Origin of the sequence: Marinifilum sp. D737 (assembly GCF_026672275.1) — a bacterium.
Classification (GTDB): domain Bacteria; phylum Bacteroidota; class Bacteroidia; order Bacteroidales; family Marinifilaceae; genus Marinifilum.
This window is the reverse complement of sequence record NZ_JANQCD010000011.1, coordinates 57,672-115,342: the sequence shown is the minus strand read 5'-3', so window position 1 is coordinate 115,342 and position 57,671 is coordinate 57,672. Positions and strand designations below refer to the sequence as shown.

Sequence of the window (57,671 nt, the reverse complement as noted above, 5' to 3'; positions counted from 1 at the left end):
TGAAGAGTTCATCCAAACATTTGCTTGGATTGGTAAATGAAATACTTGACCTTTCTAAAATAGAGGCTGGCAAACTACATGTGGAAAGTATCAATTTTAATCCTCAGGCTTTGGTGTATGAGGTATATGACCTTTTGAAAGTTAATGCCACTAACAAGAATCTTGATTTCGAAATTGAATATACCGGAGAAAATAACATTCGCTTGTTGAGTGATCCATTCCGTATCAAGCAAATTCTTTTGAATTTAGGTTCGAACGCGATAAAATTTACAGAGGAAGGACAAGTGATGATAAGAGCATCCGTAATATCTGAAGGTGATTCTTTTTTGTTTGAGGTTGATGTTGAAGATACTGGAATTGGAATTGCTGAAGACAAGCAGGAAAGTATATTCGAAGATTTTAGTCAGGCTGATTCTTTTTCGGCAAGAAAATATGGTGGAACAGGTTTGGGGTTAGCAATTAGTAGACGATTGGCTGTTTTATTGGGGGGAGATTTATTTGTTGACAGTGAATTGGAGAAAGGATCAACTTTTACATTAAGATTGCCATTAAAAGAGGCTATAAAATCAGAAGAGGAAACAATTACCAAACAGAAAATATCGATTTCTGAAGAGCTTAAGGATAAACATTTCTTGATTGCCGATGATGATGATTACAGTTTGCTATTGCTGCAAACCATTTTTAACACATGGAATTTAAAAGCAGAATTTGTTGACAATGGTGAGAAAGCCTGGAATTTGATTCAGAAGAACCATTACGATATGATTCTGACAGATATTCATATGCCTAAAATGGGAGGGATAGAACTTTGTAGAAAAGTGAGAGAACTAAATAGTAGCTATAAGGATATTCCAATTGTGGCGCTTACAGCAAATGTGTTGGAATCTGATTTAAAACAATACATTTCATCTGGAATGACCGAATGCTTGGTAAAACCTTTTGATGAGGAACTTTTGCGTTCGATGATAAGCGAACTTTTATTGGGAGAGTACGAAGCAAAGACAAAGATTAATGACATTGATATCTCTGCGATTGAAGATGAACCTCTGTTCGACCTTTCTCAAATTAAGCAGTTTACATCAGATGATCCTGAATTAATTAATCAAATTTTAAATCAGTTTATAGATTCAGCAAAGGAAAATTTAAAAGCCCTTCGTGAAGCAGCTGATGAAAAAAATTACTTGGAAATAGGATCCATTGCGCATAAAATGTTGAGCTCCTTTAATCAGTTAAAAGTGGTGAGCGTTGCGCCATTGCTTAAGGAATTGGAAGATTTATTGCATAAAAAATCCGAAGTTGTTGAATCTCCGGATTATATCAATGAGTTGGTTGAGGAGGTAGAGCAAAACTCTCAAATTGTAATTTCATCAATCACAGATGAAATGGTAGTATGATTTATACCTCAATCCCGTACTGTTTAATCTTATTATAAAGTGTTTTTCTATCGATATTTAATAAACGAGCAGCTTTTGATTTGTTGAAATTAACTTTGCGCAAAGTCGAAATAATCAATTCTTTTTCGTTTGCAGCCTGAATCAATTTCAAATTCGATCCTTCAATAACGATATCATTTTTTTGTTGATCGTTTAAAATTTCGGTAGGCAAGCTGATGATTTCAACCTGATCTCCCTGACTCAATAAAACTGATCGACGTACTACATTGCGAAGTTCACGCAGATTCCCTGGCCATGAATACGTTCTGAATTTTTCTAAAACTTCATCAGAGAACTTGTCAACCTCCTTGTTGAGCTCATTATTCGATAAATCCAAAAAGTAGTTGGCAAACAATACAATGTCTTCATCACGATTTCTCAGTGCAGGAACCGTAATTTTAAACTCGTTTAACCTGTGATACAAATCTTCTCTAAAATCGCCTTTGTTTACCGATAAAGCCAAATCTTCATTGGTGGCAACAACAATTCTTACATCTACTTCAATGTCTTTATTGCTACCTATTCTGCGAACTTTTCTTTCCTGCAGTGCACGAAGTAATTTTACCTGAATTTCATATGACAGATTTCCGATTTCATCCAGAAAAAGGGTACCACCTTTGGCTGCTTCAAACTGTCCTTCCTTATCGGTAATTGCTCCTGTAAACGATCCTTTTACATGACCAAACAACTCACTTCCAGCCAAATCGGTTGATAGTGCGCCACAATCTACAGCTACAAAAGTTTTTCCTTTTCTGTTACTTTCAGCATGAATTCTTCTGGCTGCAATCTCTTTCCCAGTTCCACTTTCACCTTCTATAATTACCGACATATCGGTAGGAGCTACCAAGCGAATGTACTGATCGATTTGAAGAGAACTTGAACTTTCGCCACGAACGAAATCAACAGTTGGTTTTTTCTTTTTTTCCTTCTTCTTAGGTTCCTCCTGTTTTTCCTGAACTTTTTCCAATGCTGAGTTGATCAGTAATAATATCTCATCAGGATTTAAAGGTTTGGTAACATACTCGAATGCTCCCATTTTTATGGCACTCACAGCCGTGCGGATATCCGCGTAAGAAGTCATGATAATTACAGGAACCGATGGATGCATGGCTTTTATTTTCTGCAAAAGTTCCAATCCATCAAAATCAGGCAATCGAAAATCACTTAAAACCAGATCAAAAGTTTCATTTTCTAGTTTTTTAATGGCTTCGCCTGCTGAGAAAACTGTGTCGGCATCAAATCCTTTACGTTTAAGCAATCCCTGAAGCATCAGGCATATGGTAGCATCATCGTCTATAATTAGTATTCTCTTCATGCGGAATTGTAGTGTTTTGTTTATCAGATTTTAATCAGTGTAGCTTTTATGGTAGCATAAAATATTAAGGACTACAACCAAAATTACACAAAAAGCTCGGATGTATGAAATCCCGAGCTTTCTTTTATGATTTATTAAGATATTAACTTTCCTTTTAAAATTCTGCCTTGTCTGCCAGAACAAAATCCAGTTGTTTTGCTACCAGATTGGCCTTGGCAACGCGTATGTTAATCTTATCTCCCAATTGATAAATCTTTCGATGATGACGACCAACAATACAGTAGTTGTCTTCGTCGAATTCATAGAAATCATCCTCCAACTCTCGGATAGAAACCATGCCTTCACATTTGTTTTCATCAATTTCTACATAGAACCCCCATTCGGTAACACCAGAAATGGTTCCTTCGAATTCTTGTCCCAGGTGATCTTGCATGAATTCAACCTGCTTGTACTTGATGGAAGAACGTTCGGCATTTGCAGCCTTTTGTTCCATTTCGCTACAGTGCTGACAGAATTCTTCGTACTTGTCGGCGTTTACTGATTTGCTACCATTCGCATATTTTTCCAATAGGCGATGTGCCATCATATCAGGATAACGACGAATTGGTGAAGTAAAATGAGAATAATGATCGAAATGCAAACCGTAGTGACCAATATTCACAGTAGAATATTCAGCTTTTGCCATTGATCGGATTGCCAAAGTTTCTACCAAATTCTGAATGTTTTCACCCTTTACACTATGCAGCAAATTGTTCATCGATGTTGAAATCGCTTTTGCATTGGCAGTTTTGATTCCATAGCCAAACTTGCGAATGAATTGGTTGAACGAATTCAACTTATCAGGATTTGGCTGGTCGTGAGTTCGGTATACAAAAGTTTTTGCTTTTATACCTTTAGCTACTCTTCCTACCGATTCGGCAACCTTTTTATTCGCCAATAACATGAACTCCTCAATCAGTTTGTTAGAATCTTTCGATTCTTTAAAGAATACACGTGTAGGTTTTCCTTTCTCATCAATATCGAATTTCACTTCGTATCGATCAAAGTCGATAGCTCCTTTTTTGAAACGTTTCTCGCGAAGAACTTTTGCCAATCGATCCAAACAAAGAACCTCTTCTTTAAAATCACCTTCTCCTGTTTCGATTACTTGCTGTGCTTCTTCGTAAGTAAACCTTCTGTCCGAATTGATCACGGTTCTACCAATCCAGGTATCCAATACCTCTGCTTTGTCGTTCATTTCAAAAACAGCAGAGAAGGTTAGTTTTTCTTCATTTGGTCGTAGAGAACAAACACCATTGGAAAGTCGTTCAGGCAACATTGGTACTACTCGGTCAACCAAATACACCGAAGTTGCTCTATCGAATGCTTCCTTCTCAATAATGCTTCCTTTCTTCACATAGTGGGTAACATCAGCAATGTGAACCCCTACTTCCCAGTTGCCATTCTCCAATTTTCTTAATGATAATGCATCATCAAAGTCTTTGGCATCATGTGGATCAATGGTGAAAGTAGTAATCTCTCTAAAATCTCTTCGCAAGGCAATTTCTTCCTCTGTAATCTTATCGGAAATCAGTTCGGCTGCTTCGTTTACTTTCTCAGGAAACTGGTAAGGCAAATCGTACTCAGCCAAAATTGCATGCATTTCCGTATCATTTTCACCTGGTTTACCAAGAACATTTACCACCTGTCCAACCGGGTTTTTCGATTTTTTCGGCCATTCGGTAATTTGTACAATCGCCTTTTCACCATCTTTTGCTCCATTTAGCTTGGTAAGTGGTAAAAAGATATCGTAAGGCATTTGCCTGCTATCGGAAATCAGGAATGCATAATTCTTCGAAATTTCGATGATTCCCACAAAAGTGGTTTTCTTTCTTTTTACGATTTCCACCACTTCGCCTTCAGGTTGCTTGCTTTTTCTTCTGGCGTATAGGTATACTTTAACCACATCGCCATGAAGTGCACGATTCAAATTGGCCTGCGATACAAAAACGTCTTCTTCCAAATCATCAGAAACAATAAAGGCAGCGCCTCTTGCGGTCATATCCACAGTTCCGGTGATGTGACCAATTTTTGATTTTAGTTTAAACTTTCCAGTTGAAACTTCGTGAAGGAAATCAAGATCGATAAGGTCATACAGAATGCCTACTACCAATTGTTTCACTCCCATTTCTTTTATTTCCAGTTGTCTGGAAACTTGCTTGTAGTTAAATGTTTTCTCAGGATTGTTGCTGAAAATCCCTACAATTAGATTTTCTAAGCTTTTGCGATTATATCTTTGACCTGATTGTTTTCTTTTTTTTCTAGTCATATTTTTTAAATCTTAGCCATAAGATTTTGTGAGCTTTTACCCAATTATTAATGTAGTGATAATAATCTTAAAAATGGGTATTGAACTCATTACTTCTCTTTTACTTTTTATTATCTGCATAAAATACAAATGCAGAATTGTACTAAAAATCATATTTGTAGTACGTTTTGTTGAGTTCTGATAAAATTCCGTTCGAGAGGTAAATCCGGAATTATCAATCTTGTCGAAATTACTACCAAACAAGATGTTCAAGTGCGGTATTGCTGTGACAAAGATAGAAGTACAAATCTATTTCAGCAAAAACTTAGGTAAAATAATTATTAAACTATGCTTAGCTATCTATCAGGATTCTAAAGATATTGGCAAGAATAAGCCACAAGAGCCATAATTTTTTATAATTTTACAGCCCCAAACAAAAATTCGAATTACATTACGGATATGGAAAACAAGTTGTTCATTTATAATACACTAAAGCGAAATAAAGAATTGTTCGAACCTCTTAACGCACCATTTGTTGGTTTGTATGTTTGTGGTCCTACAGTTTATGGAGATGCTCATTTAGGTCATGCGCGTCCGGCCATTACTTTCGATTTACTTTTTAGATATCTTACTCATTTAGAGTATAAAGTTCGCTACGTTCGTAACATTACAGATGTTGGTCACTTGGTGAATGATGCCGATGAGGGAGAAGATAAAATTGCTAAGAAAGCTCGTTTAGAGCAGCTTGAACCAATGGAAGTTGTTCAATATTTTACCGATCGTTACCACAAGGATATGGACGATTTGAATGTACGTAAGCCGAGTATCGAGCCACGTGCATCGGGTCATATCATTGAGCAAATGGAAGTGATTGATAAATTACTTGACAATGGTTTTGCTTACGAAAGCAATGGTTCTATCTATTTTGATGTAGAAGCTTACAGTAAAAAACATGAGTACGGAAAATTGTCAGGCCGTAAGATAGAGGAATTGATCTCAAATACTCGTGAGTTGGATGGTCAGAGTGAAAAGAAAAACTCATTCGACTTTGCACTATGGAAGAAAGCTGCACCTGAGCACATCATGCGTTGGCCATCGAAATGGAGTGATGGTTTCCCAGGATGGCACTTGGAGTGTACTGCTATGGGAGAGAAATATTTAGGTGAACAGTTCGATATTCACGGGGGTGGATTGGATTTGCAGTTCCCTCACCACGAATGTGAAATTGCGCAATCAACCGGAGCAAACGGAAAGGAAGCTGTAAAATATTGGATGCACAACAACATGATTACCATTAATGGTCAGAAAATGGGTAAATCCTTGGGCAACTTTATTACACTTTCGAACATGTTCTCGGGAGAAAACGATGTGTTAGATCAGGCTTACAGTCCTATGACCGTTCGTTTCTTTATGTTGCAGGCACATTATCGCAGTCCGCTTGATTTCTCGAATGATGCATTGAGAGCAGCAGAGAAAGGATTCAACAGAATGATGGCAGCAATTGCTACATTAGATAAAATTCAGGCATCAGCTTCTTCAAGTATTAAGGTTGCTGATTTGAAAGCCAAATGTTACGAGGCATTGAACGATGACTTGAATACCCCAATTTTAATCGCTCACCTGTTTGATGGTGTGAAAATGATTAACTCTTTGGCAGCAGGAACGGAAAGTATTACTGCTGAAGACTTGGAAAGTCTGAAAACATTATACAATACTTTGGTATTTGATGTTTTAGGTTTGCAGGTAGAAGGATCGGATGATGGAGGCAACAATGAATTGCTTGATAAAGTAATTGCCTTTTTGCTTGAAACCAGAAACGAGGCCAAAAAGAACAAAGATTGGGCTACGGCCGATAAGATACGAGATGAATTGACCAATTTAGGCATCGTGGTGAAAGACACCAAAGATGGTTTTGAATGGGAAATCACAAAATAAAAATTGAAACTGTCCTGAGTAATCGGGACAGTTTTTTTATTTTTATCAAACCAAACATTAAACCAAATACAACAATGAAATTTCAAATTCTCTTCTCTTCTCTATTTTTTATTTTATCGGGATGTGGTAACAATGGTGCTACAAAAACTGAAACTGAGAAAAAGGAAGTTGCTCCTGCTGTTAAAACCGTCGAGTTTGTAAATAGCATGCGATTAAAAGCACCTAAAAGAGGAGATGTATTTGCTTACGGCGAAGAGATTGAAATTTTGGTTCAGCCCAAGAAAAAAGCTGGAGATATTGATTCCTTGCAATTGTGGGGCGATGGCAAATTGGTAAAAACCATTACTTCGAAACCTTGGAATTTAAAGTGGACGCCAACAAAAGATAAAATGGGCAAGCACAACTTGAAGTTGATGGCTTATCATGAAAATGGAACGGTTGGTTTGCTAAGCACCTACATCAACTTAAAGTCGAATCAAGCTCCTGCTGATTACGCTTACGAAATTGTAAACTCATTTCCTCACGACAGACGTGCTTACACCCAAGGACTGTTTTTTCATGATGGATTTTTATACGAAGGAACAGGTCAGCATGGTGAATCATCTTTAAGAAAGGTGCGCCTTGAAAATGGTGAAGCCATATCCATTAAAAATTTGGAACAGGAATATTTCGGTGAAGGAATTACCTACAGCAAAAACAGAATTATTCAGTTGACCTGGCATGCACGAAAAGCATTTGTGGTTGATCCTGAAACTTTCGAACAGATTGATTTCTTCGAAGTACAGACTACCAATGGCGAAGGATGGGGAATTACTGCCATGAATAATGAATTGGTAGTTTCTGATGGCTCGAACGCACTTACCGTTCTTGATGATACCAACTATGGTAAGAAACGCACGATTGAGGTGTACGACAACAAGGGTGAAGTTACCAACTTAAACGAGCTGGAGTACATTAATGGTAAAATTTATGCCAATGTTTGGTTGACCGAGCGAATTGTAATCATCAATCCTGAAACGGGTAGAGTAGAAGGTAGCATTCACTTGGGAACAATTCTAAAGAAAAAGGATAGAATTAACCTTGATAAGAACGACGATGTGCTAAATGGTATTGCCTGGGATGAGGCTACGCAAAGAATGTTTGTAACCGGTAAACGCTGGCCGAAGCTATTCGAGATTAAGATTGAGAAGAAGTAGGAAAACTCTTCTGTTTTTATTCTTATTGCTTCCACTCCATTTTTGGAAGGATCGATTTTATCGAACTTCGTTTTGTTCGGCAGTGAGGATTTAGCGTGTGTACGTAACAAAAGGGGGGACAATACCGAGAGGTGTTTTTATACACAAAGAATTACACTATTCCTCAATATCAAGCTTGCCCTTGCGTTTTTTAAAGAAGGAATTTTTAGAGTTTCTCAATCCCTCGTAGGAATCCAGAATTCCTTTTACACTTCCCACCAAAACTTTGGCTTCAACCTGTATGGGAATGCGGTTGTCGTCGTTGCTCAGCCAAACGGTCATGTCTTCTCCGCCTTTAAACATGGTTCCCTTCACCAATAAGGGAGAAAATTTTAGGCATTCGAACCTTTCGCCCGATTTGGTTTTAATAACTTCCACCCCTTTGTAGCGAATGTATAGCGAATGAATTTCGTTGTCAACCAGCATCGACAGGGGAATTTTATCGCCCTTTTTGTATTTGCTAAAATCCAGATTACGCACATAGTAGGCCACCGATAGAATATCGTATGTACATGGTTTGTTGGCCAGAGTATCTAATTTTTCAGGCTTTTCACGCTTCTGAATTTTTGAAAGTATAGTGCTGTCGGAATAGTTGAACCAATACTCGTGATGGGCATGATACTTTGCCTCATGGGTTCGTCTATCGAAATACAATGGAGTTAGGTTCTCTAATTCGGTATAGGCAGTAAGAGTATCTCGCAAGTGGAAAAACCAATCGAAAGCCTTTAGGTTTTTACCTGTACCGTAAAATTTGTAGGCATCCTTTTCCTTGTATTTGCTCTGCTCAACGCTAAGGTTTACCTCGCCGGCAGCAACCCATATAAATCCCCAGTTGTAATAACCACGATAGGTTAATTTCTCGCCAGCCTCGAATGCAAAATTCTTTTCGAGACATTGTGCCGAAGCATTGTTGCCTAATGCACAATACAAGAATAGAAATACAAGTAGTGTTTTTGTACACTTCATTACTGATGAGGATATTGGCATTAACTGATTATTTACTATTGGATTATTGACTCTGACAGTTTTTAAAGAGGCTGTCAGGTCATTGGGATTTGAGTATTGAATTTTTTATCTGCTTACTTTTCCAATCTTATTTTCGATGGCTTCAACCTTAGTTTTTAGGCGATTGTCTTTGCCTTTTTGGCTATCGATATTCATGGTGCAGTATATGCGATTCGAGTTTTCGGCCAGGATATCGTGCGATTTGTTCACCACCTCTAAAGCCTGGGCCATGGTATCGGTTTCCAGCAGAGTTCCCATGGCAGTAAGTTGGTAATTGTACCCGCTTTCGCGGATCAGGTCGATTACCTTACTAACTTCCAAACTAACGCTATCGCCCTTATCGGTTGGGAATATTGCAAATTCAACTAAAACTGACATTTTATATCGTTTATATATGAAATTATTGATTGATATAATGCCGATCTATTAATGAGAAGTATTTAGGAGTGAAAAGAACTAAATACTTTCTTCATTAAGGAATCGGTATCATTTTTTACGTTTGTTCTTCTTTGCTTTTTTGTCGATCGCCTCTTTCATCTCTTTGGCCTCATGATCAAGATCGTGGTCGTGCTCGTGATCATGCGATTGGAATATCACCTCTTTGCTTGAAGGAATCATGATTCTGTCTTCAACCTCCCAATTCGATCGTACTTTTAATTCTTTATAGAAATAGTATACCTGTTCAGGTTGTACTTTTCCTTTGTAGTTACCAGTATCCCAAACTCCGTTTTCGTTTCGATCTTCAATTATTTTAACCACATAAGTTTTAGGTTCCAGGTAATCGAAAATAATCGTTTGATCGGATTTAATTTTCTTGGTTTGAATTATTTTTTCCTCTTTTCCACTTTCAAGCAATTGTACCAAAGTAGGCATTTTTACACCAGATACATTCATGAACAACTTGCCGTAATGTTCCAACTCGCGAGTGGTAATTTTTCCTTCGAACGAGTCGCTGTAAACACCGTAAATGTTTTGGAATGCCGTTGAGTCGATGTCGATTTTATATTTGGTTTCAGGCTGCCAGTCAACAATGAAATTGTATTGCAACAGATTTTTTGGATCTTTCTCGATTTTAAAATCAGCAGGAATTTCCAAGGTATCTTTCAACTGGTAAAAATGAATGCTGTCGTAGTTGATTTTAGCCAATGGCTCATCGAAATGCATCGCGATGTTTTTGTGTAAATCTTGTGATGAACGGGCTTTGAAACTAAACTGGTATGTTGGCTTTTTAATTTTTAATTGCTTCTTTTTCTTCTTCGATTGTTTTGCTTTCTTCTTGTCTTTAAAGTTTAGCTTTACGGTATCCTGAAATAAGCTAAGCTGATTGGTAGTATCCGTTTTAAGGTACTGCAATGCTGCCAATAAAGTATCGCGCCTGTAAATGGTTGAATCGGTAATCCAAAAAGCAAGAGTATCTTTTGTTGGATTGATTTCAGCCAAGAACCAATTTGGATTCTCTTCAAATCCTACAAAATCAATTTTTAAACTATCAGTTCTTTTGGTATTGAATTCAAACTCTATCTTCTCTCTTCTCGGTCTTTTATATCCGGTAAGATATTGCAAAGGATTTTCTTCCTCGAACATTCTAATGTGAATGTTGTTTGGCTCCAATGCGGTTGCTTTGCTCACCACTACAGAATCGCCACCAATTGAATCCAATTGCTCAAAGCGATGAGCGGAAGGAACAATTAATTCGTCGAAAAAGCCAATCATCTCGTCCGGGCCATTGTACAAATAGTCTTTGTTGCCATCAACAATAGCAAACAGTTTATAGGTTCCTTCACGTAGGTTATTCAATTGAAAATATCCAGCCGAATCTGTTAAAGCAATGTAATCAGGAATGGTGGTTAATGGTACCGAATCGTGAGTATTCAGGTATGCCATTACCATCGATTTTTCAACTGGCAATTCGTCAAAGGCATTGTCAATTTTCCCTTTAATACTTAAAGAGTCGATTGTTTCGCCTGTTGAAAATACAAACTGGTATTCGCCCAGAGGATTTCCTTCGTTGTTATCAACGATACCATCTCCAAAATCAAGGGTATAAGTGGTATTTTCTTTTAATTCTTCTTCTAATTTTACATATATCGATCTTCCTTTTAACTTTACGATCGGAGTTTTCTTAAAAGGAGGCGAAACCACAAACTTTTCATTGATATTTTCAAGTTTGACAAATTCGTCGAAGAAAATCTCTACTTTTCCGCCTTTAAAATTAAGGGCGTAATTTTCAGGTTTAGTTTCCGTAACTTTTGGAGGTGTCTTATCTTCAGGTCCACCGGTTGGGTAACCCTGATTAGCGCAAGAATATATAAATAACGAAACTGATAATCCCAGAAGGATATTTAAAGCTATCTTTTTCAAATTGATTGGTTTTGATAATTGATATTCGCAACAAAATTACAAAGTTTAAGTACAAAAATAAGTTAATAAAAGTAAAATGGTTGATTCATCTGCATTTTCGATAGAAAACAGGCAAAAATTTTTAGAGGAAGCTACTGGCGACAAGTTTGATTTTGTATTCACAAGCTGTGGTTTCAAAGAGGCTTTGTTCTGCTTAATTGCTTCGGGCTTGGGATTCCGTTGTGCCTTATTTTGTGAGCACGACTTTGAAAATGTACTTCATACCGTGGTAGATACCAAAGATGCAGGGAAGAAATCCATTATTAGTTTGCGCGAGCGTTTTCCTCATTTGATTCTTCCGGATGAATACCTTCATGTGGAGAAAGAGAAGAAGCGTTTTGCCGGATTATTTTCCAATACCATAAAAGAAAAGGATTTACATCGATATGAATCGAGCCTGCAGTTAAGCGCAGGTGCTTTTGTTTGCCTGGAAAGTGAATTCAAAATAAATGCCAATCGATTATTGATTTCCATTATTAAATCGGCAGTTGATAATGGGGTGTGCATTTTAAATCATGTGAATTGCGAACCGGGAAGTGAAGGGGAGTTGATTGTGTCGGATCGTTTGAAGTTGATTGAGGATTCTTATTCGATTCATTACGACAAGTTGATTCAGTTTTCCTACTTGGATAATGAACAAAGAACTGAACTGCACATTTATTTAAATAAGAAAGGCCTGTTTTTAAAAAGAAGCTTAAAGTTTCATGTAGAAGATAAATTGGTTCGATTGATTCGGTATCAGGATCATTTCTTGTTGATTTGCGAAAGCGATAATATGAACCTTGATTTTGTAAAAAAGGTATTGGATGAACTGAGTTCGATGTTTGTACACGAAATTTCCTTTAGCGAAGATGATATTATTTCTTCTCAAATTGTTTCGGTGGATAGTAAAACCAATTTAAAAGATCAGCTTTCTGCGTTAGAGAAATATTGCAAGCAGTATTTGAATGTTTCAGGATCGGAATTTGTAGAGCGATTGCGAAAGTTTTCCATTGTGGATTCCCATTTCGAAGGGCGAAAGGAAATACAGGAGTTAATAGAATTTGCCGACTTTAAGTATGACGAGGCGAAACAAACAGGAATTGATCCCATTTCTTTTAAAAATGTTTTCTACCGATTTGGTTCAGAATCGGAACAGTTAACAGAACTGGCTTACGAATGGCGAGCAAAATATGGTCCTGGCGAAAAATTGTGGCAAAATGTACAATTGTGGTACTTGTACAAGCATGAAATGATTTGTAGAATGGATGATTATTATGCTCGAATAAATTCTATAGATAAGACAAATTCATCGAATTTATCTATCGATGAAGAGGTTATGGATAAGTGCCTTTTCGTATAATCACTCAAAAAATGTTGTGGAACATACTGTTTATAAAATATACCAACAATTAGGTATTGTTTGCTGAATATTGGAGGTCTATTTTTGTTGCGTTATTGATTTAATGCACTTGAATAGAACGTGAATTTGTTTGAAAAATACAAAAAGGCATTTGTTTGCATACTACTACCAGCCATGTTAATGCTGGCTGGTAATTCTGTATTCAACTGGCACGTTCATAAAAATGATCAGGGGCAATTAATTGTTCATGCTCACCCTTTTCACAATTCTGGAAATACCCAGGGAGCGAGTGGTCATTCACATTCCGCTCAGGATTGTTTTTCGATTAACCAACTAACAAGTTTCTTGTTTGTACTGGCTGCGGTTATTATTATAGCCCTGCAACTTGGTAAATCGGTTGATATATCGAAAGTTTATCATTACCATGTAAAGAAAAATTTACTTGCCACCCTTTTACCCAATAGGGCCCCTCCTGTTTTGGCATAGTAATTCATTACTGTATTCAAATAATAGAGTACAGAACCCTATTATTTATTGGTGTAAGATTGATGATGCAGTGCTTTCATGGCTCTGTGGATCTTTTTGCACAGGTCAATTCTGACAAACATTTACATAAACTATAAATACTAAGAAATGAGAATTTTAACTCATCTACTTGTCGGCATGTGCATGCTGATTGGTTTCTCGTTTTCTGCAAATGCAGAAAAACTTACCGCTAGCATTAAAGGAAAAGTTATTGATGTAAATAGCAAAGAACCTATCCCTTACGCTACGGTTGCATTAGAAGGTTCTTCTGTTGGTGCAGTAACCAATTTCGAAGGAGAATTTGTAATTGAAGATGTTCCTATGGGGCATTATCATGTAGTGGCAAGTTGTGTTGGATATCAAATTAAAACAAAAGAGTGTGACTTGAAAGCAGGAAAGGGAATATCTCTTGAATTTTCGATAGCAGAAGATTTTATCGGTTTAGAGCAGGTTGTTGTAACTGCCGATAGAAATAATATTAAGCGTAAGGATGCACCAGTTGTGGTAAATTCTATTTCAACTAAATTATTGGAGCAAACATCTGCTGCAACTTTAGCTGACGGTTTGGTGTTCTCACCAGGTTTGCGTGTTGAAAATGATTGTAACAACTGTGGTTTTTCGCAGGTTAGAATGAATGGTTTGGAAGGACCATATACTCAGATTCTAATTAATAGCCGTCCAATTTTTAGTGGCTTGGCTGCAGTATACGGATTAGAACATATTCCATCTAATATGATACAGCGTGTGGAAGTTGTACGTGGTGGTGGATCTGCTCTTTTTGGTGGTAATGCCATTGCAGGTACCATTAATATCATCACAAAAGATCCTGTTAGCAATTCGTTTAAAGCAGGATTTAAGTATGGTGCTGTAGGAGTAGCTACAGATGGAGCAGGAAGTGTAGGAAATGATTTTACTGCTGACTTTAATGCTTCGGTTGTTTCAGAGGATAATAAGAGTGGTATCTTTATTTTTGGAATGAACCGCCAGCGTGACGATTGGGATGCCAATGATGATGGATATTCAGACTTGGTAAAGATCGAAAATTTAAGTGCTGGTTTAAGAGCGTATCACAGGTTTAGTGATTTAAGCAAACTTACCCTTGAATACCATATTGTTGATGAGTTTCGTAGAGGGGGGGATCAACTGAATATTCCTGCACACCAGGCTTTGGTTGCAGAGCAGGTTAAACACAGAATTAACTCAGGAGGAGTTGTTTGGGATCAGTTCTTTAATCAAGATCGCCATACCAAACTATCTGTTTATGCATCGGCACAACATATCGATAGAGATAGTTATTATGGGGCTGCTAGCTTGGAGGATGATAATGGAAATCCATTGGATGTACCAATTCCGGACTTTAGCTCATATGGTAAAACTGATGATTTGGCTGTTTCTTTAGGAGCACAACTTCATACAAAAGTGGATAATTTATTACTGTCTCCTGCTGATTTAACTTTTGGTGTTGAGAATGTATACAACAAATTGAAAGATGACAAGTTGGGATATTACGATATCGAAACTTTGAAATTTGTTCCAACTACCAATATTGCTGATCAAAAATCGAATACCATTGGAGCATTTGCTCAAAGTAAATGGGATTTAGGATTTATGAATTTCCTTTTGGGAGTTAGAATGGATTCGTACAACATTACCAACGACGAGAATGGAAGCGATGATTCGAATGTTGTAATTAGCCCTCGTGCCAATGTATTGTTCAAATTATCGGAGCCAACTCAGCTTCGCTTTAGCTATGCAAGAGGATTTAGAGCTCCACAAATTTTTAACGAAGATTTGCATATCGAAGCTTCAGGAGCCAGAAGAATCATTCATGAAAATGATCCTAACTTGAAAGAGGAAACTTCGAATAGTTTTACTGCATCATTGGACTTTACCAAGACCATTGGAAAAACTCAAACTTACTTTTTGGTTGAAGGTTTTTACACAGATTTAAAAGACCCATTCGTGAATGAGTTTAGCGATCCTGATGCAGATGGAAATGTGGTATCTCTAAGAAAAAATGCTGAAGGAGCTGTTGTAAAAGGAGCTAATATTGAATTCAAATTGGCTCCATCATACAAGCTTGACTTCCAGATGGGGATGACACTTCAATCGAGTAAGTACGATGAGGTAATCGACCATGGTGATGATGATGATGCATCAAATAGTTCAAGTAAAAATATTTTAAGAACTCCAGAGCGTTACGGATATTTTGCCATGAACTGGAAACCAATTCATGAGTTTACAGCAACATTTAGCGGCTCATATACTGGCTCTATGGATGTTCTTCACCTGGCAGGAGGTTTAGATCCAAACGAAAAGGAAATTACAACAGAGAGCATTGTAAAATCTGATGATTTTATGGATATGGGAATCAATTTTGCTTACCACTTTGATTTGGGTAGAGAGGTAAAGCTACAATTTGATTTTGGTGTAAAGAATATTTTTAATTCATTCCAGAATGATTTTGACAGAGGACCAAGCCGCGATGCAGGATATGTTTACGGGCCATTAAATCCAAGAACCATATACTTGGGTGTGAAAATTGGCAACTTTTAGTAGAAAAATTCTACATACTATTATAGTAAAAACTGTAGGTTAGTTTTAACGGGACTGTTTCATTTTATGACAGTTCCGTTTTTTTATGCTTCAATTTTTTGCTTGGTACAATAATTGATTGAAACTTTATTGTGTAATCATTATAAATCAGAAATTATGATCTGATAACATGATGGATACAGGGATTTTTTAAAAAAGATAAGTAAATTTGCACGAAACATTAAAAAGACTGAATTACCACGGGAGATATGGAAAACGAGAAGAAAGATAAGATTTACAAAGGCGTTCTAATAGGATTGGGAATAGTATTGGTTGTTATTGCAGTAATGTACTACTCGGAACACCGCGAAAACAAAAGATATATCGGGGAAATTACCGCTGAAAAGTTAAGCCTGCAAAGCGAATTAGAATTGCTTTCTGCTGACTATGATTCATTGCAAACAAGCAACGATACTTTAAACGTTCAGCTAAAAATGGAGCAAGAAAAAATCTCAGAACTTCTGGAAAGAATGAGAGTATTCCGAAATAACTCGTATGCTGAAATTAACAAATACAAGCGTGAGTTAGGAACATTAAAAGAAGTACTTAGAGATTATATCGTTCAGATTGATTCCCTTAACACTCGGAATCAGTTGCTGACAGCTGAAAATGTTCGCGTTAAAAAACAAATTAACTGGGTGAAAGAAAGAAATCAAAAGCTTGAGGAATCAACCGAGAATATGAAGGAAGTAATTAGTAAGGCTGCAGCTCTTGATGTTGCCGGACTTACTTGTTATCCAATCAATAAAAAGGGAAAAACGGTTAAAAAAATCTCAAAGACAGTTAAGTTGAAAACCAGTTTTACTTTACGCAAGAATATTACTGCATCAACAGGTGCTAAAGAAATTTTTGTTCGTTTAACTCGTCCAGATGAGGTGGTGCTTGGGAATCCACAGAATCTGTTATTCGACTTTGAAAATACCAAGTTGGTTTATTCTGCAATGCGTGAAATCGATTATGAAGGAGACGAGTTGGAAGTCGCAATTTTTTGGGATAACGATGGAAGTTTAATCTCTGGTGAATACAAAGTGGATGTATTTGCAGAAGGTAATCACATTGGAAATGCGAAGTTTTTACTGAAATAGATTATTCTACAATACAAGATAAAAAACAAGCTTGCCAATTTTGGCAAGCTTGTTTTTTGCGATAAACTTTTGTCAAGAAGCACATGGCTACTTAAATATCGTTCTTGATCCGAATGCCCTAAATCCAATTAGAATCGAAACGCATCCACTTTCAATTTCCTCTTTGGTTCCATTTTCAGGAACTATTACACGAATGATAAAATCATCGGTACTTTCGACCATAAAATCCCATAGATTGGTATGATCTTCATCGGCATTATCGTAGAGTAGATTGTATTCAGTATCGAACAATTGGAACTGTAATTTGCCCAATTGAGCTTCTCCTTTTACAAGAATTCTATATTCCTGATCTTTATAGAAAGTCAATTGCAATTCAGCTGTTTCTCCTTGTGAGAGAACCGCATTATTTAATTGCCCATTAAAAGTGTATGGATTCAATTGAGGAATACATTCCTTTTTTGTGTATTCATTGCATTGGGCCAAAGTGAATTTAGGTAAAGCCAAAATGCAAATTGTGAATATGGCGAGTTTTAATAATATCTTCATAAGTAGTGAGTTTAAACAGAAATTATAATTCGGTAAGCTTGGCTCTTATTCGATTGTTAATTTCGTGAATGCCTTTAATCGTTTCGTTCGAAGCGGTTAATGTAACTTTATTTTGAATTATAGTTTTTCCATTTTTCGATTTTAAGCTTGATGGTGTTTTTTTAACCTGTTCAATTTCTCTGAACTTGGCATCTAGCTTTTTTAAATCAGGTAATATCTCATTAACTTTTTCATCATTTCGATATTGATTCAGCAAACCAATTAAATTTTTAACTGAATGTTTTTGTTGAGCAATTAAACTTACCAATTCTTTTTGAGGTTTATCTAAATCAATAATGTTTGTGGCCAGGTATAGGGTTTCTATCCAACCGCCAAATACTATTAGCGCTGCAGTTCCTCCACGCTGATTCTCTTTCAAATAACTATCAGACTTGGTAAAAGTTTCGGATATAATATTTAATAAGGAATCCTGATTCGCAATATTTTCCTCTACCCGTTTGGCTGTAATTTTTTCCTGCTCTTCAGGAATGCCTAATTCACGTGTGAATTTCTTGATTACTGCAAGATATCGGGCAGCATCCTGAAATTGATTGTAAATACGGATATAGCTTAAATCAGCACCATAAATTCCAATATTGATTGCAATATCGGCTTGTGATAAATAGTTATCAGCATTGTTCACAGAGTTCATTAAATCTGGTTGATAAGGAAGATCCATTTTCTTCATTAATTCGGTTACCTGTATAGGACTTGGAACATTGTAGAAGAGTTTTTTTACCTGACCAAATTTCTGTGGTTGTGCGAGATTATTTTCCAGTTTACTTTCTTTTGAACTGGTACTGTTGTTGCACGAAAAGCACAGCAATGTATTTGTGAAAATCAGTAAAAAACAGATTACTCTGATCGTAATTTTTAACATAGTTTATGTGTTTACTCTAAAATTTGTAATGGCAATAAACTTAAAGTTATACTTTTACTGCCAATAAGCAAGCAAAAAAATAATATATCGCACTTCCGTAAAAAACACTTAAATTGTAGAAACAATTGGGAAATACTGTCGTAAATAAAAAGTTGCAAAAAAGAATTTGATATGAGAATCGGTATACTTATCGGAAGAATTGGAGGTGTTGATGGAGTTGCTTTGGAAACTGAAAAATGGATTAAAGTATTTCGAAAAATGGGACACGAAGTGTTCACATTATCCGGACAGTTCGAGGAAAGAAAATTAGATCCTCAGTTTGAAACATTGGTACCTGAAATGTCCTTTTTCTCTCCGGAAGGATTTTGGGGACAAAAGAAAGCATTTCACTTTCCGGATAATAACTTGCCAGAGCTTTTGGAGCACATCCATTTCTATGCCGATTTAATTGGAAATAAGATTGTTGATTGGGCAAGAGAAAAGAAAATTGATGTTTTTGTTTCTGAGAATGCTTCAGCTTTGCCTGCACATCTGGAAATGGGATTGGGTATTAAGAAAGCAATAGTTGAGCTAGGATTACCTACCATTACTCACGACCATGATTTCTATTGGGAAAGAGGAGATAGGTACCTTTCTCCATATCCGGAAATTAATCAAATTGTAGCTGATAATTTTCCGTTGCGATTACCTAACGTTTTTCATGCAGTAATTAATACTTACGGTAAAGATACATTGCAAACAAGATTCGATAGGGAATCTGTTGTTGTGCCCAATGTTATGAATTTTGACCTGCCTTTTGGTGAGATTAATGAGACCAATATCAATTTAAAGCGAAACCTGGGTTTTAAGGAGAATGATTACATTCTGGCTCAGGTTACCCGGATTGTGCGTCGTAAAGGAATTGAAACCGCAATCCAGCTAATTCATATGCTTGAAGATTCAAATGCAAAACTGGTAATTACCGGAAGTCATTCTGATGATGAGGGAAACGTGTACTACAATGAATTGATTGATCAGATTCATGAGTTGAAGTTGGAAGGACAAGTGATGTTTGCTTCGCATATTATCAAGAACAATAGAAGACAAACTCCTGGAAGCAAATCCTATGCTCTTTCCGATGCCTATGCTCATGCCAAAGCAAGTACTTATTTTAGTACTTATGAAGGTTTTGGGAATGCATTTATTGAGTCGGTATTAGGAAAATGCCCAATTTTTGTGAACAATTACAAGCCGGTTTATTGGCCTGATATAGGAAGCAAGGGATTTAAAACAGTTATGATTGAGGATAATATTATTACTGATAAAGCATTAACTGATATGAAAGAAGTGATTCATAATGAAACATTAAATCGGGAAATCAGTGAATACAATTATCAATTGGGAAAGAAATATTTCTCTTTTGATACTTTGGAAGAAAAGTTGGTTGAGCTTTTGGATAAAGCTGCCAGATTCTCTTCTTAAATCAAAATTTTAAGCTCGGCTTGACTTGTTAGCTGATTGTTGGTAAAATCAATTCCTGAAATTAGATTTAATCCTGGTTTTTTACCGATTTCTAAAGATCCAAAATCATTCTCAATTTTTAAATTTTGTGCAGGATTTAAACTTGCCCATTTTATGATTTCCCAAACAGATAGTTTAGGGAATTTTTGCTGAATTAGTTTCATTTCTTCAAAAATGGAAAGCTTTTGGTGTGTACCAAGTGATCCTGTACCAATACAAAATTGATGGTTATTACTGATTTTCATTGCGCACAAGTCCATTACCAAATGGTTTATTAAAGTAATGGAATTGGTGTGTGCTGCTTCGTTTCCCGCAAGTTGATAGATTAAATTCTCATGCGGAGTAACAAAATGAACTTTTGACTTCTCTTTCTTCGATTGTGAATCTTGATGAGGAAACAGATCAGCTGCTGCTTTTGTTCCAAAAGCTTCCAAATGGTTAATGCCTCTTTGTAAAGATGGTAAATCGGTTGGTAATGAATTTACTTTCGACTTAAGCTTGGCATTAAAATCACCAGTAGCACATTCATTAAAATCTTTAGCTGTAAAATTGTTGTATGAAAGCAAAGTAAAAGCGTCAACAAAGCCTGGTACTATGGTTCCTCCATAAAATTCAAGATTTTCAATTTCCTTAAACTTGTTCTTGGTGTCAATAATATCCACAATTCTGTTGGTATCATCAAGAACAATTATGCCATTCTTTAATGGTGCCGAGCTAACTGGAAAAATATAATTGGCTGTTATTTTTCTCATCTTAAATCAGGAATAAATTCTTCTCGATCTATATGTCTTTTTATTTCCCTTTCAATCTCGGTTGTATCAGGTTTCATTTCCGGATTAAAAATTTTAATATTCTTAATCTCATATTCCTGAGTAAATATTTTAAGATCATTATCCCACTTAAACAGATTACCAACCAAATGAGTATATGTAGTATCAGGATATTCTAATTGAATCGAATAAGTTTTAAAAAGGGAATCTTTTTCAATTTTAATAGGATCGAAATGTACTTTTTGCAGACCTTTAGTGGTGTCTTTTTTCCAGAAATAGGCTTCCATTGTTGGATTTTCCGTTTGATCCTTTTGAAATATTCTGATATCAGCAGATACTGTATAAATACCTCTTTCTTTGATAGGAATTCTAAAACTAAAAGTTGGTTTACCTTGCTTTGGAACAATCCAGTGTTTTTTTCTTTTCCAAAGGTTCACAGTATCCTGTTCAAGCTTTGCATTTTTTATATCAATACGATATTTAGTTTCTAATCGGTTTAGAGAGTCAATTACCTTATCGTAAATTTTAGTAAAATTGGCAGTGTTTTCAGCATAGTAAGCTACGCATGAATCGAATTCAGCAGGCTGTAAGTTATACTTTTCGTAAATGGAATTGTAGTAATAACTTGGTCGATAATTTTTACCAGCTCGGTAAATATTCTGTGCAGACATAGTACCATCTGCAATGTGAATATCAATTAGCATTTTTGTAAATTCTTCCTGGTTTAATTTAGGAGGATTCTTTTTTCCTTTGGAGCAAGAAAATAGAAAAACCGAAATGGTGGCTATGGTAATTATCAATACTTTATTCATCGAAAACTTAACTGGTTTGTTGGGCAAAGATAATAATTGCTTGCGTAATCTATGGATTTAGAAACTATCAGGTTGATTTTTTAATGTTTTTAAACAAATCGGAAGCAAATACAAAATCATTTAAAGCCTGATTTTCTGTATTAAATATTTGATCTTTGTTTCCTTCCCAAGCCTTAAATCCTTTGCTAATGAAAAGTATTTTCTCCCCAATTTCCATAACTGAATTCATATCGTGAGTGTTAATTATGGTTGTCATGTTGAACTCTTTGGTGATTTCCTGAATCAAATTGTCAATTACAATTGCAGTTACCGGGTCCAAACCTGAATTTGGCTCATCACAAAATAAATACTTCGGATTTAAAGCGATTGCCCTTGCAATTGCCACACGTTTTTGCATTCCACCACTAATTTCGGCAGGATAAAGATGGTTGGCATTTTGAATATTTACTCTATCCAAACAAAATTCTACCCTTTTGTTCTTCTCTTTTTCCGACATGGTTGAGAACATGTCCAAAGGAAATTTTACATTTTCTTTTACATTTAAAGAATCGAATAATGCTCCGCCCTGAAAAACCATTCCCATTTCCTTGCGGATTTCTTTTTTGCCTTTGTGATTTAGCTCAGTAAAATTTCTGTCGTTGTAATAAATTGCACCATTATCCACATCATGTAATCCTATAATCGATTTAAGCAAAACAGTTTTACCTGAACCACTTTGACCGATGATTAAATTCGTTTTACCTGATTCGAATGTAATGGAGATATCGTTTAAGACTTTTAAATCGCCAAATGATTTATTTACGTTTTCCAGTCTGATCATTTTAAGAGAATTTGTGTAAGTATCACGTTAGCCAATAGTATTAAGATACTGCTGTTTACAACCGCTTTTGTGCTGGCTTTCCCCACTTCGAGAGCTCCGCCTTTTACGTAATAACCATAGTAGGATGGAACCGCTGTAATAATAAAGGCAAAAACAACTGTTTTTATTAATGAATAAGTGATATAGTAGGGAATAAAACCATATTGAATGCCATAAATGAATTCTGATACTGCTACCGTACTGGTTAAGTATCCTGCTGCTAATCCACCTAATATTCCTACAAATACACTTAAAACATACAAGAATGGATTAATAAAAATAGCCGCTACTATTTTGGGAAGAATTAAGTGATTTGCGGAGTTAATACCCATTATTTCCAAAGCATCAATTTGTTCTGTAACTCTCATAGATCCAATTTCAGATGCGATATTTGAACCAACTTTACCTGCAAGAATCAAACCTACAATGGTTGATGAAAATTCAAGAAGCATGGACTCCCTGGTTGTATAGCCTACCAAATAGTCGGGCAAAAGTGGGTTAAGCATATTGTATGCCGTTTGCAATGTAATAACAGCTCCCATGAACAGAGAAATAATTACAACAATCCCAATTGAATTGATTCCAAGCTTATGAATTTCCTTCATAATTTGTGAGAAAAATAATTTACCCTTTTCTGGTTTGGAAAGTACCAAAAGAAGGAATCTAGAGAATTTACCAACGTGTTCAAACAGATTCATAACTTAACTTGTTTACGATAAAAGTACAAATAATTTACTTATTGAATTGCTTGCGTAGCTCGTGTTCAGTAATACCAAAACTATTTTTGATTTGAATTGAGTTTTCTGTATTTTAGGATATCTAATATTTATATGCATATTATTAATAATCAAATATGAATCCAAATAACTACTGCGTAATTATGGCAGGAGGAGTCGGCTCTAGATTCTGGCCATTGAGTAAAAATTTGCGACCGAAACAATTTCTTGATATTCTTGGAACCGGTAAAACTTTAATTCGACACACCTTTGAAAGGTTTGCTTCGATTTGTCCGGTTGAAAACTTTTTTGTGGTTACCAATGCCATTTATAAGGATTTGGTATTGGAGCAGATTCCTGAAATGAAAGAAGATCAGGTTTTGTTGGAACCTTTAAGAAGAAATACAGCGCCTTGTATTGCTTACGCAAATTATAAGATTTTAAAAAGAAATCCCAATGCTTCAGTAGTGGTTACTCCAGCGGATCATTTAATTCTGAACGAAGTAAAATTCTTGGAGGTTTTAAAAGAAGGAATCGATTTTGTAAATAATGAAGATAAACTACTAACATTAGGAATGCAGCCAAGCAGACCTGAGACTGGATATGGTTACATTCAGGTTGGGAAAAAATCGGTAGAGAAATCTTCAGAGATATATCCTGTAAAGACATTTACCGAGAAGCCTCATTTAGATTTGGCAAAGATATTTTATGAGTCGGGAGAATTTTTCTGGAATTCGGGAATATTCTTGTGGTCATTACAAGCCATTCAGAATGCATTCAATAAATTCTTGCCTGATGTAAATGCATTGTTTGATTCAATTCTTGAGGATATTGATACAGCAAAAGAACAAGATGCAATTGATAAGATTTACCCTGAGTGTCAGAATATCTCTATTGATTATGGTATTCTTGAAAAATCAGACAATGTATATGTATACTGTACCGAATTTGGCTGGTCTGATTTGGGAACCTGGGGATCAATGTATGAACACTCTACTAAAGACGATAATCAAAATGCCATTCAGGGAGAAAATGTAATGTTGTACGAATCGAAAGATTGTTTGGTAAATGCACCAAATGAAAAGTTGGTGGTAGTTCAAGGTTTAAAGGATTACATTGTGGTGGATACCGACAAGACTCTGCTAATTTGCCGCAAGCGTGATGAGCAGGAGATTCGAAAGTTCGTGAACGATGTAAAAATAACAAAAGGAGAAGAGTACATTTAAACTCAATATATCAGCAAAAGAAAAGGACCTCAATTTGAGGTCCTTTATTATTTTGAATGCTTATTAAATTCTACCATTCCCAAAGGTCATGCTCATATTCGAAAATATTGTTCTTAATTCTTTCAGCTTCTAGCATCGAATTAATACCAACTGTATATTCGCTAATTCCTCGGTTGTTGTGTACGTTAGAGATTTGAGTGATGTAGCTTGAAAACCTTCTTTTCATGAATAAATCATCAAAAGAATAACGAGCTGCATCGTTAAAAGGATTAAATACCTCGTGTGTTGCTAGCAATGGTCTTGCTTCTGGAAAGTAAATCCAAAATAGCTGTTTCTTTTGAACGCCATCCATTGCTGTATCTCCATCTTTTACATACTCACGAATTGGGCAAATACCAATAATTCGAACTTGCATGGTTGAAGTTTGCTTATCAAAGAACCATTGCTCTTTTACCATATAACGCTTCACGTCGTCAGTGTGCATTTCTCCAGGAAGGATTACTGGCTCCAACTCACCTGTTAGTCTGTTGCGCTGCATAATGGTGTCAGCTTGTGCATCGAATTTTGCCCGAATTTCATCCAATGTCATTGGCTCTTTAAATTCATCATCGTTAGTTGAATAGGCAGTTAAACCTTCATTTTCGATGCCGTACATTAATAAATCAATTAAGCTGTAACGATCGTCCTGTGGAGTAGTTGGATAATACATCGGAAGGTTCATTTTCTCCCTTAAATCAACAATTCTCCAAACCAATTTCGACCACATTACATCCGATTCACGAATGTTTGAGAAAGGAATTGGTTTACGATTCTTAATGTGATTTTTACTGTACACACTGGTTGCTTTTGTTTGCGACATTACATTCGCAGAACAAAATAGTGCCAGACCAATTAATAGTAATAAGCTTTTTTTCATCGTATGTAAATTTTATTACTCTATTCTAAATACAATAGCAGGTAGATTTCTGGTAACACCATCGGGACCTACCGCCCTAATATCTTCGATATAAACTTTGTTATTTCTTCTCAAATTTCTGAACATTTTAATCTGTTCAGGAGTGAATGTATCTGTTCTTGAGACTTCATCAACTGTAAATCCTTTTTGGATGGTTGATACTGTAAAACCAGTGATTTTAAATGTCAAATCAAAATCAAAATTGTCCATTACAGCATCAACTCCTTGTTGAGCCAATAATAAATTCTTCTTGATTTTACCACCACTCTTGTCAGCAATTTTGGCAACAGGATCTGGAATTGGTTTTACTCTAAAATCAACAGTTCTTAAAGGTCTCCATTCTCCATCAAAATTCGCTTCGACTAAAACTTTTGCATCTCTTCCCACAACTTGTGGCTTTGCAATATACGTGTCATCACTTTTTTTGATTAAGCGGCCATTTTTATTTGAAATTGATGCTCTAATTCTGTCTGATGTAAAACCAGGTGCCGAAACACTAACAGGATTATCAACTCCAACATAGAATACATTCATTTTGGTAGGAGAAACCACTACGTTTGGCTCGGCTACTGTATATTCTGCTTTAAACTGCTTTCTTATCTCTCGCCCAGAAGGTGTTCTAAATACTAATTCTCCTCCCCAAGTTTTTGCACCAATTTCATTTGCTTTTACCCTATAGACACCTCTTTTTTCTTTATTAAAGTTCTTGTCACTAAGTTTTCCAGCACCATTAATAAATATTGTAGGGTTTTGCGTAGTGTCTACTGCCGCTAAGAAAATTTCCGCTTCGTATGTATCACCTTTCAATACATAACTTGACTTTGCAATAACTTCAGCTTTTAAATCATTAAATTTAAATGATTCCGCTTCAATTTGATTATATAGATAGTTTACAATGTCTGATTCTGTATTTCTGATATCCGATTGCATTTTTGATAGAAGCGTAACTGCACCTACCAATGGAGTATGATTAAATAGTTTGGATTCCCATGAATAATTTGGATCTCCTTTTTTACTTTTCTCAGGTTTTGAAGTATCTAATGTTTCTTGTATCGCATGATACAGTGTTGAATCTTCAACAAGATTTAAGATGTGTGTTCTGTATGATACAATTTCATTCTTCAGTAGTTTTCCTTTACCTCCAACTAACATGACTTCACCTGGTACATCAATATTATCACGACTTTTGATATTCTTCATATCATATTCAGGGCCATCTGCTTTCTCAACGATTTTTTCTTTTAATTCCTGAATAAAGTTGAATAAGCTATCAGATTTAGCTTTTATAACTTGAGCCTTATCCCATGATTCCTCTACCTTATTTCTATTGGCCTGTAAAGCCATATCAAAATCTAGGTAAGTAGCTTGAGTTTTTTCTTCAAAAGTCGATATGGTTTTCGATAAACCATTATCAATTGTTGTAAAAGCGTCCAGTACTTCGTTTGATACATTTATCGCCAACATTGCTGTCAGAAATAAATACATCATCCCAATCATCCGTTGCCGTGGCGTTTCTTTACAATTACTTGCTCCCATTTCAGCTTAGCTTGATTGTTAATACTAGTTCTTTTTTGAATGATCCATTGCACTTAACATGTTACCATAAATGGTATTTAATGCAGATAGATTTTGATTCAATTGTTCAGTTTCTTTGCGATAAGTTTGTGCATTCTCTAATGTTGCAGTAAGAGTTTGAAGTACCTTATCTAAATCCTGATGTACATTTTTGGCATTTTCCATCTGCTGATTACCTTGCTTTAATTGCAATTCGTAAATCGCATTCAACGATGAAAGATTATTATTCATTGCCTCCATAGAGGTATTGAAATTGCCACTGTTCTCAGAAATTTTACCAAAGTCATTCTGTAAGGATTGATCGATTTTCTGATATGAACTCAATAGGTTATTACCTGACTCGTTTACTTTATCCGCAAATTCTTTTCCTGAATTTTCAACAGAAGAAGCTGCATTTTGGTAGGAAGTACTTAGTTGATTTGCAGAATCAGAAAGTTGTTGTGTGCTATCGGCATATTTACCCGAAAACTCGCCAACAGATTCTGAAGCTTTTTGCATGGTTTGAATGTATCCATCAGTAGCTGTAGCAGCATCCGAAAGATTTGACAAATTATCAGCAGCATTGGTAAGCTTGGCTAAACCTTGACTTAGGTGTGACAATTTATCTGGCTCAACACTAATTTTTTCAAGTAATTGTTGCAACTGTTCCAAGCCTTCAACTTGAACGCCGCCACCTTTTACCATTTGTTCGCGTGGTTCCAAACCAATTAGCTCAGGATATACCAAACTCCAATCTGGTTGTTCGTGTGGTGGTTCAAATGCTGAAAAGAAGAAAATAATTGCCTCAACAGACATACCTACTGATAAAAGTAAGCCTGCATAAGGGTAATGCATAATTTTAAACAAGGCACCAATTAGTACGACGGAAGCTCCCCAACCATACACGTAGCCCATAAATTTTTTCCATCTCGGAGATTGTACCAGTTCTGTAATATTCATGTCGGATTTATTGAATAGGTCTAAAAATAAATAGTTAATGAGTAGATTATCTACCTAAATGAGTTCTTACACAGCGGAAACCGATATACGATTTTGCAGTATCCTGATATTCGTATGTTCTGGTTGCGCATTGCATGTAATATCCAATGTCTTTCCAGGATCCACCTCTAATCACTTTTCTCTTCAATGCTGGAGGATCATCAGGAAGTGCATTGTATTCATAATTCGGATTCATATCGTGTGTAAAAGAATAGGCTGATTCATCGTAAGCTCCGGATGTCCATTCTGCAACATTACCTGCCATATCGTATAGACCATATTCGTTAGGTTCGTAGCTTCCAACAGGAAGAGTAACCAAACCACCATCGTCTACATAATTACCACGCAAAGGCTTGAAGTTTGCCAAGAAACAACCTTGATCGTTTCTGGTGTAATTACCACCCCATGGGTACATGTTTTGTGCAATTCCACCACGCGCTGCATACTCCCATTCCGATTCGGTTGGTAAGCGGTAGTCCTGAACTGGATAATCTCCTTCAGCTTTTAGAGCTGAGTTGTGGAAACGTGTTCTCCAAATAGAGAAAGCCGTTGCTTGTTTCCATGATACACCAACTACTGGATAATCATCATATCCTGGATGCCAAAAATATTGCTTGGTCCAAGGATCATTATATGAATAAGTAAAATCTTGAATCCAGCACAGCGTATCCGGGTAAATATTTAATGCTTCTTTCATGATGAAAGAAGATCTGTCTTCAATTTGTTTTCTACCACCTTTGTAGTCATCTACCATACCTTCGTACTCGCCCGTTTCGTAATTGTAACGGTTCGATTTTTTAGCCGCTTGTTGAAGGTCAACCCATTCGTACTGATATTTCAGTTTTCTGGTATCAATTTCTTTGTTGCGGAAAAATCTTTCGTGTTCAGGAAGGTACATTTCTTCAAGAATTTCAACGTACTCTTCATCATTCCAATCTAATCTTTCGTCCCAGTTAATAAAAGGAGGATCGATAGGATTACCGTTATCGTCTTCTGCAATTAGGAACTCTTCAAATTGCTGTCCTAATAACTGACGAGCAATAGAGTCGCGTACCCAGTATACGAACTGACGGTATTCATTATTGGTAATTTCTGTTTCGTCCATCCAAAATGATTCAACAGAAACAGTTTTTGTTGTCGCGTTCAGTGCCCAAGCTACGTCCTGGTCGTTTGGCCCCATGGTAAAACTTCCTCTCGGAATTTCTACCATACCATAAGGTTTCGGCTCAAACCATTTTCCTCTTTGACCGACACCAACAAGTTCTCCATTTCCTGTGCGGCTTCCACACGATGATAAGAACAATAAAACAATTACACCTAGTGTTGTAAGTAGTTTATTCATAGTGGTTTTGTAAATTGTGCTAAAAGCACAGATTTTTAATATTTTGTTATAAAAATCGAATACTCTTATATTTTTGATTTCGGCTTTCCAATTTAGTGTTGAATCTGTACGTTAACAGAAACTCGTGAGATGCTTTTGCAATTTTCGATGTTGAAATATCGTATGCATATCCAACTTGAATTCCATTGTTGAATAATACACCTACCATTCCAACAATTGCATCATCGACTCTATATGAAACGCCTCCCCAAATCTTTTTATTGTATCGTATTAAACTGTTTATATCAATTTGAGAAACAACAGCATCCGTTTTATAAAATACAGATGGCATAATTTCCCAGCTTTCATCAAGCTTTATGGTATATCCGGCAGTTGCATAATAATGTCTTGCCAAATAGGTTTCTACCGATTCATTATACGCAACAGAAGGCTCCGTGACATGCAATACGGAAACTCCGGCATAAAAGTTATGTGTTTGGTAAAAAATTCCCAATCCAGGATCGAAAACCATTTTACCTTCATCAATTGTTCCTTCTCCTAAATCATCTTGAGCTGAAACATAGTCATCTCCTTCGGGAACAAACCATTCTCCTTTTAATGCATTGTTTTGCAATCCGAGACTTGCTCCAAAGTACAAAGAACCTGTGCTAAGCTTTTTCTCATAGGAATAACTTAGTCTAAAACCTGTGTTTTTTTCAAAACCCAATTCGTCTCTAACAATACTTAATCCTAAACCATGAGTTCTGCCACCAAAACGAACAGGAGTACTAAGGTTTACAACCGTTGTAACTGGCGCATTTTCGAAGCCAACCCATTGTTGTCGATTAATTGCTGAGACCACAATATCCTTCTCGGCACCCGCATATGCAGGATTTACAGAAAGGATATTAAACATATTTTGACTGAACTGAGGGTCCTGTTGTGCTCTTAAAATCAGAGTACAACAAATAAATATTATGACGAAAAATGTTCTTTTCATGCAACTTTATATAGTTCAGTAAACTTCAAAAACTGTGAGGAGTAAAGTAAATAAAAATAAATCTTCCTTACAAGTTTTATCAGAGGTTCAAGTGCTTTTATCAACAATTTTCAGATGTCTATTTTTGAAAAATATTTCGCTGTTGAAATATTAAATTAAACAAATGAAATGTATAACTCATTATAAATCTGATCGACGTATGTGAATTACGTAATCTTTATTTACGATGATTTTATTATTTTGTTAATTTATTTTTAAGTTTTTAATTTAAGCTTAACAATATAGTAGGCGTATTTAAAGGGAGGAGTTTCTAGAATAGTAATAAAAAAGGGCTGTTCGTTGATTAGAACAGCCCTGATTATTTTTTTTAGAAATTTACTTTTTTGCCTTTTGGGCAGTTGTAGTTTTTTTCTTCGTCGTTGTAGTTTTCTTTTTGGTCACAGTTTTTTTGGCAGTCGTCTTCTTGCTCGCTGCTTTTTTTGTGGTTTTCTTTTTAGGACCTTCTTTTATAATTTTCATACAATCTTCAAAGCTTAAGACTTTAGGATCTTCGATATCTTTTGCTAATCGGAAATTCTCTTTTTTGTATGAAATGTAAGGCCCCCAACGACCATTTAATATTTGTAAATCAGGATCTTCATCGAAAGCTTTGATGAATTTTTCTCTATCCTTCTTTCTCTTTTCTTCAATTAATTCAATAGCTCTTGGAAGATCGATCTCCATAGGATCATCGATATCCTTTTTAAGAGATGCGAATTTACCATCGTGACGCACGTATGGACCAAATCGTCCAATGGCCACAACTACTTTTTTATCTTCGTACAAACCAAGATCTCTCGGAAGTTTAAATAAATCAATGGCTTCTTCAAGGGTAATGGTTTCCAAATGTTGTCCTGGTCGTAAGCTTGCAAATTTAGGAGCTTCAGCTTCTTTATCTTCTGGAGTTTCTCCCAATTGAGCCATAGGACCATATCTTCCGATTCGAACCAAAATCACCTTGCCTGTTTTAGGATCTTCACCTAAAATTCTTTCACCAGTTGATCTTTCTGAGTGTTCAAGTGTCTTCTCTACATTTTCGTGGAAAGGGTTGTAGAACTTTCCAATCATTTCATGCCAAATCAACTTACCCAAAGCAATATCATCGAATTCTTTCTCTACATCTGCAGTAAAGTTGTAATTCATTACATTCGGGAAGTGCTCATTCAAGAAATCGGTTACCACCATTCCTATATCAGTTGGGAAAAGTTTTCTTTTCTCTGCACCAGTGATCTGTGTTTTTACTTCCTCAGAAATGTTGTTTTCCTTCAGGTTAATTACCTCATACTTTCTCTCAACACCATCTCTCGATTCTTTTACTACATATCCACGATTTTGAACGGTAGTAATGGTTGGAGCATAAGTAGATGGACGACCAATTCCCAGTTCTTCCAACTTTTTCACCAAACTAGCTTCGGTAAATCTTGGAGGACGATAGGTGAAGTTCTGAGTTGCATTCAAGAAATCTTCTGTAACAGGATCGTTAACTTTTACCGTTGGTAATAAAGTTTCCTCCTGTTTTCCATTCTCATCATCGGTAGATTCCATGTATACTTTTAGGAAACCATCGAATTTGATCATTTCTCCGGTAGCGATAAATTCTTCGCCATTGGTTGATGCAGCAATTTTAATATTGGTTTTCTCCAATTTTGCATCACTCATCTGAGAAGCAATCGTTCTTTTCCAAATCAAATTGTACAAACGAATCTCATTTGATTCACCAGAAATAACCTCTTTATTTAAATAGGTAGGACGGATGGCCTCGTGAGCTTCTTGTGCACCTTTATTTTTGGTTTGATATTTTCTGATTTTCACATACTCTTCGCCATGACGCTTGGTAATTTCCTCTTTAGCTGCAGCCAATGCAGTATCAGCAAGGTTTACCGAGTCGGTTCTCATATATGTGATATTACCGGCTTCGTACAAACGCTGGGCAACGGCCATGGTTTGTGCTACCGAAAATCCTAATTTTCTACTTGCTTCCTGTTGTAAGGTTGAAGTAGTAAAAGGAGCTGCAGGCTTACGAGTTGACGGTTTCTTCTCAATATCGCTAACCTTATATTCTGCATTTTTACAACTTTCTAAGAAGCGAAGAACTTCTTCTTTTGTAGCGAAACGCTTTGGATACTCAGCTTTTAAAGTTTTCTGAGTTCCATTCTCTTCCGTAATAAAGAAGTTAGCTACTACTTTGTAATAAGCTTCAGGTGTAAATGCAATAATATCTCTTTCTCTTTCAACCAAAAGTCGAACAGCTACTGACTGTACACGACCTGCCGAAAGTTGAGGTTTTACTTTTTTCCACAATACTGGCGAAATCTCAAAACCTACCAAACGATCTAAGATTCTTCTTGCTTGCTGTGCATTAACAAGATTATCATCAATATCGCGAGGATTTTCGATTGCTTTTAGAATTGCAGGCTTGGTAATTTCATGAAAAACAATTCGTTTGGTGTTCTCTTTTTTCAATTTCAACACTTCAAACAAGTGCCATGCAATAGCTTCTCCTTCGCGGTCTTCATCGGATGCGATCCAAACCGTTTTGGCTTCCTTTGCAAGTTTCTTTAATTCGGTAACTACCTTCTTCTTGTCAGTAGATACAATATATTTAGGTGTGAAATTGTTTTTGATATCAATCCCAAAATCCTTTTTTTCCAAATCCCGAATATGCCCAAAACTAGACTTAACCAAGAAATCTTTGCCTAAAAATTTCTCGATTGTTTTTGCTTTTGCAGGGGACTCAACTATTACTAAATTCTCTACCATCTCGAATCTGTTCTTTGGGAAGTTTAGGTTAAAATTTTTTGCAAAGTAAAACAATAAGGTACCTAAGTTCAAAATTTTGTTGTAATTATTTTGATATTACCTTATTATAATGTAGTTCAAAAATCCAATAAAATGCCGAAAAATACGTCTTATATGTTAGAATTTAATTTGCTATTTTTACAGCTCATAAAAAATACCGTAGTATGTCTGAAATCAATCCAAATATGGAAATAGATCCTAATGCAGAATTGAATCCTGGAAATGAAGAGGTAAGCAACCAGTCGAAAATTAAGACTTACAAAAAGCCATTGCTAATATTTTGGTCGATCTTTATTGTAGGACTTGTATGCGTTGTTTTGTTTTTTGCAGGAGTGTCCAATGGTACTTTCGGATTTATGCCAACATTTGAAGAGTTGGAGAATCCTAAAAGTAGTTTGGCTACCGAAGTTTATACTGTAGATGGAGAATTGTTAGGAAAGTTTTATTTCCAAAACCGTTCGTTTATTGATCATGATGAGCTTTCGCCATACTTGATTGATGCACTAATTGCGACAGAGGATGTGAGGTTCGAAAGTCACTCGGGAATCGACCTTCGAGGATTGGGACGTGTTTTTAAAGGATTGTTAACTGGTGATAGTAGTGCAGGTGGTGGTAGTACCATTTCTCAGCAGTTGGCTAAAATGCTTTTCCCTCGCGAGGAGTTTAAAAACAAATTGAGTATTGTTTTTAGAAAATTTAGAGAGTGGGTAATTGCCGTTAAGCTGGAAAGAAGTTATACCAAAGAAGAAATCATGACAATGTATTTTAACAAGTATGATTTCCTGAATCTGGCTGTTGGTATTAAATCGGCGGCAAATGTATATTTTAATACAACTCCTGATTCATTAAAGTTGGAACAAGCTGCCATGTTGGTGGGTATGGCAAAGAATTCGTCGTACTACAATCCACTTAGAAGACCAGAGCTTACCAAAGGACGACGCAATACGGTTCTTTCGCAAATGGTGAAGTATGGGTATTTGGAAAACCAACTTGCCGATTCATTGAAACAATTGCCATTGGGAATCGATTACCAAAAAGTGGATCACAAAAGAGGAATGGCTCCTTATTTCAGAGAGTATTTGAGAATGTCTCTTACTGCCAATAAGCCGGAAAGAAAAAATTATCCTTCCTGGAACATGCAAAAATTCAAGCAAGATTCTTTGGAATGGGAAATCAATCCTTTCTATGGCTGGTGTAATAAAAATCAGAAAGCTGATGGTACTGCATACAATATATATAAGGATGGTTTGAAGATATACACTACTCTTGATTCCAGAATGCAGAAGTATGCCGAGCAAGCTGTAGAGGAGCACTTGGGACTTGATTTGCAGAAAGGATTCGACAGGGAAAAGGAGCATCATAGAAACCCACCTTTTTCTGATGATTTGAGTGATGAAGCCTTCGAACATCAGATGGATCTTTCGATTCGCAGAAGTGAAAGACACCGTGTTCTGAAAAAGAAAGGATTGTCTTTTGAGCAGATCAAAGAAAATTTTAAAAAGCCTGTTAAAATGAAAATATTTACATGGAAAGGGGAGCGCGATACCATCATTTCGCCAATGGATTCCATGTTGTATTACAAAGGATTTTTACGTGCAGGTTTTATGTCGATGGTGCCACAAACCGGCGAGGTAAGAGCTTATGTTGGTGGTCCAAACTACAAGCACTTCATGTACGATATGGTTACGCTTGGTAAACGCCAGGTGGGCTCTACAATCAAGCCATTTTTATATACCTTGGCCATGCAGGAAGGTTTAACACCTTGCGATAAGGTGCCAAATATCCCACAAACTTTTATTTTGCCTGATGGTACACCCTGGACATCCAGAAACTCGACGGAAGCTCATAGTGGTGAAATGGTAACCCTAAAATGGGGATTGGCTCATTCGGTAAATAACATTTCCGGATGGGTGTTGAAACAGACCAATCCGGAAGCCGTGGTTTCAATGGCGCGTAAAATGGGAGTAGTCAGCAAAATTGAGGCGGTGCCTTCTATCTATTTGGGAACTTCTGATATCTCGGTTTACGAAATGGTTGGTGCTTATGGTTCCTTTGCCAATAAAGGGGTGTACATTAAACCTCGTTTTATTACCAAGATTGAGGATAGCAAAGGCAACTTATTAGCTCAGTCGGTTCCACAAAAAACCGAGGTAATGAATGAAAGAACTGCATACCTAATGGCTAATTTGTTACAGGGTGTTGTTCGAGAAGGAACTGGTAGAAGACTAAGATTTAAATATCATTTATACAATCCAATTGGTGGAAAAACCGGAACAACACAAAACCACTCCGATGGTTGGTTTATGGGAATTACCCCCGAGTTGGTTTCAGGAGTTTGGGTTGGTGCCGAAGATAGAGCAATTCGCTTTGAAGGAATTAGATTAGGACAGGGAGCAAATATGGCACTTCCAATTTGGGGATTGTACATGCAAAAAGTATATGCCGATAAATCTTTGGGTATGAAGCAAGGAGATTTCGAAAAACCTCGAGGTGTTAATATCAACCTGGATTGTGAAGCTGTGAGCAATGATAATTCGAACAGCACCTCTGAGGATTTTGATGATGAAGATTTCTTTTAGAATAGAACAGGGAAATTGACTTTAAGCAAAAATAAAAACCACAGATTACACCAATTAACACAAATTGTTCCGCATAGCGGAACTAAAAATTAGAGTAATTGTTGAAATTCGTGGTTAAAAATAAAAAGTGATCTCTCAATATTTTTAAAAGTAAAATGCCTGTGGAATATAAGGTCAAGGTTGTATAAAAATCAGATTTAAAATCTGTTGCAAGATCAAGTAATTTTTTCTAAAATTGTACTGCAATTCAGGTTCTCCGACAGGAGAATAATAGGGAATCCTGTTTAAAGCAGGAGCTGTCCCCGCAGCTGTAAGTTTCGATTCGTTTGTGAATCTGTGTTTTTAACAAGTGTTCCACTGTTCCGATACTTCGGGATGGGAAGGAGTTGAAAACCGGAACAAGCCAGAAGACCTGCCTGGGTTATGGATTTTAGCTTTCGGGCATGAAAAGCGGAAAGATTCAGTTTATTCTTTCTATTCCGATGCTAGCAGATTCGGTACGCCAAACCGATTCGAAAAAATTCATAGTAACTGTTTTACTATTGAGGATGTCTCGCCAAGGCATCCTCTTTTTTTTCTGAAAGTTTTAAAAAGTCGAACAGTCGAACAGTCGAATGGTCTAACAGTCGAATGGTCAAATAGTTTAAGTAATCATCACTTAAAATTCCTTGCCTTTATAAACTTCGTGTCCGCTAATTTTGTTTTTAATCTTTTACTGGGACGAAAGGCAATTTTGGTATTTGTAATTTTTCGTGCAGTAACCTCCTCTTCCGTATCACATCCTTCTCCCGATGCATGAAGCGAGAAAATGCCCAAACCTTCCAAATCGATACTGCAATTGTCTTTTAACAAAGTAGGCATTACTGATATAAATGTATAAAGAACAGCCATTACATCAGCTTCGCTACAGGTCGACATTTTTTCAATGAGCTCACATAGCTCCTTCATTTTTACGGTTTTCCGATTGGTAATTCGTGGATAATACTTGTATTTACCACCACCTTTAACACCCGGACTTGAATATTTTACAACTTTATATTCTACGCTCATAACAATTGTTTTAGGGTAATTTGTAATTTCGTTTTTATGAGCCTTTGCTTAGGTATAAAAGCTCGATACCCTAAGTTATGAAATTTTGACGCGTGTTAAAAATAATTTTAACACGCGTCAAAAGTAACTTTAACGCGCGTTAAAAATTCAGGATGAAGTTAGAGATTTCAGAAGATCCCAGTTCTGGTTGTGGATTTGTAGGAGTGGTTTGTACAAATACCTACTGTCTAAATAAGGTTTGAAATACCTGGCCAACCTTACTTACCAAATGCACTTTAATTTTAAACTTAGAGATATCCAGACCTTTTAAATTGTGTTTTGGAATAAAGATTTGTTTGAAACCTAATTTCTCGGCTTCGCTAATGCGTTGGTCGATTCGGTTAACCGGACGAATTTCGCCTGATAAACCAATTTCACCTGCAAAGCAAACTTCCTTAGGAATCGAAATATCGGTGCTTGATGAAAGTACGGCTATAATCACTGCCAAATCGATAGCAGGATCGTTTACCTTAATTCCTCCGGCAATGTTTAGGAAGACATCTTTGGTTGAAAGTCGGAAACCGGCACGCTTTTCCAATACTGCCAAAAGCATGTTCAGGCGGCGCAAGTCGAAACCTGTTGAGGAACGTTGTGGTGTACCATAAGCTGCTGAACTTACCAATGCTTGTATTTCAATAAGGAATGGACGCATGCCTTCAATTGAAGCGGAAATAGCCGTTCCGCTTAGGCTTTCATCTTCTTGCGAAAGCAACAACTCCGAAGGATTGGAAACTTCTCTTAAACCTGTATGTTGCATTTCGTAAATTCCCATTTCGGATGTGGAACCAAAACGGTTTTTGGTAGCTCTTAAAATACGGTACATGTGGTTTTGGTCGCCTTCGAACTGAAGAACGGTATCGACCATATGCTCCAGGATTTTTGGTCCTGCCAAGCTTCCATCTTTGGTAATGTGACCTATTAAAAGAACCGGAATTGCCGATTGCTTGGCATATTGCAATAGTTGCGAAGTACATTCCCTGATTTGAGAAACGCTTCCGGGACCAGCCTCTATTCTTTCTGTTGCCAGGGTTTGAATAGAATCGATTACCACAATATTGGGATTGGTATTTTTAATGTGCGAGAAGATATTTTCCATCGAGGTTTCGCTTACAATTAAGCAATTGTCGTTATCGGCATTGATTCGGTTTCCCCTCAATTTAATTTGCTGTGCACTCTCTTCTCCCGAAACGTAAAGCGTTTTGTAGCTTTTAAGATGTAAAGCAATTTGAAGAGCCAAAGTGGATTTTCCAATACCCGGTTCACCGCCAATCAGGATTAAGGACCCCGGAACCAAACCGCCTCCAAGTACACGATTCAACTCCATATTTTGGGTGTTGTATCTTTTTTCTTCGGAAGAGGAAATCTCAGAAATCTTTAGAGGCTTATTTTTGGAATCGCCTTTTGAACCAACAATATTTACGTTTTTAGACTTTACAACAATCTCTTCTACAAATGTGTTCCATTCGCCACAGGAAGGACATTTACCTACCCATTTGGCAGATTCCACTCCACAATTCTGACAGAACCAGGCACTTTTTGTTTTTGCTTTAGCAACCACGTTTTTACAATTAACAATTAATAATTAGCAATGATTAATAAATGTTTCAAAGCCTTATTTGAAGCTTGATGCTTGTAGCTTTAAATTATCCTTCTCGTTGTATTTTTTTGATGATTCCCGTTGAAGAGAATCCTTCGATAAAGTCAAGAGTTTTAATTTCTCCACCTTTGGCTTTAACGATATCATAACCTACGATATCTTCGGCTTTGTAATCGCTTCCTTTTACAAGAATATCAGGCTGAACGAAATCAATTAAATTGTATGGAGTGTCTTCTTCGAAAAGAATTACCATGTCTACAAATCCAAGGGATGCCAACAGAAGGGCTCTTGAGTATTCATCGATAATTGGGCGAGTAGGACCTTTTAATCTTTGAGTTGACGAATCGGAGTTTAAACCGATAATCATTTTATTTCCCATGGAGGCTGCTGAGGCCAAATACTCAAGGTGACCACGGTGAATTATGTCGAAACATCCATTTGAAAATACGATTTTTTCGTCTTTAAATCGCCATGTTTGTAATAGGTTAAAGGCATCTTCTTTCTTAAAGATGATCTTATCTTTTATCAATTGTAGCTTATCCATTTTTAAGATTTTGCTTAAAGGTACAGTATCAGTTAGTGAGAAGCAAGTGAGTTGATGAATGAGATTTGGCTTGTTAATCGGACTTTCATTAAATATCTGCAACAGCATAATTTTCCTGAGTTACGCACTTACTTTACAGCTATGCATGTACCTGCCTGCATGTTAGCTGCATAATTCAAATTTACAGATTATTTTGGGTGTCCCTGTTTAGAGCTTTGCCGATTTACTCAGGCTGTATGGCTTTTACTTTCTCCATTGATGAGAAAGTAAGCAAAGTTGCGATAATTCCTAAAATTCGCATGTTTTTTCATCATTACCTTTTAATATGCGTTGAATCAATATCAAATTATCTGCATTTTATCGGGTAAATACTAAAACCTAATGCCGTAGCTACGGTACTCTTTTTCTGCTTTCGAACGACTGCTACCATAACGACATCCTTACGGGATTTTTAGCCCTGCTAAGGGCGATATTATGGTAAAAATAAGAAGTTTGTGCTATTTTAACCGTTGCAAGTACAATGTTGATTTGAAACCATTTGACAATTGCGACGGAATATGCCAGCTCTTTCGTAATAGAGTGAGTCAATTTAAAACTTCACCCATTTTTTTCATTGGGATTTACTCCAATATTTCACTTAATGACTTGCGAAATACTGCTTAGAGTAAATATATCAAGTGATTATATAAGGTAATAAGGTGGTGTTTTTGTGTGTATACCAGGCTACTAAGCTTTGTAATATGAAAATATGGTTTGGCAAAGTAAGCTTATGTTTATGCTAGCTACATTTTACCTGGTAAAACTTAAGTAAGGAAGGATGGTTGGAAAGCCAGGAGCGCATTAGGGATAGTAGCGGTACCCCACAGCGAGGAACGAGCGAGGAGTTTAGCGAATAGCCCGACCCGAAGGGGAATGCCCTGATTTAAGAAATCACTCCTCTTATTTAGAATATACAGGTGCCCATTGCGGAACTCAGTTAATCGGACTTTTATTAGATGTTTGCGAAAGCATAATTTTTTTGATCGTAGAACACAAAAAAAGGCTGCTCTCGAAGGAACAGCCTTTGCATGTATTCTAAATGAATTTAGATCAATTTATTAGTTGCTGTATCAGGGAATACCAAGCTTGGTTCCCAGTTTTTTGCTTCTTCAAAATCCATAGATGCGTATGAGATGATGATGATGACATCACCAACAGCACATTTTCTGGCAGCAGCCCCGTTCAAGCAAATTGTACCTGAACCTCTTTCGCCACGAATCACATAGGTCTCTAAGCGTTCACCATTGTTAATATTCACAATTTGAACCTTCTCATTTTCAATTAGGTTTGCTGCATCCATCAAATCTTCATCAATGGTTACGCTACCAACATACTGAAGATCTGCACCAGTTACCGATGCCTTGTGAATCTTCGATTTACAAACTTCAATGTACATTTTAATTTTAACTAATATTTAAAAAGTTATATTATCAATTAATCGAATCTTTCCTACCTGAACGGTGATACATCCAACTTTTACCTTGTTTTCTTGCCAGCTGTTAATAGGCTGCAAGTATGTATCATCAACAATTTCAAAATATTCGACCGAAAGATATGGGTTTTTATTGATTTCATCAACTACCCAAGCTTTCAATTCGTTTACACTTAAATCGGCTGCTAAGTTACAAGCTTTAAATAAAGTTTCAGATATTTTAGAAGCATTTTTTCTTTGTTCCTCTGTAAGTAGTAAATTTCTGGAACTCATTGCTAAACCGTCTTCCTCCCTGATTATAGGGCATGGAACAACATTCACGTTTAACTTAAGATTCTTCACCATCTGCTTAATAACAGCTACTTGTTGAAAATCTTTTTGACCAAAATAGGCATTGTGAGGTGTAACAATGTCGAAAAGCTTACTTACAACCTGTGCAACTCCGTTAAAGTGTCCTGGCCTGTTTTTTCCTTCCATCACATTGTCGAGGTGCCCAAAATCAAATATGCGAGTATCTGGTTCAGGGTACATTTCCTCAACTTCCGGAATAAAAATCAAATCAGGATTGTATTTTGAAAGTTTTTCAAGATCTTGTTCAATACATCTGGGGTAAGTTTTTAAATCGTTCGGATTATTAAACTGTGTTGGGTTCACAAAAATACTTACAATTGTAATGTCATTTTCCTTTACAGATTCTGCTGTAAGAGACAAGTGACCATCGTGTAAAGCCCCCATGGTTGGTACGAATCCTATGCTTTTTCCTTCCTCTATAAACTTGCTGATTTTTGATTTTGTTTCAGCAACAAGTTTTACTATTTCCATCCCGTTTCAAAAATCTTACAAAACCTTTTCGGTTTTTGGTTAAGACTGCAAATAAAATAAATAATTAATACTTGAGAAATAATAAGTGCATATAATTGTATTGTAGGTGCTTTAACCCTTAATAAAGATCATGTTTGTTAAATATTTTTATTAATTTTGCGCAGATAATCTGTATTAATATTTAGCGACTATATGGAAAAGACAAAAGTATTGTTTGTTTCACAAGAAATTACCCCTTACCTTCCTGAAACTGAAATGTCTGAAATCGGAAGATATCTTCCACAAGGAATCCAAGAAAAAGGAAAAGAAATTAGAACTTTCATGCCTCGTTACGGTTGTATCAATGAAAGAAGAAATCAGTTGCACGAGGTAATCCGCTTGTCTGGTATGAATTTGATTATTGATGATACGGATCATCCGTTGATTATCAAAGTTGCTTCTATTCAGGCTGCAAGGATGCAGGTATATTTCATTGATAACGAAGACTACTTCCACAGAAAACAAATTTTGACGGACGAGAACGGTGATGGATTTGCAGATAACGATGAAAGAGCAATTTTCTTTGCTCGTGGTGTTCTGGAAACTGTTAAGAAATTGCGTTGGGCTCCGGATGTAGTTCACTGTCAAGGATGGTTTACCGGGTTGACTCCATTGTATTTAAAGAAAGCATTTAATGAAGATCCATTGTTTACGGATACAAAAGTGGTGTTCTCTATTTACGATGATGAATTCTCAACTCCATTTAGCTCTGATTTCAAAGCAAAAGCGATTATTGAAGGAGTAGAAGATGATGATGTGAAAGTTTTGGAGGATGCAAATTATGTAGCTCTTCACAAGTTGGCAATCGATCAGTCAGATGCGATTATCATGGGAAGTCCTAATATTAATGAGGAAATTAAGGCTTATGCTGAAGCTTCAGGAAAGCCATTTATGCCTTATAAAAACAAAGAAGAATACGTTACTGCTTACTCAGAATTTTACGATGAGTTAGTGGCTGAATAGTAGGACTCTAAAATATATTAGAAAGTGCATTTGAACTTCGGTTTTGATGCACTTTTTTTATATAAAGTGAGTTGGATATAAATTGCGGTTAAGTTTGGTGAGTAAGCTAACTTATTATATTTTTAGGAGAAATTTATTGATAATTGAAATGAAGCTATAGGTGTAAGGCTAACTTTCATTAAATTAGACTTATAGTGTGATTTTTAATTTGGAATTATAAACCAATCTTGAGTGGTACCGAGATTGAAATTTATGTATTTATGTGTGGAATAGTTGGTTACATTGGCAATAAGGATGCTTATCCTATATTGGTTAATGGCTTAAAAAGATTAGAATATCGCGGATATGATTCTGCAGGTATTGCACTTCGAACAAACCAAACTCAAGTATTTAAGTGCAAGGGTAAGGTAAAAGATTTAGAAGATCATGTAAAGGGACACGATATTTCAGGTTCCATAGGTATAGGGCATACTCGTTGGGCAACTCACGGAGAACCAAATGATGAAAATGCTCACCCTCACCGTTCAATGAATAATAAGTTTGTAATTATTCACAATGGTATTATTGAAAACTATGCTTTCTTAAAAGAAAAACTGGTAAAAAGAGGTTATACTTTCCAAAGTGAAACGGACACTGAGGTATTGGCAAACCTTATTGAATATATCTACCTAAAAGGTGAAGTTACTGCCGAAATAGCAGTACGCTTAGCTCTAACAAAAGTAGTTGGTGCATATGGATTGGTTGTAATTTGTGAAGATGAACCAAATCAGTTAATTGCAGCACGAAAAGGTAGTCCGCTTGTTGTTGGTGTTGGAAATGGTGAGTATTTCCTTGCTTCAGATGCAACTCCAATTATCGAGTATACTCAAAGTGTTATCTACCTTAACGATGATGATGTTGCTATTATTAATCGTGATGAGTTGGTATTGAAAACTTTGCAGAACGATAAGTTAACTCCTCACGTTCAGCAATTGGATTTGGATATCGAGCAGATTGAAAAAGGTGGATATGAGCATTTCATGCTTAAGGAAATTTTTGAGCAAACCAGTTCGATTTATGATACCATTCGTGGTAGAGTATCCCCTCAAAATAAAGAAGTTTTCCTTGGCGGGATTAACGATGTAATTCCAAAATTGGTAAATGCACGACGAATTTTAATTATTGGTTGTGGTACTTCGTGGCATGCGGGTATGGTTGGTGAATATTTATTCGAAGAATTTGCCAGAATTCCGGTTGAAGTAGAATATGCTTCTGAGTTCCGTTACAGAAATCCTGTAATTTTTGAGGATGATATTGTATTGGCAATCAGCCAGAGTGGTGAAACTGCAGATACTTTAGCTGCAATTAAGTTGGCAAAAGAAGCAGGAGCTACTGTTTTGGGTATTTGTAATGTTGTTGGTTCAAGTATTCCAAGAGAAACCGATGCGGGTGTTTACACTCACGCAGGACCGGAAATTGGGGTAGCATCAACAAAAGCATTTACAGCTCAGGTTACTGTTCTTACCATGATGGCTATGTTGGTAGGTTACAGAAAAGGAACTTTGGCTAAAGAAGAATACCACAAGTTAATTGAGGAGTTTGCTAATCTTCCAGAGAAAATTGCTAAGATTTTAGAGAAAGATCAGGATATTAAAGAACTATCGAAGAGATATATTGAATCTACAAATGCACTTTATTTAGGTCGTGGATTCTTGTTCCCGGTTGCTTTGGAAGGAGCTTTAAAGTTGAAAGAGATTTCTTATATCCATGCTGAAGGTTATCCTGCAGCTGAAATGAAACACGGACCAATTGCCTTAATTGATGAGCACATGCCTGTGTTTGTAGCAGCCACTAAGGATAAATCTTACGAAAAGATTGTAAGTAATATCCAGGAAGTAAAAGCTCGTAAAGGTCATGTTATTGCTATTGTTACCGAAGGTGATACTGTAATTGCTGATATGGCAGATTATGTGATTGAAATTCCGGAAACATTGGAAGCTTTGGCTCCTTTATTGACTGTAGTTCCGTTCCAGTTGATTTCTTATTACATTGCTGTATTACGCGGATGTAATGTAGATCAACCAAGAAACCTTGCAAAATCGGTTACTGTAGAATAAATCAAAAGTATCAGATATAAAAAGAGCGATGTCAATTGGCATCGCTCTTTGTTTTTATCTTTTATCGTACTGTTGTTCGTAGTACTTTTCGTAATCTCCGGAAAGAATATTTTCCAACCAATTTGTATTTTCAAGATACCAGTCGATGGTTTGTTCAAAACCTTCTTCGAATTGAATGCTAGGTTCCCAGCCCAATTCATTTTTAATTTTGGTAGCATCAATTGCATAGCGCAAATCATGGCCGGCACGATCTTTTACGAAGGTAATTAGCTTTTGAGAAGTCCCGATTTCCTGGTTTAATTTCTTGTCCATGATATCGCAAAGCTTTCTTACCAAATCAATATTTGTCCACTCGTTGTTTCCTCCAATATTGTAAGTTTCTCCAGTTTTTCCTTTGTGATAAATCATGTCAATTGCCAAGGCATGATCCTCCACAAATAACCAGTCTCTAACATTTTCGCCTTTGCCATAAATCGGAAGAGGCTTAGCGTTTTTAATGTTGTTGATTACCAAAGGAATCAATTTTTCAGGAAATTGATTTGCCCCGTAGTTATTCGAACAATTTGATAGAACTACAGGCATATTGTATGTATGGAAATATGCTCTCACCAAATGATCAGAGCTGGCTTTTGATGCAGAGTATGGACTTCTTGGATCGTATGGAGTCGTTTCCAAAAACTTACCAGTTTCACCTAATGAACCATAAACTTCATCGGTTGAGATGTGATAGAATCTCTTCTCCTCCATATTATCTTTCCAAACCTCTTTTGCAGCATTTAGAAGGTTAACTGTTCCAACAATGTTGGTAGTAATAAATGCCAAAGGATCAGAAATGGAACGATCGACATGAGATTCTGCCGCCAAATGTAAAACTCCATCGAATTGAAAATCCTTGAACAACTCAGTTACAAATTCCAAATTGGTAATATCGCCTTTTACAAAGGTGTAATTTGGTTTTGAATCAATATCCTTAAGGTTTTCGAGATTGCCGGCATAGGTTAGTGCATCCAGGTTTACGATTTGATATTCAGGATATTTGTTTACAAATAAACGAATAACATGAGAACCAATGAAACCTGCCCCACCTGTTATTAATATTTTCTTTTTCATGGGTATAAATATAAGTATATAGTTTATTTTTCTTCTTGTGCCATGATGTTTACTTGCCAATTCCATGCAGAAAGTAGTGTGTCATCAAGCGTACTTTCCGATTTCCAACCCAATGTTTTATTTGCGAAAGATGTATCGGCATAAATTTGCTCAACATCACCAGGTCTTCTGTCCACAATTTTATGCGGTACTTTTTCTCCTGTTGCCCTTTCAAAACCTTCAATAATTTCAAGAACGGAAACGCCTTCTCCGGTACCAACATTAAAATATTCGTAGTTCGAAGCGTTTTGATCTAGCAACAAACGTTCAATTGCGATAACATGTGCTTTCGCCAAATCTACTACATTGATGTAATCTCTAATGCATGAACCGTCAGGCGTATTGTAATCATTTCCAAATACACTAAGCTCAGGGCGGATGCCAGCTACAGTTTGTGTGAGGAAAGGAATTAAGTTGTTTGGAACTCCCAATGGCAATTCACCAATTTTAGAACTTGGGTGAGCACCAATTGGGTTGAAATATCTTAACGCAATTCCTTTTAGGTTTGAATGAGCTTTAACTGTATCGCGAATGATATCTTCGCTTATTGATTTTGTATTTCCATATGGAGATTCAGCTTCTTTTCGCGGTGTAGCTTCTGTTACAGGAAGGTTATCTGGTTGACCGTAAACCGTACAAGATGACGAAAAAACCAAGTTTGGAATATTGTGTTCCTTCATGGCTTCTAAAATATTCATCAACGAATTTAAGTTGTTGCGATAATACATTAATGGTTTTGCAACTGATTCGCCTACAGCTTTATTGGCGGCAAAATGTATTATAGCAGATAAGTTTGGATACTTTTTGAAAAACTCAGCAGTTTGATCTTCTTTACTAAGGTCGATTTTTTCGAAGATTGGGCGAACTCCTGTTATGGCTTCGATTCCATCCAAAACTTCAATTTTTGAATTTGAGAGATTATCAGCAATAATAACTTCGAATCCGCTGTTTTGTAATTCAACTGTAGTGTGAGATCCAATATATCCTGCACCACCTGCAACTAAAATTTGTTTTTTCATAATTATTATTCGTCTATCTATTTAATAAGTAAAATTAAGTACTTTTTTGCGAAAGGTTTGAGTAATTGAATTAATTAAAAATTAAACATGGAATATGTTGATTTTTAATTGATTGGTTCTTATACGTAAATTATCCATTTGAGTGACATTTATTTTTAATTATATTTGTCTATTATGCATGAGATATCAAAATACATACAAGATTTATTGTTTGTGCACGATTGTGTGATTTTACCTGGTTTTGGTGGGTTTGTAGCGAATTATCGTTCTGCCAGAATCGATGAAAATCAACAAATGGTTTTTCCTCCATCGAAAGATTTGGGATTCAATCGTAATCTAACACAAAACGATGGTCTTTTGATAAATCATTTGGCAGACTTGGAGAATTTAAGTTATGCTGAAGCTGAGAAGGCTGTTATGTTTTTTGTAGAAGACATTCGAGTGAAAATTCAGCGTGGAGAAAAAGTTGTGATCGATGGTATCGGTTCCTTTTGTAAGGACAGAAAGCATAATTTGCAATTTGAACCAGTGGCAAACCTGAATTATTTGGTTGATAGTTTGGGATTGGAAGAATTTGAACTTACAAAACTACATAAGCCAGTAGAAGAAAGAATTCCTTCAATTGTTGATCATCAGGTAAAAGGATTTTTTACCACAAAAAGAATTTGGTATGTTTCTGCCGCTGCTGCAGTTTTGTTAGCGGTAGCTTTACTTCCTTTGAATTCGGAGCGTAATTCTGTGTTAGATTCGGCCTCGATGGGATTTACAGGAGATAAAAATTCTTTAACAGAGAATCATGTACAATTAAAACCTCAAATTTCTCCACCAGAAGAGTTGGTGAAGTTTGAACCGAAAATTGAAAAAAATAAAGTTCCTGCTAAGATTTCAAAAACTAGTAAAGGGAAATTTTATTTGATTGCTGGCAGTTTTACAACTGTTGAAAACGCTAAGATTTTGCAAGAAGAGTTAATTTCTAAATCTTATCCTGCAATGATCATTAAAAATAAAAATTTGTTTTCTGTTGCAATCAATCAATTCAATACCAGAAAAGCGGTAGACCAATTTAAGAAAAAGGCAATTGCAGCTAATCCAAAATCATCATATTGGGTGTTGAAACAATAAGAAATAAAATTATCGATATAAAAAAAGCGCTTCCTTTTGGGAAGCGCTTTTCTGTTTATATGCTGTTTCTTATCTAATTTCAGAACCTGGTTTTACTGTTTGATCAGGAGAAACAAATGATAGTTTTCCATCAGCATCTTCAGCCATTAGAATCATTCCTTGCGATTCTATTCCTTTTAGTTTTTTAGGCTCAAGGTTAACCAAGATGCTTACCTGTTTGCCAATAATTTCTTCTGGCTTATAATGTTCTGCAATACCAGAAACTACAGTGCGTTGATCAATACCTGTATCAACAGTTAACTTTAATAGTTTCTTAGTCTTTGCAACTTTTTCAGCTTCAGTAATGGTACCAACTCTAACATCCATTTTCATGAAATCATCAAAATTGATGTTTTCTTTTGCTGGAGCAACTGGTTTGTTTGCAGCTTCGTTTGCAGCTTTGGTTGCTAATAATTTATCAACCTGAGCTTGAATGGTTGTATCTTCAATTTTTTCAAACAATAAGGAAGCCTTGTTAATTTGATGACCAACTTCAATTACATTTTCACCAATATTCTCCCAAGCTAGAGGTTCAATGTTTAAGAACTCTCTTAATTTGTTAACAGTAAATGGCAAGAATGGTTCCATTAAAGTAGAAAGGTTTGTAGAGATCTGAAGACAAATGTTCATGATTGTCTTAACTCTTTCTTCATCTGTTTTTATCACTTTCCAAGGCTCTGTATCTGCCAGATATTTATTTCCTAAACGAGCCAAATTCATTGCTTCTTTTAAAGCTTCACGGAAATGGTAAGTTTCAAGATTTTTCTCTACTTGTGCTTTAATGGTTGGAATTTCAGCTAATGTTTCTTTATCGAAATCATTTAGTTCGCCAGCAGCAGGAACTTTTCCATCGAAATATTTGTGTGTTAGTACCAATGCTCGGTTCACGAAGTTTCCAAGAATTGCAACCAACTCATTGTTATTTCTTGCCTGGTAATCTTTCCAGGTAAAGTCATTGTCCTTAGTTTCAGGCGCATTGGCTGTAAGTACATAACGCAATACATCTTGCTTTTCTGGAAATTCTTCAAGGTATTCGTGCAACCAAACTGCCCAGTTTCTTGATGTAGAGATTTTATCTCCTTCTAAATTCAAGAATTCGTTAGAAGGAACATTTTCTGGAAGAATGTATGAACCTTCGGCTTTTAGCATTGATGGAAAAATGATACAATGGAAAACAATATTGTCTTTTCCAATGAAATGAACCATTTTAGAATCTTCAGCTTTCCAATATTTTTCCCAATCAGGAGTATGTTCTTTGGTTGCTGAAATATATCCGATAGGAGCATCGAACCATACATATAGTACTTTTCCTTCACCTCCATCCACAGGAACAGGAACACCCCAGTTCAAATCACGCGTAACAGCACGTGGATGAAGTCCATTGTCCAACCATGATTTACACTGACCATACACATTTGGTTTCCATTCTTTGTGTTCTTCAAGAATCCACTGTTTTAAATATGGCTCATATTTGTCAAGTGGCAAATACCAGTGCTTTGTTTCTTTTAATTCAGGCTTATTTCCTGTGATTGATGATCTGGGATCGATCAGATCAGTTGCATTTAATGATGTTCCACAGCTTTCACACTGATCTCCATACGCTCCTTCACTTTTACAATGAGGGCAAGTTCCGGTTATATAACGATCAGCTAGAAATTGATTTGCTTCTGCATCGTAATATTGCTCGCTGGTTTTCTCAATAAACTCACCTTTTTCATGCAAAGTTTTAAAGAATTCAGAAGCCGTTTCATGATGAACTTTGTTACTTGTTCTTGAGTAAACATCGAAAGAAATACCAAATTTCTCGAATGAATCTTTAATGATATTGTGATACTTATCAACAACATCTTGAGGAGTAATTCCTTCTTTTTGAGCCTTAATAGTGATAGGTACACCATGCTCATCGGAACCTCCAATTAAAAGAACATCCTCGCCTTTCATCCTTAGGTATCTTACATAGATATCGGCTGGAACATATACACCTGCCAGGTGTCCAATATGAACAGGACCATTGGCATATGGAAGAGCTGTAGTTACAAGAGTTCTGTTAAATTTCTTCATTTGAGATATTTTTTACACATGGAACAGAAATTATAATATCTGTCCCAACTATTATTTTGGTTACTTTTTTTGTTGATTAGCACCTTATTTAGCAAATCGTTGGCAAAGATAAGATAGAATTATCAAAAATATTGTTCTTGCTTTGTATTTTATTCTTAATTTGAACACAGTTTACAATAAAAACTAAATAAATATGTATCAGCCTACTGCTTTAGAAAAAGGAGATAAAATTGGGATCATTTCACCAGCAGGAAAGATAGAACCAGAAAAAGTGGGAATTGCAGTTGACATGCTTGAACGTTTGGGCCTAAAGGTGGTTTTGGGTAAGCATGTATTTGATGAGTATCATCAATTTGCAGGTAGGGATTTGAATAGGTTAAAAGATTTTCAGCAAATGCTGGATGATCCGGAGATAAAAGCAATTCTTTGTGGCAGAGGAGGATATGGTAGTGTGCGAATATTGGAGCATATAGATTTTGATTTGTTTCTTCGCAAGCCTAAATGGATTATAGGATATAGCGATATAACTGTATTTCATAGCTATCTTAATAATATTTTGGAAGTTGAAAGTTTACATTCAGTAATGCCCATTAATTTTACAGATGATCAAACGGGAAAATCGGTTGAAACATTGTTTGGTGCGATAATGGGAAGGTTTGTGGATTATAACATTCAAGCTCATGAATTGAATCGTTTAGGGATTGCTGAAGGTGAATTAATTGGAGGTAATCTATCTATTTTGTATAGCTTGCGTGGTACTAATATGGATTTTGAAACTCATGGTAAAGTTTTATTCATAGAGGATGTTGGCGAAGAGTTATATCATTTAGATAGAATGATGTATAATTTAAGAATGGGTGGAAAGTTGTCTGAACTTCAAGCTCTTGTGGTTGGTGGTTTTAGTGGTATGAAAGAAGGAGATCCTAAATTTGGAAAATCCGCTTATGAAATCATTAATGAAGCTGTGGAAAGCTATACTTACCCTGTTGTTTATAATTTTCCAGCTGGTCATATTAATGATAATTGGACACTGCCTTTGGGAAGGTATGTAAAAATATCGGTAGACGAGAAGGAGGTTAGTTTTAATTGGGACAAACGATAATTCAACAATGGCAAAGCACAACGAATTAGGTAAATTAGGAGAAGATTTGGCTGTAAAATACCTGATTGGATTAGGTTACCAGATCTTGAATAGGAATTGGATTTATCAAAAAAAAGAGCTAGATGTTGTTGCCTTAAAAGACGACTTTTTGGTTGTTGTTGAAGTAAAATCCCGATCAACAGATTATTTTGAACATCCGGCTGATGCAATTACTTTAAAAAAAATTAAACTTCTGGTAAAAGCTACACAGGCATATGTAGATTTAAAAGAAATTAAACAAGAAGTAAGATTTGATGTTGTTAGCGTAATTAAAAAGGGAGAGAAGTACGTAATAGAACACATCGAAGATGCATTTATTGCGCCAGTAGATTAGTCAGCAAGATATTTATCGATTGTAGCTAGTAATTCTTCAAAACGAATTGGTTTAGCAAGATAGTCATCACAACCAGCATCTAAAATTCGTTCACGATCACCTTCCAATGCATAAGCAGTTTGAGCAATAATAGGAATTTCGCTATGACGTTTTTTAATTCTTCTGGTTGCTTCACAACCATCCATTATTGGCAAGCGAATATCCATTAATATTACATCAACATCCTCGGTAACATCTACAATGTCGACAGCCTCTTTGCCGTTTTTGGCCCAAAGCAATTCAGATTCGGTTCTGCTTAATGCAGCATCAAAGAACATGTTGTTAATTTCCTCATCTTCAACAATGAGGATTCGTTTGTCCTTCCAGTTATATTTTTGAGTGTAGCTAACTTTATTCATAACTAAATCTACTTTTAAAAAGCGTTTTTGCTGCTATAAATATACGAAATCAAGACTAGTTAAAAAAAAATCATTTTAAGAGCTCTTATTCGTAATTGGAATGGTATGTGGTAAAACTCAGGAAATTGGGAGGTTTTGTGCTTTGGTATATGAATTCTTAAACAAAAGTTTGTGAATCATAATATAGGTAGAAAAAGAGTTTGAGTGGAGCTTTGTTTTATGTTGATAAACAAATATCATTTCTTTGTATCTAAATGTTAATGTTTTATCAAAATTGAAGGAATTGGAATAAATATTTTCCGATTTGGAAAGTTAGTGACTAATTAATAGGGCGAATTTTGCCATTATAATTTTCACTTACAATCAAAGATATCTTTAAAACTATTTATATTTGAATCTTAATTTGCTAAGATTTTAATAAACGATTAAATCATGAATATTGAAGAATTAAGACTGTATTGTCTGTCGAAAAAAGCAGTCACTGAGAGTTTCCCTTTTGATGAAGAAACTTTGGTATTTAAGGTTTTAGATAAGATGTTCTTGCTTACGAATATCAATAATGAACTGAGTATGAATGTGAAGTGTGAAGAAGATCTGGCAATTGAATTAAGAGAAAGATATGCTGCAGTTCTACCAGGATACCATATGAATAAGAGGTATTGGAATACCGTGAAGATTGATGGTAGTGTATCGGATAATTTATTAAAAGAGTGGATTGATAAATCGTATAAATTGGTTGTTGAAAAAATGCCAAAAAAGAAACAGTTAGAATTAGAAGATTTGTAAAAATATACCTTTAAACTTAAACACAAATAAATGAACAAATTATTCCTTACTCTGTTGTTGATGAGCAGTTTGCATATGGTAAGCGCGCAGGAACAACAGAATGAAAAGAAATTTACTACTGTTACAGAAGTAAAAACTACACCAGTTAAAAACCAACAAAGTACAGGTACTTGTTGGAGCTTTGCAACTACTTCGTTTATTGAAACGGAATTGTTAAGAATGGGAGCTCCCGAATTGGATTTATCTGAAATGTATATTGTACGTGAAGCTTATTCAAAAAAAGCTAAGCGATATTTTAGATTGCATGGAAAAGGTAATTTTAGTGAGGGTGGACAAGCTCATGATGTAATTAATGTTGTAAAAACTCATGGGTTTGTTCCGGAATCAATCTATTCAGGCAATCAATATGAAGGAGACTTTCACATTCATAAAGAAATGGTGAAATCTACAAAAGCAATGTTGGATGAGATCGTAAAAAACCCTAATAAAAAAATAACACCGGTTTGGTTTGCAACAGTAAATGGGGTTTTGGATACATATATGGGAAAACTACCTGAGTCTTTCGAGTTTAATGGAAAAGAGTATACTCCGCAAGCATTTGCCAAAGAAGTTGGATTTAACGCTTCGGATTATGTAGAGCTTACATCCTACAATCACCATCCTTTTTATTCAAAAATTAATCTTGAGATTCCAGATAATTGGTCGGATGATTTATATTATAATGTGCCAATAGATGATTTGATGGAAGTTATGAATCACGCCATAGAGAATGGGTATTCTGTTTGTTGGGATGGTGATGTGAGTGAAAAAGGATTTTCACATAGAAAAGGATATGCTGTTTTGCCTGCTGTTAAAGAAACAGATATGAGTAATTCTGAAATAGCAAAATGGGAAGATGGAGTTGAGAATAAAACAGAAAAGCCTAAAGGAAACACCAATGAGCCTAAAGTAACGCAAGAGTTGCGTCAGAAAACTTTTGATAATTTCCAGACAACTGATGATCATTTGATGCATTTAACTGGTATCGTAAAGGATCAAAATGGAACGCTTTATTATAAGACAAAAAATTCTTGGGCCGATGATAGTAATAAATTTGGCGGATACTTGAACATGAGTGAAGCATACGTTAAATTGAAAACAGTTGCCATTATGGTGCATAAAGATGCTTTACCAAAACATTTAAAGAAAAAATTAAACTTGTAAAAGATGTCATATCGTTAAAAGGGTGTCTGTTTTAGACACCCTTTTTTCATTGTATAACGTGCTATTTAATTGATTTATCTAATCTAAAATATACAATTATTGAAATCTGAAATTATTTTATAATATTGTCTGTCCATTTGTAAATAGAGCCTATGCCAACAACAGCCAACATATCCATCGAAAAATTCAGGAGTGGAAGTCAATCTGCTTTTAAGAATTTGTACGATAAGTATTATGAAGCATTGTTTTTATTTGGTCAAAAATATGTGACTAATTGTGAGGTTGTTGAAGATTTGGTACAAGAGAGTTTTATAAAGGTTTGGGAAAAGAAATCTTCCTTTTATCATGAAGCACCATTAAAAGCCTTTCTGTATAAAACTGTACGTAATTCATGTTTAAACTATCTCGATCATCAGAAAGTAGAAAGAAATTATGAAGCTCAGGCAAAGACTGATGTTTTGAGTGACGATTACTTTTTAAACAATGTTATTGAAGAGGAAGTGAACCGAATTATTGCAGATACAGTAGGAAAACTTCCAGAATCGGCTCGAGCTATTTACTTATTGAGTTTAAAAGGGCTTAAAAACGCAGAAATTGCGGAAGATTTGAATATTTCTATAAATACAGTGAAAACTCAAAAACAAAGAGCTAGTAAGTTCTTGAAAGAGAATCTAAAAGATTTATTTACGATGTTGATGTTTTTGTGAAAAATATCGAAGAACCACAAAGGTGACAAAATTTAAAATGTTTGTCACCCTTTTTTTGAGAGAAACTGTTATAGTACATGTAAATGCAAAATGAAGATGAAGGATTTAAATTCAGGATTTAAAATTGCTGATTTAATCGTTAAACGGTTGGAGGATCGATTAACTGATGAGGAATTTCAGTACCTGGAGGGATGGAAGCAAGCTAATGAAGATAATTTGATTCTATTCCAAAAGCTTTCTATGGATCCCGAAAAGCAATATTTGGAAAGAGCATCAAAACTAGAACATTCCAATAAAAGAGCGAATTGGGATAAAATTCAGGCTAAAATTAAAAAAGATAAGCTTAGAAAGTTAAATATAAATTTTCTGAGAATTGCTGCAATATTTATTCTGGCAATAGGTTCTACACTCTTTTTTTCAAATTTACTGGATAATAAGGTTTCAAATGTTATAAATCCAGGAAAACAGCAAGCTATATTGATAACCAGTGATGGTGAAAGATATCAGCTGGATGAAGAAGTTATAATTAAAGAAGGTGATGTATTTATCTCAAATAAAACTCAGGAATTAATTTATCAGAAAAAATCAAATATTACCAAATCACAATTAACCTATAATACAATTATTATTCCCAAAGGGGGGGAATATAAGTTGACACTAATGGATGGAACCAGAATATGGCTTAATTCCAATACGAAACTACGGTTTCCATCAGAATTTGGATCGGGGATAAGAAAAGTTGAGCTTAAAGGGGAAGCCTTCTTTGAAGTGGCTAAAGATTCTGTCCATCCATTTGTTGTCAATGTAAATAAAGCTCAGGTTAAAGTGCTTGGTACATCATTTAATGTTAATGCCTATTCTGATTTAAATGAGATTGTAACCACTTTAGTTGAAGGTAAAGTTGAAGTTAGTGATACTTTGTTTGGAAATAAGGTAAAGTTGTTACCAAATGAACAATTTCGTTTTAATAAATTGACTGGGAAAACATTAAAACAGGTAGTTGATACGAAAATTTATACTGCTTGGAAAGATGGTAGATTTGTTTTTGAAAATGAGAGTTTGGAAGATATAATGATAAGACTTTCAAGGTGGTATGATGTTGACGTGTCCTTTTTAAACGAATCTGTTAAAAAATTAAAATTTTCAGGAGATCTGACTAGATACGATAATATCGATGAAATATTAGAGTTGATTGAGGTTACACAAAAAGTGAAATTCACAATTAAGGATAGAACCCTTTGGGTTGAAGAAGTGTAAAAAAACCGAGATTTGCTGCTACAAATCTCGGTTAAAGCCAATAAACACTACTATCGCTAGAAGTGTAATACTAACCAAATCACAACTCAAAAATATTAAAAAAAATCGGAATTAGAGGTTTATGCAGAAAAGAAAAGAGTTTTTTGCAAAAAGACTCCTGTTTTTCTTCTTTCTATTTGTGTGTTTTGGATTAAAATCTAAAGCATTTCCACAAGAGGAAAGGTTAGAGTTGCGAATGAAAGGTGCTAGTTTGATTGAGGTAATGTCCAAGATCAAAGAAAAAACAAGTTATACATTTTTGTATAATGTTGATGATATTAAGAAAATTCGCAATATTAATCTTGCTGGTATTCCTAAAACTGCAAGGGAAATTCTACAAGAATGTCTAATCGGATCTGGTTTGACATATGAAATCCGTGATAAGGTAATTATAATTAAGCCTGATCCCAAAGCAAAAAATGCTGATTCCAAATTTCATGAATCGAGTAAAAAAGTAAAAAAACTTTATGGGCATGTTACCGATAATAATGGAATAATGTTACCTGGTGTATCTGTTCTGATAAAAGGAACTTATTTTGGTACATCGACTGATATTGATGGTAATTACTCCCTTATTACAGCTAACGATCCTGATATTGTATTGGTGTTTTCGTTTATAGGAATGAAAACCAGGGAGGTAAGTGTTGGTGATTTGGAAAAAATCAACGTAGAGTTGTTTCCTTCTGATGAAAGACTTCGAGAAGTATTGGTTACTACAGGTTTTCAGAAAATAGACAGAAATTTATTTACAGGATCGGCCAGTAAATTAAATCAAATTGATATTGCATTAAGTGGAATTGCAGATGTTAGCCGATCTCTACAGGGGCATATTTCCGGAGTTCAGGTAGATAATATTTCCGGAACTTTTGGGATATCTCCCATTGTTAGAATTAGAGGCAAAGCCTCAATTAATGGTAGTAACAAACCTCTTTGGGTGGTTGATGGTGTGGTTCAGGAAGATATTATAGAATTGACCAATAATGACTTAACTTCTGGCAATCTTTCTACGGTTTTGAGTTCTGGTGTTGTAGGTTTAAATCCTGATGATATTGAATCGTTTCAGATACTGAAAGATGCTTCGGCTACCGCATTGTATGGTGCAAAAGCAATGAATGGAGTAATTGTAATTACCACCAAAAAAGGGAAAACAGGAAATTTAAAAGTTTCCTATTCCGGAAGTGCAACTGTAAGACAAAAGCCTAATTATTCACAATTCGACATATTATCTTCTAATGAAGAAATGGAAGTTTATGAAGAACTGTATGATAAAGGTTGGATTGATATTGCCAAAGCGGCTTCAGCAGCAAACCATGGGGCCATGAGCAAAATGTTTTATGAAATTGCAAACCATAATGTAAATTGGGGGCCAGATGGAGGATTGAATTATCAGTTCTTATCAAAATATGCCAATTCGAATACTGACTGGTTTGATGTTTTATTTCGAAATTCCTTATCACAACAACATTCTTTTAGTATTGCTGGAGGATCAGATAAATCAAAGTTTTATACCTCTATCGGATTTTATAATGATGAAGGACAAACTTTAGCGGATGAGGTTAAGAACTATACTGCATTGGTAAAAGGGGATTTTGATGTTTCGAAGCGACTGAAATTGGGATTTAAAGTATCGGGCAATATTAGAGATCAAAAATTGCCAGGATCGCAGGATAGAAAATTTGAACCAATTGATGGGCTTTATGAGCGTAATTTTGATGTCAACCCTTATAACTATGCACTATATACCAGTAGAAGTATTAGGCCTTATAATGAGAATGGCAATTTAGAGTATTTTAGAAGGAATTATGCCCCTTTCAATATTTTGTATGAGTTGGATCACAATTATGTGAATGTAGATGTGGAGGATATTTTATTTCAGGGGGAGGTGCAGTTTGCAATTTCTTCTAAATTGAGATTTAGATCTACTTTTCAGGGACGCTGGGTAAATACCTTACGTGAGCAAAAGATTCATGAAACATCAAATCATGCAGAAGCATATAGAGCTGATGCCCCCTTGTTTGTAAATAGAAATAATTTTCTTTTTGAT

General features: G+C 35.7%; 46 protein-coding genes and 1 riboswitch (2 of these 47 cut by a window edge). Of the genes, 20 read left to right on the top strand and 26 right to left on the bottom strand.

Annotated features, from left to right (window positions below):
- Nucleotides 1–1,394, top strand: the 3' portion of a protein-coding gene (locus NQ163_RS08845) for a hybrid sensor histidine kinase/response regulator (protein ID WP_268189990.1). The gene continues 1,144 nt to the left of window position 1, outside the view; the window shows 1,394 of its 2,538 coding nt (coding positions 1,145–2,538); its start codon lies beyond the left edge, outside the window; the stop codon is at nt 1,392–1,394.
- 1 nt (nt 1,395) lies between these two features.
- Here the strand turns inward: NQ163_RS08845 and NQ163_RS08840 are convergent, their stop codons facing one another.
- Together NQ163_RS08840 and rnr are read right to left on the bottom strand one after the other, a co-directional pair.
- A complete protein-coding gene (locus NQ163_RS08840; protein ID WP_268189989.1) occupies nt 1,396–2,748 on the bottom strand; it encodes a sigma-54-dependent transcriptional regulator in 1,353 nt (450 codons plus the stop codon).
- A 154-nt stretch (nt 2,749–2,902) separates the two neighbouring features.
- The gene (gene rnr, locus NQ163_RS08835; protein ID WP_268189987.1) at nt 2,903–5,056 is read right to left on the bottom strand and encodes a ribonuclease R; all 2,154 of its coding nucleotides are present in this window, start codon (nt 5,054–5,056) and stop codon (nt 2,903–2,905) included.
- A gap of 438 nt (nt 5,057–5,494) precedes the next feature.
- On the opposite strand from rnr, the gene cysS reads away from it, so the two are divergent.
- A complete protein-coding gene (gene cysS / locus NQ163_RS08830) occupies nt 5,495–6,970 on the top strand; it encodes a cysteine--tRNA ligase (RefSeq protein ID WP_268189985.1) in 1,476 nt (491 codons plus the stop codon).
- Between the two features lie 74 nt (nt 6,971–7,044).
- Entirely contained in the window at nt 7,045–8,166 is a 1,122-nt protein-coding gene (locus NQ163_RS08825; RefSeq protein ID WP_268189983.1) for a glutaminyl-peptide cyclotransferase, read from the top strand.
- Between the two features lie 156 nt (nt 8,167–8,322).
- Here NQ163_RS08825 and NQ163_RS08820 read toward each other — a convergent pair whose 3' ends face one another.
- From NQ163_RS08820 to NQ163_RS08810, 3 genes are all read right to left on the bottom strand, one after another.
- On the bottom strand, nt 8,323–9,171 hold the full coding sequence (locus NQ163_RS08820; RefSeq protein WP_268189982.1) for a DUF3108 domain-containing protein: 849 nt from the start codon (nt 9,169–9,171) through the stop codon (nt 8,323–8,325).
- A 105-nt stretch (nt 9,172–9,276) separates the two neighbouring features.
- Complete coding sequence (locus tag NQ163_RS08815; RefSeq protein WP_268189980.1) at nt 9,277–9,588, bottom strand: MTH1187 family thiamine-binding protein; 312 nt, start codon at nt 9,586–9,588, stop codon at nt 9,277–9,279.
- Between the two features lie 108 nt (nt 9,589–9,696).
- Complete coding sequence (locus NQ163_RS08810; protein ID WP_268189978.1) at nt 9,697–11,571, bottom strand: Ig-like domain-containing domain; 1,875 nt, start codon at nt 11,569–11,571, stop codon at nt 9,697–9,699.
- A gap of 76 nt (nt 11,572–11,647) precedes the next feature.
- Between NQ163_RS08810 and NQ163_RS08805 the strand changes: the two genes are divergently transcribed.
- From NQ163_RS08805 to NQ163_RS08790, 4 genes are all read left to right on the top strand, one after another.
- Nucleotides 11,648–12,952: a hypothetical protein gene (locus NQ163_RS08805; protein ID WP_268189976.1), complete on the top strand. Its 1,305-nt coding sequence runs from the start codon at nt 11,648–11,650 to the stop codon at nt 12,950–12,952.
- A gap of 120 nt (nt 12,953–13,072) precedes the next feature.
- The gene (locus tag NQ163_RS08800; protein WP_268189975.1) at nt 13,073–13,438 is read left to right on the top strand and encodes a hypothetical protein; all 366 of its coding nucleotides are present in this window, start codon (nt 13,073–13,075) and stop codon (nt 13,436–13,438) included.
- Between the two features lie 147 nt (nt 13,439–13,585).
- The gene (locus tag NQ163_RS08795) at nt 13,586–16,033 is read left to right on the top strand and encodes a TonB-dependent receptor (protein WP_268189974.1); all 2,448 of its coding nucleotides are present in this window, start codon (nt 13,586–13,588) and stop codon (nt 16,031–16,033) included.
- A gap of 248 nt (nt 16,034–16,281) precedes the next feature.
- A complete protein-coding gene (locus NQ163_RS08790; protein ID WP_268189972.1) occupies nt 16,282–17,157 on the top strand; it encodes a hypothetical protein in 876 nt (291 codons plus the stop codon).
- Between the two features lie 87 nt (nt 17,158–17,244).
- On the opposite strand, the gene NQ163_RS08785 is transcribed toward NQ163_RS08790, so the two are convergent.
- Nucleotides 17,245–17,703, bottom strand: coding sequence for a hypothetical protein (locus NQ163_RS08785; RefSeq protein WP_268189971.1), 459 nt, complete (start codon nt 17,701–17,703; stop codon nt 17,245–17,247).
- A gap of 22 nt (nt 17,704–17,725) precedes the next feature.
- The gene (locus tag NQ163_RS08780; RefSeq protein WP_268189969.1) at nt 17,726–18,622 is read right to left on the bottom strand and encodes a hypothetical protein; all 897 of its coding nucleotides are present in this window, start codon (nt 18,620–18,622) and stop codon (nt 17,726–17,728) included.
- Between the two features lie 171 nt (nt 18,623–18,793).
- Here NQ163_RS08780 and NQ163_RS08775 point away from each other — a divergent pair, with 171 nt between their 5' ends.
- Entirely contained in the window at nt 18,794–20,083 is a 1,290-nt protein-coding gene (locus NQ163_RS08775) for a glycosyltransferase family 4 protein (protein ID WP_268189967.1), read from the top strand.
- Here NQ163_RS08775 and NQ163_RS08770 read toward each other — a convergent pair.
- From NQ163_RS08770 to NQ163_RS08755, 4 genes are all read right to left on the bottom strand, one after another.
- The gene (locus NQ163_RS08770) at nt 20,080–20,874 is read right to left on the bottom strand and encodes an amidohydrolase family protein (protein WP_268189966.1); all 795 of its coding nucleotides are present in this window, start codon (nt 20,872–20,874) and stop codon (nt 20,080–20,082) included. The two genes, NQ163_RS08775 and NQ163_RS08770, sit on opposite strands and share 4 nt — an antisense overlap.
- Nucleotides 20,871–21,704, bottom strand: a complete 834-nt coding sequence (locus tag NQ163_RS08765; RefSeq protein WP_268189964.1) for a DUF4296 domain-containing protein — start codon at nt 21,702–21,704, stop codon at nt 20,871–20,873. The genes NQ163_RS08770 and NQ163_RS08765 overlap by 4 nt, the downstream gene beginning before the upstream one ends.
- A 67-nt stretch (nt 21,705–21,771) precedes the next feature.
- Nucleotides 21,772–22,524 (bottom strand): ABC transporter ATP-binding protein, encoded by a 753-nt coding sequence (locus NQ163_RS08760; RefSeq protein WP_268189963.1) that lies wholly within the window; start codon nt 22,522–22,524, stop codon nt 21,772–21,774.
- A complete protein-coding gene (locus NQ163_RS08755; protein ID WP_268189962.1) occupies nt 22,521–23,261 on the bottom strand; it encodes an MlaE family ABC transporter permease in 741 nt (246 codons plus the stop codon). The genes NQ163_RS08760 and NQ163_RS08755 overlap by 4 nt, the downstream gene beginning before the upstream one ends.
- 155 nt (nt 23,262–23,416) lie before the next feature.
- Between NQ163_RS08755 and NQ163_RS08750 the strand changes: the two genes are divergently transcribed.
- Nucleotides 23,417–24,505, top strand: a complete 1,089-nt coding sequence (locus NQ163_RS08750) for a mannose-1-phosphate guanylyltransferase (RefSeq protein ID WP_268189961.1) — start codon at nt 23,417–23,419, stop codon at nt 24,503–24,505.
- 70 nt (nt 24,506–24,575) lie between these two features.
- Here the strand turns inward: NQ163_RS08750 and porN are convergent, their stop codons facing one another.
- From porN to topA, 6 genes are all read right to left on the bottom strand, one after another.
- Nucleotides 24,576–25,421, bottom strand: a complete 846-nt coding sequence (gene porN / locus NQ163_RS08745; RefSeq protein WP_268189960.1) for a type IX secretion system ring protein PorN/GldN — start codon at nt 25,419–25,421, stop codon at nt 24,576–24,578.
- A 15-nt stretch (nt 25,422–25,436) separates the two neighbouring features.
- Entirely contained in the window at nt 25,437–26,996 is a 1,560-nt protein-coding gene (gene porM / locus NQ163_RS08740; RefSeq protein ID WP_268189959.1) for a type IX secretion system motor protein PorM/GldM, read from the bottom strand.
- 24 nt (nt 26,997–27,020) lie between these two features.
- Nucleotides 27,021–27,974 (bottom strand): type IX secretion system motor protein PorL/GldL, encoded by a 954-nt coding sequence (gene porL, locus NQ163_RS08735; RefSeq protein WP_268189958.1) that lies wholly within the window; start codon nt 27,972–27,974, stop codon nt 27,021–27,023.
- Between the two features lie 46 nt (nt 27,975–28,020).
- Nucleotides 28,021–29,355: a type IX secretion system lipoprotein PorK/GldK gene (gene porK, locus NQ163_RS08730; RefSeq protein WP_268189956.1), complete on the bottom strand. Its 1,335-nt coding sequence runs from the start codon at nt 29,353–29,355 to the stop codon at nt 28,021–28,023.
- Between the two features lie 46 nt (nt 29,356–29,401).
- Nucleotides 29,402–30,334 carry a PorP/SprF family type IX secretion system membrane protein gene (locus tag NQ163_RS08725; protein ID WP_268189955.1) on the bottom strand — a complete coding sequence of 311 codons (933 nt, stop codon included), beginning with the start codon at nt 30,332–30,334 and terminating at the stop codon, nt 29,402–29,404.
- A gap of 375 nt (nt 30,335–30,709) precedes the next feature.
- Nucleotides 30,710–33,133 carry a type I DNA topoisomerase gene (topA, locus tag NQ163_RS08720; RefSeq protein WP_268189954.1) on the bottom strand — a complete coding sequence of 808 codons (2,424 nt, stop codon included), beginning with the start codon at nt 33,131–33,133 and terminating at the stop codon, nt 30,710–30,712.
- Nucleotides 33,134–33,336: 203 nt separating this feature from the next.
- Here topA and NQ163_RS08715 point away from each other — a divergent pair, with 203 nt between their 5' ends.
- Nucleotides 33,337–35,751 (top strand): transglycosylase domain-containing protein, encoded by a 2,415-nt coding sequence (locus tag NQ163_RS08715; protein WP_268189953.1) that lies wholly within the window; start codon nt 33,337–33,339, stop codon nt 35,749–35,751.
- A 232-nt stretch (nt 35,752–35,983) separates the two neighbouring features.
- Nucleotides 35,984–36,185, top strand: a riboswitch (cobalamin riboswitch).
- A gap of 220 nt (nt 36,186–36,405) precedes the next feature.
- Here the strand turns inward: NQ163_RS08715 and NQ163_RS08710 are convergent.
- From NQ163_RS08710 to panC, 5 genes are all read right to left on the bottom strand, one after another.
- On the bottom strand, nt 36,406–36,801 hold the full coding sequence (locus NQ163_RS08710) for an HU family DNA-binding protein (RefSeq protein ID WP_268189951.1): 396 nt from the start codon (nt 36,799–36,801) through the stop codon (nt 36,406–36,408).
- A 220-nt stretch (nt 36,802–37,021) separates the two neighbouring features.
- Nucleotides 37,022–38,398: a DNA repair protein RadA gene (gene radA / locus NQ163_RS08705; protein WP_268189949.1), complete on the bottom strand. Its 1,377-nt coding sequence runs from the start codon at nt 38,396–38,398 to the stop codon at nt 37,022–37,024.
- An 85-nt stretch (nt 38,399–38,483) separates the two neighbouring features.
- Nucleotides 38,484–38,981, bottom strand: a complete 498-nt coding sequence (gene rfaE2, locus NQ163_RS08700) for a D-glycero-beta-D-manno-heptose 1-phosphate adenylyltransferase (protein ID WP_268189948.1) — start codon at nt 38,979–38,981, stop codon at nt 38,484–38,486.
- 1,084 nt (nt 38,982–40,065) lie between these two features.
- Nucleotides 40,066–40,416, bottom strand: coding sequence for an aspartate 1-decarboxylase (panD, locus tag NQ163_RS08695; RefSeq protein ID WP_054723000.1), 351 nt, complete (start codon nt 40,414–40,416; stop codon nt 40,066–40,068).
- 18 nt (nt 40,417–40,434) lie between these two features.
- Nucleotides 40,435–41,274, bottom strand: coding sequence for a pantoate--beta-alanine ligase (panC, locus tag NQ163_RS08690; RefSeq protein ID WP_268189947.1), 840 nt, complete (start codon nt 41,272–41,274; stop codon nt 40,435–40,437).
- Nucleotides 41,275–41,466: 192 nt separating this feature from the next.
- Here panC and NQ163_RS08685 point away from each other — a divergent pair, with 192 nt between their 5' ends.
- A complete protein-coding gene (locus tag NQ163_RS08685) occupies nt 41,467–42,276 on the top strand; it encodes a glycogen/starch synthase (RefSeq protein WP_268189946.1) in 810 nt (269 codons plus the stop codon).
- A gap of 260 nt (nt 42,277–42,536) precedes the next feature.
- Entirely contained in the window at nt 42,537–44,372 is a 1,836-nt protein-coding gene (gene glmS, locus NQ163_RS08680) for a glutamine--fructose-6-phosphate transaminase (isomerizing) (protein ID WP_268189945.1), read from the top strand.
- 54 nt (nt 44,373–44,426) lie between these two features.
- Here glmS and rfbB read toward each other — a convergent pair whose 3' ends face one another.
- Nucleotides 44,427–45,482, bottom strand: coding sequence for a dTDP-glucose 4,6-dehydratase (rfbB, locus tag NQ163_RS08675; RefSeq protein WP_268189944.1), 1,056 nt, complete (start codon nt 45,480–45,482; stop codon nt 44,427–44,429).
- 23 nt (nt 45,483–45,505) lie between these two features.
- The gene (gene galE, locus NQ163_RS08670; RefSeq protein WP_268189942.1) at nt 45,506–46,540 is read right to left on the bottom strand and encodes a UDP-glucose 4-epimerase GalE; all 1,035 of its coding nucleotides are present in this window, start codon (nt 46,538–46,540) and stop codon (nt 45,506–45,508) included.
- Nucleotides 46,541–46,714: 174 nt separating this feature from the next.
- Between galE and NQ163_RS08665 the strand changes: the two genes are divergently transcribed.
- The gene (locus NQ163_RS08665; protein ID WP_268189941.1) at nt 46,715–47,662 is read left to right on the top strand and encodes an HU family DNA-binding protein; all 948 of its coding nucleotides are present in this window, start codon (nt 46,715–46,717) and stop codon (nt 47,660–47,662) included.
- 69 nt (nt 47,663–47,731) lie between these two features.
- Here the strand turns inward: NQ163_RS08665 and metG are convergent, their stop codons facing one another.
- A complete protein-coding gene (gene metG, locus NQ163_RS08660) occupies nt 47,732–49,762 on the bottom strand; it encodes a methionine--tRNA ligase (protein WP_120240969.1) in 2,031 nt (676 codons plus the stop codon).
- A gap of 193 nt (nt 49,763–49,955) precedes the next feature.
- Here metG and NQ163_RS08655 point away from each other — a divergent pair, with 193 nt between their 5' ends.
- On the top strand, nt 49,956–50,864 hold the full coding sequence (locus NQ163_RS08655; RefSeq protein WP_268189938.1) for a S66 peptidase family protein: 909 nt from the start codon (nt 49,956–49,958) through the stop codon (nt 50,862–50,864).
- A 7-nt stretch (nt 50,865–50,871) separates the two neighbouring features.
- Nucleotides 50,872–51,237, top strand: a complete 366-nt coding sequence (locus NQ163_RS08650; RefSeq protein ID WP_268189937.1) for a YraN family protein — start codon at nt 50,872–50,874, stop codon at nt 51,235–51,237.
- On the opposite strand, the gene NQ163_RS08645 is transcribed toward NQ163_RS08650, so the two are convergent.
- Nucleotides 51,234–51,635, bottom strand: coding sequence for a response regulator (locus NQ163_RS08645; protein WP_268189935.1), 402 nt, complete (start codon nt 51,633–51,635; stop codon nt 51,234–51,236). The genes NQ163_RS08650 and NQ163_RS08645 overlap by 4 nt on opposite strands.
- A 432-nt stretch (nt 51,636–52,067) precedes the next feature.
- Between NQ163_RS08645 and NQ163_RS08640 the strand changes: the two genes are divergently transcribed.
- The 5 genes from NQ163_RS08640 to NQ163_RS08620 form a co-directional block, all read left to right on the top strand.
- The gene (locus tag NQ163_RS08640; protein ID WP_268189933.1) at nt 52,068–52,421 is read left to right on the top strand and encodes an MmcQ/YjbR family DNA-binding protein; all 354 of its coding nucleotides are present in this window, start codon (nt 52,068–52,070) and stop codon (nt 52,419–52,421) included.
- 30 nt (nt 52,422–52,451) lie between these two features.
- A complete protein-coding gene (locus NQ163_RS08635; protein ID WP_268189932.1) occupies nt 52,452–53,624 on the top strand; it encodes an aminopeptidase C in 1,173 nt (390 codons plus the stop codon).
- A gap of 152 nt (nt 53,625–53,776) precedes the next feature.
- Entirely contained in the window at nt 53,777–54,331 is a 555-nt protein-coding gene (locus tag NQ163_RS08630; RefSeq protein WP_268189931.1) for an RNA polymerase sigma-70 factor, read from the top strand.
- Between the two features lie 96 nt (nt 54,332–54,427).
- Nucleotides 54,428–55,588: a FecR family protein gene (locus tag NQ163_RS08625; protein ID WP_268189930.1), complete on the top strand. Its 1,161-nt coding sequence runs from the start codon at nt 54,428–54,430 to the stop codon at nt 55,586–55,588.
- 121 nt (nt 55,589–55,709) lie between these two features.
- Nucleotides 55,710–57,671 carry the 5' portion of a SusC/RagA family TonB-linked outer membrane protein gene (locus tag NQ163_RS08620; RefSeq protein WP_268189929.1) on the top strand. It continues 1,668 nt past the right edge of the window, so the window shows 1,962 of its 3,630 coding nt (coding positions 1–1,962); the start codon lies at nt 55,710–55,712; its stop codon lies beyond the right edge, outside the window.

What these genes read in the sequence shown, in the direction of transcription:
- NQ163_RS08840 (WP_268189989.1), bottom strand. Translation starts at nt 2,748, where the DNA reads ATGAAGAGAATACTAATTATAGACGATGATGCTACCATATGCCTGATG.
- NQ163_RS08725 (WP_268189955.1), bottom strand. Translation starts at nt 30,334, where the DNA reads ATGAAAAGAACATTTTTCGTCATAATATTTATTTGTTGTACTCTGATT.
- NQ163_RS08640 (WP_268189933.1), top strand. Translation starts at nt 52,068, where the DNA reads ATGAATATTGAAGAATTAAGACTGTATTGTCTGTCGAAAAAAGCAGTC.
- NQ163_RS08685 (WP_268189946.1), top strand. Translation starts at nt 41,467, where the DNA reads ATGGAAAAGACAAAAGTATTGTTTGTTTCACAAGAAATTACCCCTTAC.
- NQ163_RS08815 (WP_268189980.1), bottom strand. Translation starts at nt 9,588, where the DNA reads ATGTCAGTTTTAGTTGAATTTGCAATATTCCCAACCGATAAGGGCGAT.
- NQ163_RS08825 (WP_268189983.1), top strand. Translation starts at nt 7,045, where the DNA reads ATGAAATTTCAAATTCTCTTCTCTTCTCTATTTTTTATTTTATCGGGA.
- NQ163_RS08665 (WP_268189941.1), top strand. Translation starts at nt 46,715, where the DNA reads ATGCATGAGATATCAAAATACATACAAGATTTATTGTTTGTGCACGAT.
- NQ163_RS08820 (WP_268189982.1), bottom strand. Translation starts at nt 9,171, where the DNA reads ATGAAGTGTACAAAAACACTACTTGTATTTCTATTCTTGTATTGTGCA.
- rfaE2 (WP_268189948.1), bottom strand. Translation starts at nt 38,981, where the DNA reads ATGGATAAGCTACAATTGATAAAAGATAAGATCATCTTTAAGAAAGAA.
- NQ163_RS08780 (WP_268189969.1), bottom strand. Translation starts at nt 18,622, where the DNA reads ATGTTAAAAATTACGATCAGAGTAATCTGTTTTTTACTGATTTTCACA.
- topA (WP_268189954.1), bottom strand. Translation starts at nt 33,133, where the DNA reads ATGGTAGAGAATTTAGTAATAGTTGAGTCCCCTGCAAAAGCAAAAACA.
- cysS (WP_268189985.1), top strand. Translation starts at nt 5,495, where the DNA reads ATGGAAAACAAGTTGTTCATTTATAATACACTAAAGCGAAATAAAGAA.
- NQ163_RS08630 (WP_268189931.1), top strand. Translation starts at nt 53,777, where the DNA reads ATGCCAACAACAGCCAACATATCCATCGAAAAATTCAGGAGTGGAAGT.
- NQ163_RS08635 (WP_268189932.1), top strand. Translation starts at nt 52,452, where the DNA reads ATGAACAAATTATTCCTTACTCTGTTGTTGATGAGCAGTTTGCATATG.
- porK (WP_268189956.1), bottom strand. Translation starts at nt 29,355, where the DNA reads ATGAATAAACTACTTACAACACTAGGTGTAATTGTTTTATTGTTCTTA.
- NQ163_RS08765 (WP_268189964.1), bottom strand. Translation starts at nt 21,704, where the DNA reads ATGAATAAAGTATTGATAATTACCATAGCCACCATTTCGGTTTTTCTA.
- NQ163_RS08770 (WP_268189966.1), bottom strand. Translation starts at nt 20,874, where the DNA reads ATGAGAAAAATAACAGCCAATTATATTTTTCCAGTTAGCTCGGCACCA.
- NQ163_RS08775 (WP_268189967.1), top strand. Translation starts at nt 18,794, where the DNA reads ATGAGAATCGGTATACTTATCGGAAGAATTGGAGGTGTTGATGGAGTT.
- porN (WP_268189960.1), bottom strand. Translation starts at nt 25,421, where the DNA reads ATGAAAAAAAGCTTATTACTATTAATTGGTCTGGCACTATTTTGTTCT.
- porM (WP_268189959.1), bottom strand. Translation starts at nt 26,996, where the DNA reads ATGGGAGCAAGTAATTGTAAAGAAACGCCACGGCAACGGATGATTGGG.
- NQ163_RS08755 (WP_268189962.1), bottom strand. Translation starts at nt 23,261, where the DNA reads ATGAATCTGTTTGAACACGTTGGTAAATTCTCTAGATTCCTTCTTTTG.
- NQ163_RS08645 (WP_268189935.1), bottom strand. Translation starts at nt 51,635, where the DNA reads ATGAATAAAGTTAGCTACACTCAAAAATATAACTGGAAGGACAAACGA.
- NQ163_RS08795 (WP_268189974.1), top strand. Translation starts at nt 13,586, where the DNA reads ATGAGAATTTTAACTCATCTACTTGTCGGCATGTGCATGCTGATTGGT.
- metG (WP_120240969.1), bottom strand. Translation starts at nt 49,762, where the DNA reads ATGAAGAAATTTAACAGAACTCTTGTAACTACAGCTCTTCCATATGCC.
- rfbB (WP_268189944.1), bottom strand. Translation starts at nt 45,482, where the DNA reads ATGAAAAAGAAAATATTAATAACAGGTGGGGCAGGTTTCATTGGTTCT.
- NQ163_RS08625 (WP_268189930.1), top strand. Translation starts at nt 54,428, where the DNA reads ATGAAGGATTTAAATTCAGGATTTAAAATTGCTGATTTAATCGTTAAA.
- porL (WP_268189958.1), bottom strand. Translation starts at nt 27,974, where the DNA reads ATGAATATTACAGAACTGGTACAATCTCCGAGATGGAAAAAATTTATG.
- NQ163_RS08750 (WP_268189961.1), top strand. Translation starts at nt 23,417, where the DNA reads ATGAATCCAAATAACTACTGCGTAATTATGGCAGGAGGAGTCGGCTCT.
- NQ163_RS08655 (WP_268189938.1), top strand. Translation starts at nt 49,956, where the DNA reads ATGTATCAGCCTACTGCTTTAGAAAAAGGAGATAAAATTGGGATCATT.
- panC (WP_268189947.1), bottom strand. Translation starts at nt 41,274, where the DNA reads ATGGAAATAGTAAAACTTGTTGCTGAAACAAAATCAAAAATCAGCAAG.
- panD (WP_054723000.1), bottom strand. Translation starts at nt 40,416, where the DNA reads ATGTACATTGAAGTTTGTAAATCGAAGATTCACAAGGCATCGGTAACT.
- NQ163_RS08760 (WP_268189963.1), bottom strand. Translation starts at nt 22,524, where the DNA reads ATGATCAGACTGGAAAACGTAAATAAATCATTTGGCGATTTAAAAGTC.
- NQ163_RS08790 (WP_268189972.1), top strand. Translation starts at nt 16,282, where the DNA reads ATGGAAAACGAGAAGAAAGATAAGATTTACAAAGGCGTTCTAATAGGA.
- galE (WP_268189942.1), bottom strand. Translation starts at nt 46,540, where the DNA reads ATGAAAAAACAAATTTTAGTTGCAGGTGGTGCAGGATATATTGGATCT.
- NQ163_RS08785 (WP_268189971.1), bottom strand. Translation starts at nt 17,703, where the DNA reads ATGAAGATATTATTAAAACTCGCCATATTCACAATTTGCATTTTGGCT.
- NQ163_RS08710 (WP_268189951.1), bottom strand. Translation starts at nt 36,801, where the DNA reads ATGAGCGTAGAATATAAAGTTGTAAAATATTCAAGTCCGGGTGTTAAA.
- NQ163_RS08650 (WP_268189937.1), top strand. Translation starts at nt 50,872, where the DNA reads ATGGCAAAGCACAACGAATTAGGTAAATTAGGAGAAGATTTGGCTGTA.
- NQ163_RS08715 (WP_268189953.1), top strand. Translation starts at nt 33,337, where the DNA reads ATGTCTGAAATCAATCCAAATATGGAAATAGATCCTAATGCAGAATTG.
- glmS (WP_268189945.1), top strand. Translation starts at nt 42,537, where the DNA reads ATGTGTGGAATAGTTGGTTACATTGGCAATAAGGATGCTTATCCTATA.
- rnr (WP_268189987.1), bottom strand. Translation starts at nt 5,056, where the DNA reads ATGACTAGAAAAAAAAGAAAACAATCAGGTCAAAGATATAATCGCAAA.
- NQ163_RS08805 (WP_268189976.1), top strand. Translation starts at nt 11,648, where the DNA reads ATGGTTGATTCATCTGCATTTTCGATAGAAAACAGGCAAAAATTTTTA.